At 59.9% G+C, this 57,671-nt stretch carries 49 protein-coding genes, 1 tRNA gene and 3 pseudogenes (1 of these 53 running past the window's edge); 26 read left to right on the top strand and 27 right to left on the bottom strand.

All coding sequences use genetic code 11. From position 1 onward, the window contains the following. A protein-coding gene (locus tag HP556_RS04600) for a peroxiredoxin (protein ID WP_175366084.1) crosses the window boundary here: on the top strand, window positions 1-446 show its 3' portion. Its footprint begins 214 nt before the window's first position; the window shows 446 of its 660 coding nt (coding positions 215-660); its start codon lies off the left edge, out of view; it ends in the stop codon at window positions 444-446. Window positions 447-668: 222 nt separating this feature from the next. Then, a complete protein-coding gene (locus HP556_RS30455) occupies window positions 669-3,785 on the top strand; it encodes an autotransporter domain-containing protein (protein ID WP_175366083.1) in 3,117 nt (1,038 codons plus the stop codon). 310 nt (window positions 3,786-4,095) lie between these two features. On the opposite strand, the gene HP556_RS04590 is transcribed toward HP556_RS30455, so the two are convergent. Then, window positions 4,096-4,686: an alpha-ketoglutarate-dependent dioxygenase AlkB gene (locus HP556_RS04590; RefSeq protein ID WP_175366092.1), complete on the bottom strand. Its 591-nt coding sequence runs from the start codon at window positions 4,684-4,686 to the stop codon at window positions 4,096-4,098. 70 nt (window positions 4,687-4,756) lie between these two features. On the opposite strand from HP556_RS04590, the pseudogene HP556_RS30180 reads away from it, so the two are divergent. Beyond that, window positions 4,757-4,968, top strand: a pseudogene (locus tag HP556_RS30180) (acetolactate synthase large subunit); the annotation flags it as partial. A gap of 216 nt (window positions 4,969-5,184) precedes the next feature. Next, on the top strand, window positions 5,185-5,340 hold the full coding sequence (locus tag HP556_RS04585) for a hypothetical protein (protein WP_175366082.1): 156 nt from the start codon (window positions 5,185-5,187) through the stop codon (window positions 5,338-5,340). A 36-nt stretch (window positions 5,341-5,376) separates the two neighbouring features. On the opposite strand, the gene HP556_RS04580 is transcribed toward HP556_RS04585, so the two are convergent. The 6 genes and pseudogenes from HP556_RS04580 to HP556_RS30550 all read right to left on the bottom strand — a co-directional run. Beyond that, window positions 5,377-5,865, bottom strand: a complete 489-nt coding sequence (locus HP556_RS04580) for a DUF892 family protein (RefSeq protein WP_175366081.1) — start codon at window positions 5,863-5,865, stop codon at window positions 5,377-5,379. 104 nt (window positions 5,866-5,969) lie between these two features. Further along, a pseudogene (locus tag HP556_RS04575) lies at window positions 5,970-6,170 on the bottom strand (helix-turn-helix domain-containing protein); the annotation flags it as partial. Between the two features lie 3,158 nt (window positions 6,171-9,328). After that, window positions 9,329-9,622, bottom strand: coding sequence for a hypothetical protein (locus tag HP556_RS04570; protein ID WP_175366079.1), 294 nt, complete (start codon window positions 9,620-9,622; stop codon window positions 9,329-9,331). Window positions 9,623-10,510: 888 nt separating this feature from the next. Beyond that, on the bottom strand, window positions 10,511-10,675 hold the full coding sequence (locus HP556_RS04565; RefSeq protein WP_175366078.1) for a hypothetical protein: 165 nt from the start codon (window positions 10,673-10,675) through the stop codon (window positions 10,511-10,513). A gap of 512 nt (window positions 10,676-11,187) precedes the next feature. Further along, on the bottom strand, window positions 11,188-12,309 hold the full coding sequence (locus HP556_RS04560) for an acyltransferase family protein (protein WP_175366077.1): 1,122 nt from the start codon (window positions 12,307-12,309) through the stop codon (window positions 11,188-11,190). 88 nt (window positions 12,310-12,397) lie between these two features. Continuing rightward, a pseudogene (locus HP556_RS30550) lies at window positions 12,398-12,596 on the bottom strand (hypothetical protein); the annotation flags it as partial. A 690-nt stretch (window positions 12,597-13,286) separates the two neighbouring features. Between HP556_RS30550 and HP556_RS04555 the strand changes: the two are divergent. Further along, a complete protein-coding gene (locus HP556_RS04555) occupies window positions 13,287-13,466 on the top strand; it encodes a hypothetical protein (protein ID WP_175366044.1) in 180 nt (59 codons plus the stop codon). A 131-nt stretch (window positions 13,467-13,597) separates the two neighbouring features. Here HP556_RS04555 and HP556_RS04550 read toward each other — a convergent pair whose 3' ends face one another. From HP556_RS04550 to HP556_RS04540, 3 genes are all read right to left on the bottom strand, one after another. After that, complete coding sequence (locus HP556_RS04550; protein ID WP_175366076.1) at window positions 13,598-14,419, bottom strand: hypothetical protein; 822 nt, start codon at window positions 14,417-14,419, stop codon at window positions 13,598-13,600. 301 nt (window positions 14,420-14,720) lie between these two features. Next, window positions 14,721-15,101: a hypothetical protein gene (locus HP556_RS04545; protein WP_175366075.1), complete on the bottom strand. Its 381-nt coding sequence runs from the start codon at window positions 15,099-15,101 to the stop codon at window positions 14,721-14,723. A gap of 457 nt (window positions 15,102-15,558) precedes the next feature. Beyond that, a complete protein-coding gene (locus HP556_RS04540; RefSeq protein WP_175366074.1) occupies window positions 15,559-15,723 on the bottom strand; it encodes a hypothetical protein in 165 nt (54 codons plus the stop codon). 112 nt (window positions 15,724-15,835) lie between these two features. Here HP556_RS04540 and HP556_RS04535 point away from each other — a divergent pair, with 112 nt between their 5' ends. Beyond that, window positions 15,836-16,141: a hypothetical protein gene (locus HP556_RS04535; RefSeq protein WP_175366073.1), complete on the top strand. Its 306-nt coding sequence runs from the start codon at window positions 15,836-15,838 to the stop codon at window positions 16,139-16,141. 207 nt (window positions 16,142-16,348) lie between these two features. On the opposite strand, the gene HP556_RS04530 is transcribed toward HP556_RS04535, so the two are convergent. The 3 genes from HP556_RS04530 to HP556_RS04520 form a co-directional block, all read right to left on the bottom strand. Continuing rightward, the gene (locus HP556_RS04530; protein ID WP_175366072.1) at window positions 16,349-16,672 is read right to left on the bottom strand and encodes a hypothetical protein; all 324 of its coding nucleotides are present in this window, start codon (window positions 16,670-16,672) and stop codon (window positions 16,349-16,351) included. 891 nt (window positions 16,673-17,563) lie between these two features. Then, window positions 17,564-18,994: a hypothetical protein gene (locus tag HP556_RS04525; RefSeq protein WP_175366071.1), complete on the bottom strand. Its 1,431-nt coding sequence runs from the start codon at window positions 18,992-18,994 to the stop codon at window positions 17,564-17,566. A 141-nt stretch (window positions 18,995-19,135) separates the two neighbouring features. Next, on the bottom strand, window positions 19,136-19,759 hold the full coding sequence (locus HP556_RS04520) for a type VI secretion system-associated protein TagO (protein ID WP_175366070.1): 624 nt from the start codon (window positions 19,757-19,759) through the stop codon (window positions 19,136-19,138). A 223-nt stretch (window positions 19,760-19,982) separates the two neighbouring features. Between HP556_RS04520 and HP556_RS04515 the strand changes: the two genes are divergently transcribed. Further along, complete coding sequence (locus tag HP556_RS04515) at window positions 19,983-20,672, top strand: hypothetical protein (protein WP_175366069.1); 690 nt, start codon at window positions 19,983-19,985, stop codon at window positions 20,670-20,672. Window positions 20,673-20,718: 46 nt separating this feature from the next. On the opposite strand, the gene HP556_RS30080 is transcribed toward HP556_RS04515, so the two are convergent. Together HP556_RS30080 and HP556_RS30175 are read right to left on the bottom strand one after the other, a co-directional pair. Next, complete coding sequence (locus HP556_RS30080) at window positions 20,719-22,314, bottom strand: YecA family protein (protein ID WP_210269070.1); 1,596 nt, start codon at window positions 22,312-22,314, stop codon at window positions 20,719-20,721. Window positions 22,315-22,352: 38 nt separating this feature from the next. Continuing rightward, window positions 22,353-22,940 (bottom strand): Abi-alpha family protein, encoded by a 588-nt coding sequence (locus HP556_RS30175; protein WP_175366068.1) that lies wholly within the window; start codon window positions 22,938-22,940, stop codon window positions 22,353-22,355. 414 nt (window positions 22,941-23,354) lie between these two features. On the opposite strand from HP556_RS30175, the gene HP556_RS04500 reads away from it, so the two are divergent. The 4 genes from HP556_RS04500 to HP556_RS04485 all read left to right on the top strand — a co-directional run bounded on the left by HP556_RS04500 (window position 23,355) and on the right by HP556_RS04485 (window position 25,367). Then, window positions 23,355-24,023, top strand: coding sequence for a hypothetical protein (locus tag HP556_RS04500; RefSeq protein ID WP_175366067.1), 669 nt, complete (start codon window positions 23,355-23,357; stop codon window positions 24,021-24,023). Next, window positions 24,023-24,262 carry a hypothetical protein gene (locus tag HP556_RS04495; protein WP_175366066.1) on the top strand — a complete coding sequence of 80 codons (240 nt, stop codon included), beginning with the start codon at window positions 24,023-24,025 and terminating at the stop codon, window positions 24,260-24,262. Before HP556_RS04500 ends, HP556_RS04495 begins: the two co-directional genes overlap by 1 nt. 617 nt (window positions 24,263-24,879) lie before the next feature. Further along, window positions 24,880-25,089, top strand: a complete 210-nt coding sequence (locus HP556_RS04490) for a hypothetical protein (RefSeq protein WP_175366065.1) — start codon at window positions 24,880-24,882, stop codon at window positions 25,087-25,089. A 74-nt stretch (window positions 25,090-25,163) separates the two neighbouring features. Beyond that, window positions 25,164-25,367 carry a cold-shock protein gene (locus tag HP556_RS04485; protein ID WP_068738889.1) on the top strand — a complete coding sequence of 68 codons (204 nt, stop codon included), beginning with the start codon at window positions 25,164-25,166 and terminating at the stop codon, window positions 25,365-25,367. 660 nt (window positions 25,368-26,027) lie between these two features. Here the strand turns inward: HP556_RS04485 and HP556_RS04480 are convergent. Then, a tRNA-Arg gene (locus HP556_RS04480) sits at window positions 26,028-26,104 on the bottom strand. A 105-nt stretch (window positions 26,105-26,209) separates the two neighbouring features. Between HP556_RS04480 and HP556_RS04475 the strand changes: the two genes are divergently transcribed. Next, window positions 26,210-27,640, top strand: a complete 1,431-nt coding sequence (locus HP556_RS04475) for an O-antigen ligase family protein (RefSeq protein ID WP_210269069.1) — start codon at window positions 26,210-26,212, stop codon at window positions 27,638-27,640. Here HP556_RS04475 and HP556_RS04470 read toward each other — a convergent pair. Next, window positions 27,637-28,710, bottom strand: a complete 1,074-nt coding sequence (locus tag HP556_RS04470) for an acyltransferase family protein (protein WP_175366064.1) — start codon at window positions 28,708-28,710, stop codon at window positions 27,637-27,639. The two genes, HP556_RS04475 and HP556_RS04470, sit on opposite strands and share 4 nt — an antisense overlap. A gap of 228 nt (window positions 28,711-28,938) precedes the next feature. Here HP556_RS04470 and ilvA point away from each other — a divergent pair, with 228 nt between their 5' ends. Both ilvA and HP556_RS04460 read left to right on the top strand, forming a co-directional pair. After that, window positions 28,939-30,456 carry a threonine ammonia-lyase, biosynthetic gene (gene ilvA / locus HP556_RS04465; RefSeq protein ID WP_068730692.1) on the top strand — a complete coding sequence of 506 codons (1,518 nt, stop codon included), beginning with the start codon at window positions 28,939-28,941 and terminating at the stop codon, window positions 30,454-30,456. Window positions 30,457-30,616: 160 nt separating this feature from the next. After that, window positions 30,617-31,069: a hypothetical protein gene (locus HP556_RS04460; protein ID WP_092151927.1), complete on the top strand. Its 453-nt coding sequence runs from the start codon at window positions 30,617-30,619 to the stop codon at window positions 31,067-31,069. Window positions 31,070-31,104: 35 nt separating this feature from the next. Here HP556_RS04460 and HP556_RS04455 read toward each other — a convergent pair whose 3' ends face one another. The 3 genes from HP556_RS04455 to HP556_RS04445 form a co-directional block, all read right to left on the bottom strand. Continuing rightward, window positions 31,105-33,309, bottom strand: a complete 2,205-nt coding sequence (locus HP556_RS04455; protein WP_175366063.1) for a TRAP transporter permease — start codon at window positions 33,307-33,309, stop codon at window positions 31,105-31,107. 45 nt (window positions 33,310-33,354) lie between these two features. Continuing rightward, window positions 33,355-34,506 (bottom strand): TAXI family TRAP transporter solute-binding subunit, encoded by a 1,152-nt coding sequence (locus HP556_RS04450; RefSeq protein WP_092151923.1) that lies wholly within the window; start codon window positions 34,504-34,506, stop codon window positions 33,355-33,357. A gap of 178 nt (window positions 34,507-34,684) precedes the next feature. Further along, on the bottom strand, window positions 34,685-34,906 hold the full coding sequence (locus HP556_RS04445) for an acyl-CoA carboxylase biotin carboxyl carrier protein subunit (protein ID WP_068730696.1): 222 nt from the start codon (window positions 34,904-34,906) through the stop codon (window positions 34,685-34,687). A gap of 238 nt (window positions 34,907-35,144) precedes the next feature. On the opposite strand from HP556_RS04445, the gene HP556_RS04440 reads away from it, so the two are divergent. After that, window positions 35,145-36,113 carry an IclR family transcriptional regulator gene (locus tag HP556_RS04440; protein WP_092151919.1) on the top strand — a complete coding sequence of 323 codons (969 nt, stop codon included), beginning with the start codon at window positions 35,145-35,147 and terminating at the stop codon, window positions 36,111-36,113. After that, window positions 36,043-37,599, top strand: coding sequence for an acyl-CoA carboxylase subunit beta (locus HP556_RS04435; RefSeq protein ID WP_175366062.1), 1,557 nt, complete (start codon window positions 36,043-36,045; stop codon window positions 37,597-37,599). Before HP556_RS04440 ends, HP556_RS04435 begins: the two co-directional genes overlap by 71 nt. 1 nt (window position 37,600) lies before the next feature. On the opposite strand, the gene fabF is transcribed toward HP556_RS04435, so the two are convergent. From fabF to HP556_RS04415, 4 genes are all read right to left on the bottom strand, one after another. Next, window positions 37,601-38,863 carry a beta-ketoacyl-ACP synthase II gene (gene fabF / locus HP556_RS04430; protein ID WP_175366061.1) on the bottom strand — a complete coding sequence of 421 codons (1,263 nt, stop codon included), beginning with the start codon at window positions 38,861-38,863 and terminating at the stop codon, window positions 37,601-37,603. 51 nt (window positions 38,864-38,914) lie between these two features. Continuing rightward, complete coding sequence (locus HP556_RS04425; RefSeq protein WP_175366060.1) at window positions 38,915-40,198, bottom strand: MFS transporter; 1,284 nt, start codon at window positions 40,196-40,198, stop codon at window positions 38,915-38,917. 74 nt (window positions 40,199-40,272) lie between these two features. After that, window positions 40,273-41,469: an acetyl-CoA C-acyltransferase gene (locus HP556_RS04420; RefSeq protein ID WP_175366059.1), complete on the bottom strand. Its 1,197-nt coding sequence runs from the start codon at window positions 41,467-41,469 to the stop codon at window positions 40,273-40,275. Window positions 41,470-41,578: 109 nt separating this feature from the next. Next, entirely contained in the window at window positions 41,579-42,349 is a 771-nt protein-coding gene (locus HP556_RS04415) for an enoyl-CoA hydratase (RefSeq protein ID WP_175366058.1), read from the bottom strand. Between the two features lie 176 nt (window positions 42,350-42,525). On the opposite strand from HP556_RS04415, the gene HP556_RS04410 reads away from it, so the two are divergent. The 9 genes from HP556_RS04410 (at window position 42,526) to HP556_RS04370 (ending at window position 52,661) form a co-directional block, all read left to right on the top strand. Then, a complete protein-coding gene (locus HP556_RS04410; protein ID WP_175366057.1) occupies window positions 42,526-43,206 on the top strand; it encodes a TetR/AcrR family transcriptional regulator in 681 nt (226 codons plus the stop codon). 163 nt (window positions 43,207-43,369) lie between these two features. Then, window positions 43,370-44,866 carry a CoA-acylating methylmalonate-semialdehyde dehydrogenase gene (locus HP556_RS04405; protein WP_175366056.1) on the top strand — a complete coding sequence of 499 codons (1,497 nt, stop codon included), beginning with the start codon at window positions 43,370-43,372 and terminating at the stop codon, window positions 44,864-44,866. An 88-nt stretch (window positions 44,867-44,954) separates the two neighbouring features. Beyond that, the gene (locus HP556_RS04400; RefSeq protein ID WP_175366055.1) at window positions 44,955-46,100 is read left to right on the top strand and encodes an isobutyryl-CoA dehydrogenase; all 1,146 of its coding nucleotides are present in this window, start codon (window positions 44,955-44,957) and stop codon (window positions 46,098-46,100) included. Continuing rightward, window positions 46,097-47,167 (top strand): enoyl-CoA hydratase/isomerase family protein, encoded by a 1,071-nt coding sequence (locus tag HP556_RS04395; protein WP_175366054.1) that lies wholly within the window; start codon window positions 46,097-46,099, stop codon window positions 47,165-47,167. The genes HP556_RS04400 and HP556_RS04395 overlap by 4 nt, the downstream gene beginning before the upstream one ends. An 82-nt stretch (window positions 47,168-47,249) precedes the next feature. After that, on the top strand, window positions 47,250-48,137 hold the full coding sequence (gene mmsB, locus HP556_RS04390) for a 3-hydroxyisobutyrate dehydrogenase (protein ID WP_175366053.1): 888 nt from the start codon (window positions 47,250-47,252) through the stop codon (window positions 48,135-48,137). Window positions 48,138-48,150: 13 nt separating this feature from the next. Then, window positions 48,151-49,893, top strand: coding sequence for an AMP-binding protein (locus HP556_RS04385; RefSeq protein WP_175366052.1), 1,743 nt, complete (start codon window positions 48,151-48,153; stop codon window positions 49,891-49,893). A gap of 107 nt (window positions 49,894-50,000) precedes the next feature. Next, window positions 50,001-50,462, top strand: a complete 462-nt coding sequence (locus HP556_RS04380) for a MaoC family dehydratase (RefSeq protein ID WP_175366051.1) — start codon at window positions 50,001-50,003, stop codon at window positions 50,460-50,462. Between the two features lie 12 nt (window positions 50,463-50,474). Then, window positions 50,475-51,392 (top strand): SDR family NAD(P)-dependent oxidoreductase, encoded by a 918-nt coding sequence (locus tag HP556_RS04375; protein ID WP_175366050.1) that lies wholly within the window; start codon window positions 50,475-50,477, stop codon window positions 51,390-51,392. 84 nt (window positions 51,393-51,476) lie between these two features. Further along, window positions 51,477-52,661, top strand: coding sequence for a BaiN/RdsA family NAD(P)/FAD-dependent oxidoreductase (locus HP556_RS04370; RefSeq protein WP_246297396.1), 1,185 nt, complete (start codon window positions 51,477-51,479; stop codon window positions 52,659-52,661). Between the two features lie 127 nt (window positions 52,662-52,788). Here HP556_RS04370 and HP556_RS04365 read toward each other — a convergent pair whose 3' ends face one another. From HP556_RS04365 to HP556_RS04355, 3 genes are all read right to left on the bottom strand, one after another. Next, window positions 52,789-53,868 (bottom strand): D-TA family PLP-dependent enzyme, encoded by a 1,080-nt coding sequence (locus HP556_RS04365; protein WP_175366048.1) that lies wholly within the window; start codon window positions 53,866-53,868, stop codon window positions 52,789-52,791. Between the two features lie 113 nt (window positions 53,869-53,981). After that, window positions 53,982-55,793 (bottom strand): ABC-F family ATP-binding cassette domain-containing protein, encoded by a 1,812-nt coding sequence (locus HP556_RS04360; protein WP_175366047.1) that lies wholly within the window; start codon window positions 55,791-55,793, stop codon window positions 53,982-53,984. A 9-nt stretch (window positions 55,794-55,802) separates the two neighbouring features. Further along, window positions 55,803-56,285 carry a YaiI/YqxD family protein gene (locus tag HP556_RS04355; protein ID WP_175366046.1) on the bottom strand — a complete coding sequence of 161 codons (483 nt, stop codon included), beginning with the start codon at window positions 56,283-56,285 and terminating at the stop codon, window positions 55,803-55,805. 158 nt (window positions 56,286-56,443) lie between these two features. Between HP556_RS04355 and HP556_RS04350 the strand changes: the two genes are divergently transcribed. Beyond that, window positions 56,444-57,244, top strand: coding sequence for a hotdog family protein (locus HP556_RS04350; RefSeq protein WP_175366045.1), 801 nt, complete (start codon window positions 56,444-56,446; stop codon window positions 57,242-57,244). Window positions 57,245-57,671: the final 427 nt, after the last annotated feature.

Here is a 57,671-nt window from a genome sequence, read left to right as displayed (position 1 = left end):
ATCCGGTCGAGAATCACAAAAAGTGGAAGGGCGACATCCACAAGGCAACGGGCCATGAGGTCAACTATCCGATGATCGGAGACCAGGAGCTCAAGGTCGCCAAGCTCTTTGACATGCTGCCATCGACTGCCGGCGATACGTCGGAAGGTCGCACGCCGGCCGACAATCAGACGGTGCGCTCGGTGTTCATCATCGGCCCCGACAAGAAGGTGAAGCTGACCCTGACCTATCCGATGACGACCGGTCGTAATTTCCGCGAAATCCTGCGGGCTATCGATTCGATGCAGCTCACGGCCAATTTTCCGGTTGCGACGCCCGCTGACTGGATGCCCGGTGAAGATATCGTGATCGCCGGCTCGGTCTCGGATGAGGACGCCGTCAAACGTTTCGGCGCCTTCGATGCCGTTCTGCCCTATCTGCGCAAGGCCAAGCAGCCGTCCGCCTGATCGGACGACGCGACTTTCCACGTTCAAAAAAATTAATCTCAAATCGTGGCCCGCGAAGACGGGCCGCACGCAGGCAGCGCTATGCAGAAGCAGTTTCAACAGTCGCGAGCGAATGTCAGACGCGCCCTGCTCGCTGGCACGACCTTTACCGGGGCCCTGGTCTTCGGCGTGGCCGGCCATTCCAACAGTGCGCTCGCTGCCTGCACCATATCCGGAGGGGGCGTGCCGAATACTGTCACCTGCGACACGACGGTAACAACTTTCACGACAAACACTAACGCGGCATCGACGACGTCGAACGATTATAAGCAGGAATTCACCTCCGATGGCGCAGTGACCGGCGCGGTCAACGCCGGCCAAACGGTCAGCGGAGAGGGGCTCTGGATTTCTACGACCGAACCCGGAAGTCCCGTCACATTCACTAACAATGGTGCAGTGACGGGGGCCGGCAACGGGATCCATCTCAGTTCCGCCGATGGAAACATCGCCTATTCCGGCAATGGCAGTGCCACCGGCGGTGCCGTCGGCCTGTCTGCTGTTTCAAGCTCAGGCAATGGCGCCATTGCGGTGGGCACGAGCAGCGCACCCGTCGCGGCGAATTTTTCCGGCGGTTCGGGCATTACCGCTCAATCGAATGACGGTGCGATCAATGTCTTCCTGAATGGCGGCAGCGTTACGGCAACGGCCAGCACCGGGTTTGGTTTGGGCATGCAAAGCAACGGGGGAAGCCTCTCTGGCGTGCTGACCGGCAACACGACGATCACGAATGCCAGTGGCACGCCCGATAGCAGTATCGGCATCTTTGCGCTATCGCTCGGTACGTTTGGCGGCGCCGTCGATATCATTTCGGATGCCAATATCGGCAGCGCCGGCGCTCTCTTCAGAACCGGTATTCAGGCGTCCCGGTCCGGCAACGGAGAAGTCAACCTGTCGCAGACCGGCGGGACGATCTTCGCCGACACGACCGGGTTGACTGCGTTCAACTCGGGGGGAGCAGGCACGGTCTCGGTCAATACGAGCGCGGGCAGCACGATCAATGTGTCCAGCGTGTCCAGTGTGCCTGGCAGCACCAGCACCAAAGGTGTCTGGGCCTTCACGCAGGGCACCGGTGCAGTTAACGTTACGACTGCCGGAACGATCAGCGGGGCGTCGGCCGGCATCGAGGCGACCATCTCCAACGCCGCCAACAATAACGACGTCACGGTCGCGGTGAACGGCAACATTACCGCCGCTTCCGCTGGCATCAGCGCCGGGACGACAGGAGCCGGCAATCTGAACGTCTCCGTCGGCAGCGGCGCGACCGTGCAAGGCATCACCGGACAAGGCGTGATATTCCAAGGCGGCGCGGTCAATACACTCACGAACAGCGGCTCGATCGGCGGCGACACCGGCATCGTGACGACCGCCGGCAGCACCACGATCACCAATGCCGGCAGCATTACCGGCACCAGTGGCCTCGCTTTATTTCTTTTTGGCGCCAACAACCTCTTCATCATGAGCGGGCCAGCCGCAACGCTGACCGGCGGGGCGCTCGGTAGTGGCACGGACACGTTCCGTTTCGCAGGCTCGGGCAGCAACAGCTTCGACCTCAGCCTGATCGGTTCGGGCTGGGCCCTCCTCGACAAGACCGGGTCATCCAACTGGACGCTCACGGGCACATCGACTTATGCGGGACCGGTGACGGTCAACGGCGGCACATTGTCGGTGAACACCGATCTCTCCGCAGCAAGTCTCCTCACGGTGAACGCCGGCGGCATGCTCGGCGGCAACGGCACCGTCGGCGAGACGCTGATCAACGGCGGCACGCTGGCGCCCGGAAACTCCATCGGCACGCTCAGTGTGAGCGGCAACCTGACCTTGACGACGGCTGCGACCTACCTGGTGCAGATCTCCGGCACGACATCCGACAAGACCAGCGTCACGGGTACCGCCACTCTCGCCGGCACGGTCGTGGTGGATCCGCTGACACGCCTGACGGCGACGACGACCTATACGATCATGACGGCGGGTACCGTGAGCGGCACTTTTGCGGGCGTGAATTTCCTCACCCCCAGCATTTTCGCCAGCAACGCGCGGCTCAGCTATGTCGGCAACGATGTGCTGTTGACGCTTGATCCCGGCCTGACGTCATTCAGCCTGCCAGGCACCGCCACCATCAATGAGAAGAACGTTGCAGCCGGACTCGAAAAGGTGCTGGCCGGTGGCGGCGCTATACCAGCTGGTTTCAATGCGCTGTTTGCGCTGTCGGGTGACGCACTGCTCAAAGCGCTGACGCAGGCCTCGGGCGAGACCGCGACGGGATCGCAACAGGCGACATTCGACGCGATGAACCTGTTCATGGGGTTGATGACCGATCCGTTTACGGCGGGACGTGATTTCAATGCGCCGACTGTGAGTGGTTACGCTGGGGATGCGCTGGGCTACGCGGCCAGGCGCAAGCCGAGCGATGCCTTCGCGATGTTTGCAAAGGCGCCGCCGCGCGCATTCGAGGCGCGCTGGAATGTCTGGGCGGCCGGCTACGGTGGCTCGCAGACGACCAGCGGCAGCAGCACGCTCGGCTCCAGCAACGCCACCTCGCGTATCGGCGGCCTCGCCGTCGGGGCCGATTACTGGATGGCACCGACCACTGTGGCTGGCTTCGCGCTCGCCGGTGGCGGCACCAGCTTCTCGCTGGCAAACGCCGGCAGCGGCCAATCTGATTTGTTTCAGGCCGGCGCTTTCATCCGGCACAACGTAGCGTCCGCCTATATCACCGCGGCTGCAGCCTATGGCTGGCAGGACATCACCACCGACCGCACGGTAACCATCGCCGGTACCGATCGCCTGCGTGCCGAGTATAATGCCAACAGCTACTCGGCGCGTGTCGAGGGCGGCAACCGTTTTGTCGTGCCATCTTTCGGTGGCGTCGGCGTCACGCCCTATGCGGCCGTGCAGGTGACTGCATTCGATCTGCCCGCCTATGCGGAAAGCGCCAACGGTGGTGGGGGCACGTTTGCGCTGAACTACGCCGCGAAGACGGTGACCGACACCCGCACCGAACTGGGTCTGCGCTCGGACAAGTCCTTCGCCGTCAGCGACGCGATGCTGACCCTGCGCGGCCGTGCCGCCTGGGCGCACGATACCAACACCGACCGCTCGGCCTCTGCAACGTTCCAGTCATTGCCCGGCGCGAGCTTCGTCGTGAATGGTGCGGCGGTCGCACATGACGCAGCCCTCACGACGGCCGCCGCCGAAATGACGTTCCGCAACGGCGTCTCACTCGCTGCGACATTTGAAGGCGAATTCTCCGACGTCACGCGATCTTACGCCGGAAAGGGTGTGGTGAGGTATCAATGGTAACACCCCGGCGGAAACACGAAGAATCATAGCAATATTTCTACGGAAAATTTGAATTCGCGGTTCCACGGACTTCATAAACGGCGTCTCTGACACATTCAATGGCCCACGATCTGCTTTTCCCAACAGGAAGGGCTCCAGGCTTTCGTGCATTAAAGGGACCAAGACGTCAAAGAGGGGGCGATTTCCGCTTTTCGGCGCCGCTAAGACAACTAACTTAACGATCATTACTATGGGCAGTGCAGTGGAGACGACAAGGGAGCTCAACCGCCGTGGATTACGGTGTCTCGAACGCGGGCCAGCATCCTAAGCGCTAGATCGCTCCCAGAACAACGGGACCTGCCATCGTCCGGAACGTGATCGAGTACCGCTTGTCCGGAACGGCTGAGATACTGTGCTCCCATTCCGTGCGCGACGAGTCGGACATCAGATAGATCGAGCGGGCTCGGGCCTCCAACGCGAACCTCTCCCATTTGGTAGAGGCAGATCTCCGGAAGCGCAGCTTGCAGTCCGAACCCAGCGAAAGTCCGAAGATGCGGTCGAAGTGCGGCTTGTCACGGTGCCAGCCGATCCCGACGCCGACGTCGTATTCCGTGCAGAGCACCTGCTGGATCCGCGTCGACGGACCGCCGAATGCCTCGACGTTCTGGATCACGTCGCCGAGCCATTCCGGAATGGGAGCAGCCTCGGTCAGTCGGCGGAGTGTGTAATCGTACCTGAAGCCGAAGGAGGCGATCCGGCGCTTGCCCTCGTATTGGCCGAACTGGAATGGCGTCAGGGGCAGGGTGGAGATCTCGTGAATCAACGCCTTTTCGACGTCGAGCGATACGAAGTTGTCGGCGTGGCGGAGTCCTGCGGGACGGTCAACTCTTTCATCGGCGAATAGGCTGAACTGCTCCGACACAACCGGCTCCTGATCTAATCGGCACCGCAGCCAATATGGGGATGGCAAGGCCGAAATGAAGACGCTGATGAAGGCCGTCGACGGTTTCGCCGTTGCTGGAATGACTTTCGGCAATCCGGATTTCGTCGCTTACGCAGTCCTACGGTGCCCAGGGTCATCGCGTGACCGAGGCTGGCGGTCTGGTACCAACGCTTCGCGACCGGCGGCCTTCGCCTCGTGGTAGTCCCGGTAGACTACAGCGAGAATGTTCGTATTTTGGTGGACGAACTAGCCGACATGTAGCAACAGGAATGAAAAAACCATTCGACAACTGAAACGGGTTAGGCATTTGCAGTACGAAGGGACATCAGGCCAATTCGTTCCCCTATTGGTTTGAACCGAGTTTTGGTACTGGCCTGTTTCCGACATCAGTGGCCTAGTTTGGCTGCACCATCAATTTGGAGGTGTTCTAAAGAACCAATTTCTCTTCCCCGCGTAACGCTATGGGCGGAGGACGAGATGCATACAAGGCGCACAGTCAGGGAACTTCGTGACAAGGTTGATAAGTATCGGGCCATGGCGCGTATGACCACCGATCCTGAAACGGCCAGACGTATTCTCGAACTTACTGACGAACTGGAACAACAGGCCCGCGATATCGAGCGCGGAAAGTAAGGCCGCCTCAGTGGGCGGCCTCTTTCGTTGTAATATTTACGCCGCCTCAGCGTTGACGGCACTGACCGCCAGCTTGGAAAGGGCGTCATCAGTCTTCTTTTCTTCGGCCAATGTCTGATCGAGGAGCTTGACCGCGTCCTTGTGGCCGAGGGTCCCGGCCCAGGTCTTCAATGTGCCGTAGCGGGAGATTTCGTAATGCTCCACGGCTTGGGCTGCTGCCAACAGACCAGCGTCTAAAGCTGAAGTGTCAGCATACTCCTCCATGATTTCCTTGCCTTCATCGAGAATACCCTCGATCGCATCGCACTTCTTTCCTCGAGCTGCTTTGCCGAGGGAATCGAAGATTTGTTCGAGGCGACCAATTTGGCCTTCAGTCTCGGTGTGGTGCTTATCGAAAGCTGCGCGCAATTGGTCGGACTGCGCGGCCTTCGCCATCTTCGGCAGGGCTTTATAGATCTGCTTTTCCGCGTAATAGATGTCCTTGAGAGTATCGAGGAACAGATCGTTGAGATCTTTGTCAGCCACGGCTTGCTCCTAATGCTGGGGGGTGGATTGCGCCCTTCAACACCGAATTTTGGTTCAGGTTCCGCTAATGTTTTCGAGCTACGTTCGACAGTCCACATCCCGCTTCAGAACGGCGGGCGCTTTAGGTGCAAGTAGCGGGGATTGAACTCACCAATATCCGCCAGGCCGTGCCAGTTCTTCACGGTCAACGACCCGCTCTTGAAGTCAGCGAGGTCGCTGTCTCGAAGGTTCGCCAATGCGCGGTTTACGGTAGCTAGCGACAGCCCGAGAGCTTCTGCTAGCTGATTTAAACCTATCGGCAAAAGACAGGTATCGCCACGCGCTAGGCCGGAAGGTCTGGCCGATCATACCGCAGCCGGCGATGCCACCGAACAGGCCGGCCTGGTTGAAGTCGATTGCACGAATGCGCATTCAAGCTCGATACTAAATGTGTCTGGTTACCGCCCGTCTTTCCTTGGGCACCGTTTGTATCAATTGGCGCGGGAAAGAAGGAACTGAAGTTCGCACCGTAGGTTTGCAGACGGCTTTTGTCAGCAGTCGTCCATTTCTATGGAGTTGAGTATGTCGAGAGTAGCATTGTTGGCTTGCGCCATTATTTTCATTGCTTCCTCAGCTGAAGCCCGAAAGGGAAATCAATATAGAGCCCGAGCGTGGTGCGGAACGTATCTCAGCAAGTATCTTGGGCAATCTGATCGACGTCTTGCGCTAGCTCGAGAGTGGGCTCGAACGGGTATGAATGCCGGAGGCCCAGGCATCGGGGTGGTCGTCGTATGGCCGCATCACGTTGGCATCATTACGGGGCAGGCATCGAACGGCGAATGGATAGTACACAGTGGGAATGATGGTGGTGCGATAAGGACCCGTCCGAGGTCTGTTGCGCGCGCTATTGCCTTCCGTCGCGTTTGAGGCGTCGGCCATCGGTCTCTCTGTCGAGGTCCCGTGCAATCTTGGTGGCCGCAAGGCCGTGCAGGTTTTGCTCAAGCGTCGAGAAAAACTGGATCGGCATTTCCAAGGCGCCGTCGGCTATAGCGTCGCCTCTGAGCAAAATTAGTTCGCAAGCGTAGCAGTATCGCCGGACTTCATCGGGCGATGCGCATCGACCTTGGAAGATGCTGTCCGACGCGCAGACGACAGCGCACGCTAGAGGCCACAAGGTGAATTCCCTGGTCGGCATGCCGGTTAGGCCTTTAGAGCCACGCTACGGACAGCAGAAATGCTGCTGTCGCAATTAGCGCCACAGCCGTTATCGCCGCAATCGTCAGTGAAAGCACGCGCATGCCGTAAGCGAAGCGGATGCGCATTCACACATCAAGAGCGTATTGCAGGGTAAGATATGCAGAGCAGAATCGGTCAATGGTGGACAGACACGCACGACCAGACAAGAGGTGGAACTAGCGGCAGCGCTGGCCGTCATGTTGGCAGCGGTAGCTTCGGTGAGCCTACGGTCCCTCTACGAATCCCTCTGAGCCTAGTTCGGGGCTGCGAAGGGACGGAAGCTTCCCCTCATCACCGTATTTCAAACAACGAAGGCAGTGCAGTGCTTTTGCCTTACACAGCAGCCTTGTCGAGTTGATTGCACCAAACGTGGCCTCGGCAAGCAACTCGATTAACGCCGGCATCATCGGGAAGTTTCTATGGATCGGCGGCGCGGCAGCGTTCGGCTTGTTCATTGGCCTGACGCAGCTATGGAAGGCTTCGGCGAGTTTTTCACGGTGAAGGTCAAATAGCGCGTCGATGTGTGAAGTATGTCACAGAACGTTGGAGGGTTTTCCTGTACCGGTAGCCAGTCGGAATTAGCCATCTGCAAGGTCGACTCCCGGTCGGACGACGTGGCTTAAAATTGCGCTCACGGTGAACTGGGGCGGGCGTGCATGGGTGTTGGGGATCCTGAATACTCAATTCGCCGACTGGCTGACGATCGGTTCGCGATCGAAGCCCGTTGGCCGACGGGTAAAACTAAATTAATGGCTGGATCTTTTGGTCGGCAAGCGGACGCAGCGCGGTTTGCTAGTCGATTGCGCTCCAAACCCGTAGCTTTAGCCCGCGACGAGATTGCGGAGATCGCCTCTGACTCCGGATACACCGTCGACTTCTTGGCCTTCAAACATGGTCTCACGCTAGAAGAGGCGAGCCAACTACTTCGCGAGATCGGAAACTCTCGTAAAAGGCTGGATGCAGCAGTCACGGCATTAAAGCAAAACCGTGCTCGGGCTTTGAAGCCATAGGCTCATGCCGCGCGGCACCTAGGAACAGGTTCTCGCGATAGCCAACGCAATCGGCATGGGTGGTATCGCGTGCGTCACCGTCCAGCAGCCCACGAGGCCCGAGAGAGCGATCGGGATGACCCGGTCTTGTTTACGGAGCGATTCTCAGCCAGCGAGAAACTAAGCGACTCGAGACAGGCATCCGGTTATCATTGACGTCGCCGGTTGCGGGCAGGGACCGTTTCGACGTCGAAGCTCGTGTACATGCGGCGAAGAGCTAAGCTCCGTGAAGCATGGAGGCCCTGCGATGTGGATAACATTAACGGCTTGCCTCGCTTGTTTTCTGATCGGCGGATATGCGGGCCTCTGCCTTGGTTACTACTCCGGTACGGAAGTGGTCCGGGAAGAGGTGCGAGAGTTCTTGAATAGACGGTGGCCGATCGCAGAAGGCCAGTCGACGGTCATTCAGGGCGACGACGGCGCCTTCCCCGCAAACTAAACGAAGGCCGGTCGTCAGGATCACCTCCATTTGAGCGCAGTCCGGCGCGTTCCTCGACTCTCCGAGCTTGTTCTTGGTATTTCATCGCCAGTGCATTTAGCCGATCGGACACTGATCGATACCCGACGAATCTCGCAAACTCTTTGCACCTTCGAGATATCGCTCTCAGTCGAGCAGCCGCTGCGATCGCTTCTCGTTGGCTCTTCGTCATCGACGTCTTCGGCACAGCGCGACTAACCGATCCACCATCTCGTGGTTATTTGCGCGGTTCGAGACGTTCTTGCATCGTTGATGCGGAGGCCGAAATAATTACAAGAGTGAGTACGCTAACAATGATGCTCTTCATAAAAAAACTCTTGGGTAAGCGAAAGTTGGAGTTTGCGTAGTTTAGTTCGGCGAACGCAAGCATTATCTGCCAAGAAAAAACCGCCGGCATTCTCGCACGGCGGCTACCGGAACTACTCAAAATTGACTGGTACTAAAAATCGTCCCTCCTCCGGTAGCACGAGCCAAACACATCGATCTTGATCTAATAAGGGTCGTTTGTGTTCCAACGCACGGAACAAGGTGAGCCGTTGCGCTTTCACAACACTTTCTCACACAGTGAGAGTAACTGAATCGACGTAGAGTGGGTGCGCGGTACCTCATTTCATGAATCCGATCATGAAAGCGATGGCGAGGTAGGCAGCGCCGATGACGGCGGCCGTCACTGCAAGAGCGAGCAAAAATCTCCAAACTTGAAACGGTCCGACTTCATCTCTCACCGATCCCTCACAAGCTTGGGCCGGTTGCGCCACTTCGGGTCCTTGTCGACCGCGTGGTACACCGGAGTGCCTTTGGGAAAGAGCGCTTGCAGCATGCCGAGGCGGGCGAACTCGATAGGCCCGTCGTACTCGGCGGCTTGGATCAAGACGTGCATCGCGTTCTGCCATGGCGCGGTGTCGTGCGTCTGCTTTGGCAGGCGGGTGATATATTCGCCGGCATCCTGCAGGGTGGCCAGCTTACCGCCGGCAGGCAGGGCAATTGGATCTGGAAACCGGGTCGACCAGGACACAACGCAACTCCGCAACTGAACGGCGGATTCAAGCGCCCTGCGGTGAATTGGTTCCGGTCGAGCGCCCATGCCTCACTCGTTGGTCCTTGATAGCGCCCTTGGCTCGCAGGTCCGCCCTTACCTTGCGGGCGCCGGCAAGCGGAATACCCAGATCGAGCGCTTTCCTTCTTACCGATGTAATGGGCCGGCCGAGCGCGGCTGCCGCTCGCAGAGCCGACGCTCCATTGTCGGCCAGCTCCTTCAGCTTGGCGACGTCTTCTGTGTCCCATCGTTTCGCAAGCAGGCGCCTGACCACGGCTAGTTCTCCGGCGGTCGCAGTTCGCCCTTCAACCAGCCCTTTGCTTGGATCACTGGATCCGGCTCAACAGCGGCGTGGATGAAGCTGCACTTTGGACACTCGTAGGAATGCGCAACGAAGCCGTTTTCGGGGAGGGAGCATCTGATCCAATAAGTGGCGGCTCCGCAATTTGGACAGGGTAGGGTTCGGGTGCGTGGCATGGCCGGTACTCGTACTAGAGCCGTCGCGCGGCAGGGCACGGAGTATCGTTAAAACTCTCAAGGTATTGGTTGGGTTCCCGGGAGCTCGCCGTCCGGCGTATATTGCGCGGTAAGGCGGTGAGGGGAGACGGAGGCCGGCGACAATGCGCCGCAAGGGCGCTGGAAGAAGAAGTCAGCCGGTCGCCGCAAAGAAGTTCAAGAATGTGCGTCGCCAGAAGAAGTGAAGCGATGCTTTATAGGCCATACATTGTTGGCGCAGTATTCTTGCTGTTGCTTCTCGGCGGGGTGCTAATTTTACATGACGCTGGCACTCGCGCGCCGCCCGACCCGGCCTTCGAAGCGCAGCGCGAATAAACGAAATGAACTAGGCGTCCTGTGGCAGGTCTGTGCCTAATGTTCGCCCTCCCGCGTTCCGTTCTTCCACATAATGAACCCGCCGCATTCGTGGATCTGGATGATTCCGTCGGCGATCAGCTTGTCTCGTCCAAGGATGTACTCTTCGACGCTGCCGGCCCCGCCTTTCAGGAAGGTACTGTTCCACTCGCCGACGGGCATGCGGCCCTTGTCGACCCACAGCGTCCTGGCGATCTCAAGCAGTCTCTCGGCTGCTTTGACAGGGTCGGCGTAGGGGCGGTCTGTCTCGAAGTCCGGTGCGTCACCCCGGAAGCATTTGTCTCGATGGGAGCGGATAGAAGCCGCAGGACCATTTCCAGATTTGCGACCGTTCGGGGTTCGGATCCCAGTCTTGCTGAGCGATGGTGCCGACGTCTACGTCGCCGCACCGGATTGTCCATGTCTCTAGCGAGGCATTGGTACGATGGCGGGTGAGTTCGGGCATCATGGCCCCTCTGCGGAGTGCCGCCGCCGGGCCGCCATTTGGAGCAATGTTGCTAACGGCCGCTTTCCGCCTTTCGCTCTGCGCTGGCAACGCAGACGGGTTGCGAGATGGTGGATGCAAGTGGTGTCGACATGCGGGAGTTCAGCCAGGTTGACGTCGCGCCTGTTCCGGCACCGCGCCGATCCTAGAGTGCACCGCGGTTCGATACGTAGCTTCGATGCGTTTCTCTTTAGGCCACTGCTTCGGAAGGCTGCTGCTTTGACACAAAAAGTCCCTTGCCTGCAGCGATCATTGGCACTTCAACCAAACGATACTGAAGCCAAGCCAAGGGTAGAACAGCCGCTGTTGATACTAATAACAGCGCGTAAGCTAGTACCAGGGATGATATGCCCGCCTGAACGGCTATGGTCGTTAACGGCGTAATCTCCCTCGAAAATGTCTGAGCCAAAGGATGCAAAAGGTAGAAGCTAAACGAAACGCGCCCAACAAACTGAAGCGCACGAAACCAGATGGCATTTTCTGGCGGCCTGGTACCGAAGGCAAGCAGCGCGACGATCGAAGAAGCGAATGTCGCTTCGAAGAAATAAGTGAAAGAAGAACTCCAACCGACGATGTGTCGCGTAACCAAAAAAGCAAAGATGGCTACGGCCGTCAAAATCCACGGGCGTTTGAGCGCGACAACATACTTGCGGCCATACAGAAACACCGTCATTCCCGCCAGAAACGCATAGATCTGGCCGAATTGGCCTGGGTCTCCCACGAGATGACTCCACCAGCCGAAAAACGATAGGCCCAGCAATACGACATACGTCCAGAATATCACTCTGAAGCCATACCTCCTCCAGCCAAAGTACACAGCAAGCAAAAGGGGCACTGCGGCCAATTCGAGCTGCATAGACCACATTACCCCGTCGATACTTTTTATGATCAGGAGGGCGTTTAGCAGCAGCTTGGAGGGCTCATATTCGACTGGCGGTGCGATACTGCGGCCGAAGACACCAAAGAAGAAGTAGAACACGCCAAGTGTGCACCACACGGCGGGGAAAATACGGAAAACGCGTGCTGTGACAAACCTGATAGTGGTGCCGGCGATTGACGCTCGGCTCCTCTCAAGAACCATCGTCAGGACAAAGCCGCTCAAAACGAAGAAGAAAATCACGGCTCCAGGGCCGTTTCCCAAAATTCGTGCTATCTGTGCCGACCAGGTGAATGGCTCCTGGATTCTCGGGATAAGAGGCTTTGCTATTCCTTCAGAGAGATAAGTCAGTTGGCCAACATGGAAGAGCGCGACCATTAGCGCCGCAACACCCCGTGCAACTTCAAGACTGGAGTAAAACTGCCGGCGCTCCATGCACCTTCCTTCCCAAGCCAGACTATCCAATCTCACCCTGGAGGTGAGCGCAAGAGAACGCATCCACTCGCGTCCTTATGAATGCCCAAACCTCGAGATACCGGAAGCCTTGCATTGAGGGCGTCGCCGAGCATGGGAGAGGGCTGGGCCGGGCCCTTGTAGCCGAGCATGCGGTAGTTCCACGCAGCGCAGGCAGGGGCGTCAGCGTCGCGGCGCGCCTTGGCTGCCTTCTCCGCAGATATGCGGATCGCGCTCCCGTACACTGTATCGCGTGACTTGGTGCCCATGGTGGCAGGATAGGGCGGAGTCGGTCTGACGGACAGCCGCTAGGTTTGGTGGCTGCGCCGGCATGCACTCTAGTGGTCGGTCAATAGGCGGCCGGGGACTTTTAACAATCGAAGGCCTTTCCCGATGGACGGGGGCGTCGGTCATTCCGCCGCCTGCAGCAGTTTGGACGACGCGCGCAATGACGGCCGTGGCATCCTCGCCTTGGACTTGGCTGGCTTCGCTACCTTCAGTGGTTTCTGCTTCGGCAGGCCCCAATCGGCTTCAACGAACTCGGCGCCCATATGCGCGAAGTTATACTCGTCGTCGTACTCTAGCTCCCACGAGATATGATGGGCACGAAGCTAGGGCTTCCTGTAGCAGTTGTTCAGCACCCATTGCCTCCTGAATGCGATGCGTGCCTCGAGCAGCGCGGCGAGGACCTGTGTATGCGCAGATGACCCGGGGATCATGACCACAACCCTTCGGAAACGGTGTCGCCGCGGGTCGTCGAGCCGGTGTCGAACATGTAGTCATGTTTCCACAGCATTACGAGAGCAGAACTATCAGCGCGGGTGCTGCCTTAGCGCACATCGGCGAATCTCCGTTCTGGCAGCTTAGCCGCTGCCAGGAGAGTGGGCATCTCGTCAATATGAGACACCAGCGAGCTGCGCTGCTATTGTCCCGCGGGATCCGTTGGTGAAGGAGCCTATATGCTGAATGACCGAGAAAAAATTCTGACTGCTTTGGGCGAGAAGTCGATGAAGATATTCGACATCATGAAACGCGCGAACATTGGCAATCAGGAGGTCTGTCAATCGCTCCTGTTGAAGATGCGAGACGAAGGCTCGATCAAGTTCGATATTAAAAAAGGCGTGTGGTCGCTGAGTTAAACAAGTTTGAACTATCGGGCGGCATTGTTTTGCTGCCTTAGCGCAGCACTGCGCTGGCGTCGTTTTTGTGCAGCGCGCCCTTCGGCTTGCTCCGCGGGGCAGGTGTTCGCAAGTTGCCTACAGGTGGATAGTTAGATGCCCGCCTCGCAAAGAACTTTGCCGCCGGTAACGGCCGACAGTTCTCTCGTCTGCTCACGGATAACTGCGTCTCTAACGAAAGCGGGGAACGCGGCTGCAAGCCCGGTCAAGGCGATGTTGGTTTCAACGATTACGGCAGATTCCATCTTTCTGACCGTAAGGGTCACCGATAATACTTCTGTTGAAAATGATTTTGGTTGAACCTTATAGGATATCAGCGCTCCGTCGGGCAGGTCGGTTGTCACCGCACCAGAGACTGAGTTTTCCCGTTTCAACCATCCATCTAATCGTGTCAGTACCGCCGGCACCTCGGCTGTCAGAGGTATAGTACATTTCACTTTGACGAACTGCTTTCCAGAATAGGTCGATGGCTTGCTGTCCAAAAGCTCGGGCACAGGCGCGTCGCTATCCAAGTATGAACTTAGCTCTTTGCGGCGCTCTGTATCGGTAATCGCGCCGATAGCGATGAGGAATTGTAAGTTCTTCTTCGCTTCTTCATCTTTGCTTGATTTTATAACTTCGAGAATGAGCGCGGAGTCGGCCTTAAATTGTTCAAGTTTTAACTGACTACGAGCTGTGAGAAAAGCTGCTGCACTACTTCCAATCGCGGCAATCGTTGCGCCGATAATCGCAAGGGAGAGCGGATTGGTGAAACGCGATCGGCGGTATTCGGCCGCTTTGATAGCGACCTCCTTAGTTTGAGCATTGGCACCGTCTTGCTTTGCCGAAGCCTCCCGTTCTTTGACCGCAAGTTCTCGTTCTCGAAGGCCGACATCTTTTTCCCATTTTTCTCTCTCAAAGGTTTTTCTAGGCAAGCATCAATTCCTTCCGGTCCATGTCTTGGAAATTCCAGTTTTCGGGTCGTCCGAGTCGTCCAACGCATACGGCGGGTGCCTAAGATGCACAAAGTACAGAAGGCACCATCGTTGCGATGATCTTTCAAAAGCCGCACGGGCATGGCAGTGGTGTCGCTCTGCCGGCAATTGCTTGACGGCGCTCGCGATCGACGGGCACATCATGATTGTTTCCCCGACCCATGATTTCGCAACCAGAGCGGGAGAGCAAGGGCTGCATAGTCATCAATCTTGGCGAGGTGGGCTGCCCACGTAGAGATGGTCACCAGACCAGCTTGATTGCTCCTGCGATCGCCCAAAAGCAGATCACCCACATAGCGACTTGGCCGGATGCGCCTTTGAATTTGAATCCTAAAAACTCGAATTCAATTGGGCCGTCTGTCTGCCGTAGAAAGACGACCAGCGCGAAAGCTGCGGCGGCGGCGCCAGGTAGGCCAACTATCGCGGCAAAGTGCGTTTCGAGCATTGACTCCCATTTTGAGAATTGGGTTACGACGACCCATATAGTCCATCCGAACGTCGCGGCCGCGCCGAGGACGACGAGGCTTGCGAACCGCAGACTCATGTTCGTTCGATCGTTCTCCGAACTTGAGTTAGGAGAATTTGAAGCGACAGCTTTGGGCGGCAGTATGTTGTCGGTCATTCGCTCCCCACTGATTTGGTCGTGATGAAAATTCGATTGCGTCCAACCCGTGCTCGACCTGGTCGGCTATTGTCCCCAACAGCCGCAGGCGATGCATACGAAAGGGTAGAGGTGATGGCCGGTGTCGATGATTGCTCTGTCGCCGCAGGCTAGGCAGACCCGCTCAAGCGCGTCGCCGCTCACTTGGGCATGGCCTTCCACTGACCATCCCGGATAGCTAGCATTAGCTTGGCAAGTGAGGCGCGCTGTGGATCGACTGAGGATAGCGCTAATCGCTCTGCGAGACCCCAATCGATCAATAGCCGGCCCTCGATGTCGGTGCCGATCATTGGATCGACCGGTGTTACTGGCGCGTGAGAAATTTTGTCGACCGTGATTTGCTTGGGCAGGATTGGCGAGCTGCTGAGGCTGTCTTGAGCCCAGCTCGCGGTTGCGGCCCCAAACGCCGCTACGATGGCTAACCCTTCGGAACGCATCGTGCGTGCAGCGTGGTCTTGGTTTCCGCGGCGAGTTTGGCTACCGCATCGGCGCCAACGCTGCAGGCAACCTGCGACTGAAACTCGGCGGTTCCGGTGGTGATCGAACTGGCTGAGCCGATTAGCACGTAGATCAACACCCACATTCTCTAACCCCAGCAGAAACGATAATAATGCGCGTGGGACAACCTAAGATGGATTGGTCGCCTTTGCCAAGGCGGCTTGAGGCATGAGCGGTGCGAATTTTCAACGTCGGTCTTGCTGAATGTTCTCATTATGTTCTATTCTTCAGAGATGGGAACATTCGCCTATCCATCTCCATTTCAAGTCGCGCTGCAAAGCCAGGAAGGGCGGAACATCGCGGCCACCGCGTTCTGCGCTGAGCGAAATCTAAGCCTGCGTGTGCGTGGTCCAAGCGTAACCTATGATGACCAGCTATGGGCTGTGTTCTGCTTTTCAGACTACCGGTGTGCCTCGTTTTTCCGCGAAGAGTTCAAAGGCAAGTGGATCCACTCGCATCTCTGGCGCGATCGCCAGCGCGACACAGCGAGCATGATCTCATGATCTCGAAGTGGTCACGAGAAGAGCATCGGCGGCGCCGGGAGGAGGAGGCGGCCAAGCCACATCCGCACCATGTAATAATGCTCGAACTGATGCGCCAACTTCGACCGCACACATATGGTGTGATCTATGACAAGTCACCACCGCCAAAAGGTAACGCCGTTGAGATGACCCCGCCCTAACCGGCGGTTTTTCTTTGGGTCAAGATGATCAGAGCGGCACGCGCTCAAGAACGGCCTGCATTCGATCGGCGGGCGATTGGGGCGAATGACATTCGCACATGATGTCCCGAAAGCCACCTCGGCCAACGAGGTTGAGGCTTCCGCCTTCCCCGAATATCCCCGAGGCTCGATCAAACGATAGCTGGCTGATCTGAATATCCGCGGATAGGTCGTTTCCACTTTGACTGTAGCTGCCGAGAAGCATGAAATCGCTGTTGCCACCGAACAGTTTACCGTTGGCGAGGGTGATCAAACTGAGAATAGTCTCACCATCAGATTTCGTGAATCTCGCTTTGTAAAAGCCATCCAGCATGCGTGCCTCCCCCATTATCGTTGTGCTGGCGATATGGTGGCCGAGCCCGGAACCCGCAAGTTGCTGCAGTGGCCTACTTTGGATCTGCGAGTGGCCTATTTCGGCCAGTACCGGCACGATTACTGGTGACGCGCAATATTTCCACGCAAGGCCTCATAGTCTTTGCGTCGGATTTCGTGAGCCACGGAAGGATTGAGGTCGTGGGCCACGGGTCCAGGTGCGCTTGGTCAACCTCGAAGGAGAAAGGCGTAGGCGCCCAGAACCGCTAGCCCGCCTACAAGCAGCCAAACGACGAGGCCGATTGTCAGCAATTTGGCTGGGGCAGGAGTGTGATCGGTCTGTGGAGTTTCGTGAGGGACGACGGCTGTTTCTTGATCGGCGGGCATCGGACACATCCTTGTGGCCGCACCTTGCCGCCATGGATGAACGAACGGCTCGCAGATCGTAACGTTCCGGCATCCCGCCAATTTACCCGGTGGCGGAGAGGGCGTCACGGGGGCGCCGCGTTCTGCGTTCGCGTTAGCTTGCTCGAAATCGCCGCGGGCTCGAGCATAAAAAACCGCCGGCATTTTCGCGCGGCGGCTACCGGAGCTACCCAAAACTGATTGGTAATGAAAAGCTTTCCTCTTCCGGTAGAATGAGCAGATCACAAATGTCTCGATTTACTAAATGCCGAGAGCGGTTTCTCATTGGGTGAGAGATTTGTCGGATCAGCTTTCGCCGACTGCGCGCGGCGATGAGTGACCTGCGAACCTTCTTGTCCTAAGCTGCCTCTCGGGAGACCTTACCGGGGCCGGTAAGATGGCATGCCAACCTATCTCGTTCGAATGATCGAGACCTACGACATCGTCGGCTTTTTCCGCTCAATATGATCGCTGAAGCCGGGGGCCCCTAGATGTGCTCCCAGATGCTATCTTCAGACGACAGGGTTTCGATCAAAGGAATTTTGCTGTCGAAGTATGCCGGAGCATCCAGAGAGGGAGCAGCGTACTTTGTAAAGCCCCGGAACAGCTTGTTCTGCTGACGGACATAATCCCGCACGCGATCCTTAACCTGCTCCTTAGAGATCCTGCCCTCAAGAATGTCCAGAAATACGGTGGAGATGATGTCGTCTCGCATGTGTCTTTCAATGCTCGTTGGCACCATTGAACTGATGATATCGTAGTCGTTCACATCCCTGCGAGCGACAGCTGTTCGAAGGTGGGTGCGCTGTCTGTCTTTGGCGCGCTCGCGATTCCGCTCAATGAACGGGGCGATGGCGGCTTCAAAGCTAGGATTCGACCTTCGATATAAATACAGAGAGTTCGCCGCAACCAAGTACTTGGAGCGATCGCGCTTGCCGTTCTGAGGGGATCCCATAAGCTCGGATAGTGTGGATCCCTCGGAAAGCCTAATGCGCACCTGCTGCGCGGTCTGATCGGTCATGGGCTTGCCGAGCAAGTGCCCCTCGCGTAGGCAAGATCGACATGTTCGTTTGAAGCGCCCCTCATGGAAGTCGACTCTGGCATCCGCCAAAGAATGGCCTCGCAGACAGAACTCTTTATTTCGTTGTTGTGCGCCGCGGTTGATTGAACGGTTTCTGTCGAACAGCGCTCGCACCTCACGCGACCAATCCGGATGGGCCTTGGCGTAGCGGTCAAACTGCCCCTGTCCGACGAGTCGGTATTTTCCTCTGACTAACTGCCACATAGAGGCGCCGTCTCTGGCGCCAGCCAATATTTGGGCAGCAATGACGTCGGAAATTGGGGGGGCCGCCTTTCCGTCATGCACATAACCGCCGCGGCGCTTGTTCGAAAGCGCGTCTGCACGATGTTTGGCCGCATTCGCCGCAGACCGTTTCCTAAGCTGGTCCGCGATTTTTGGATTGGCAGCAAACGCAGCTTTTATCGCATTAAACTTCATAATCAATGGTCGTTCGGAGGTCCGCTGGCTCGCTTGCGAGATGGTGCCGCCCTGTTTTACGAACTTGATAAGCTGGGTGAAGCGGTCTTCGGAATACGTCAACTGCTCTTTGCGCTCGAGGGCTGCACGCAGACAGATTGCGCAAACCCGCCGTTCTACGCCAAACTTACTGATCATCACCGAATTGTCTCCGGTAAACTCGTGGCCCTTACGGCAGTGGGTCCGACGGGCTAAGGCTGCCCGGGTATCTTGGCTTCTACGAGCATAGGCGTTCGCTATCGACTGGTCCCTAAGGCGGATAAACCAGGCGGGGTCACGCTTTCCGTGATTTCGAATTATCGAGTATGACACGGGCGCGTTCTTGAAAACGCCACCGGATTCAATGTGGGCTTCGACACGTTTCATGTTGGCAAGCAGCATCATTCCCTCCCTGATAGGGGTTTGGTGAACTTCGCTTACAAACTTGGTGCGCTTATTTGTTTGCTGTCGCGGCCCGCGAATCAACAATGTGTAGCTTACGCCGAACTACACTTCTAAGAAAGTAGCCTTAGGTGCGATGGCTTACTTCGTCCCCTTCGCAGATTTGGCTGCAGAAGGGCTGCATGCTGCCACTATCCGATCTCGCGCGGCGGAAACCTTCACAAGGTTGAAGGTGGCATCGGTCTGCTTCCCCTGAAAGCCGGTGACCCGAACGAATAGCTTTCCATCGTCTGGCAGTAGCTTGATGAAATCCTCCGCGGATGGCGCGAAAACAGCTTTATTGTTGCTGGATACGCTCCATGTCGATGTCGACGGAGGAAGATCGTTGATGCGGATTAAGACTTGAGCGCGCTCGCTCGCAAAGAAATACGCGCCCGGCGCCACTGCGGCTTCAATCTTCCGTTCCATGCACCGCAGGATCAGGCCTTCATCTTTGTTCTCGCCCTCGATGATGGCAGTGATCTGCGGAGAGTCGTCTACAGGCGATTTGCTATCTGTGATGCTCCACTCCGAAGCGGGTTTAGGGGCAGGGGATGCGCCCGGCTTGGCTGCGTCTTCGGTGAACATCGAATCATAGCATTTCAGACGGGCGTCATCGGGGGTGATCTTTTTGCACAGCGCTAGCTTCAGCTGCTCGAACTGAGCGGCTGCCGGCAGTGAGCTTGTGGCAAGCAAAAGCAGCGTCGCGAATGGAAGGCTGCGCATTCTGAAATCTCCCCAGACCGGGGGTATCCAAGCGCAACCGGAAGGCGAGATCAAGTGGCAGCACCTCATCCGTTTAGGTGAACCGGTCGCGGCCAACCCGATCGCGAGCCGTGGGGCGACTTCACGGATGCGGTGATTTGCGGGGAATGTGGGGAGATCGCGTCGCCATGATTTGAAGTCGATAGGGATTAAAGAAGAAGCTCGGGCGCCGAGGAGCGCCCAGATGTTTCAGACCTTTCGCTGTGGACATGTGCGCGACAGCTACAATAGCCGTCCTCACCAAGGCTACTTCACCTGCCGCACTTGCTGGAACGCTTGGAAGCGTCGCCGCTATCGGCGTTTAAAAAGCGAGGGCGCGGGCAGAGAAGCGATCTATTACGAGCGATCGCTCAATGCTCAAGAACTGGCAGCGCTACTCGCAGGTTTGGGCCAAGGTCTAAGTTTGGCGAAGATTACTGAGTGCAAAACGGGTTGTCCGCATGGGCCCTTATACCAAAGATTTCGGATCTGGGCGGAATCCAACCCGCCAAAGGCGAGGATGGTCTATCGTCTGTCCCGTATGAACGTGGAAAAACGAAAGCGAGTTGCCTTCGAACAGCGCCTGCTGCAGCTCGATGCGGTCGTGTGTCGTCCCACGCCGCCGGACGAAATCGACCTCCCACGCATCTTAAAGGCATTGCCGCGGCGAGCGCCCACGGGTGAAGCTCATGACGAGGTGGTCCAGTCGTTGGTTATGGATCTTATGGAGGGGCGATGCTCCTATAAGGCGCTTGCGCAGAGAGCCGAATACCAAGTGGGGCGTTACTTTGATCAATATGCGGATCGGTTCGGCGCCGAATCGTTGGATGTTGGCTTCTCCGCCGAGGGCAATCAGACGCTCGGTGATACAATCACGCGCGGCCTGTGGGACTGAGCGCGAATTGAATCGAGTCGGCGCTGCCTTAGCGCAGCACCTTCAATCAGTCGTATTTTTTTGGACTTCCCGACTGGTGCACGATCGTAGCAGTGCAAATGTCGCAATACGCTATTGCCAGCTCTTCCTGTGACATGGTTCTGAAAGTATCGATCGCGGGATGGTCGGCAAGGTTTTTAAGTAGTTGGTCCTTCGGCGTATGCTGAAAGGTTTTGTACATATGTTCTGCAAGGTCTATTGGGGTTTTAAGCTCCCCGACTGTGGGCAATACTTTCCCAAAAAACGTCTCTGGATGTCGTCGCCACCCGGCCACCTCCTCATCGCTAACCGGAGAGGTGACAATGAGCTGCCGTTGGTCTTTGGTCCGGTAGATTCCGTACACGGTTTTCTCGCTCTCCATCATGGCGGCGGATTCCAAAGTTGCCGCGATCTGGGCACCGTCACGATCTAGTACGACATAATCGTTTCCTACCAGAAGCGGTGGCTGTTCCTGCTTTGCAAATGCAATCTCAGGCGCCTGTCCATCGAACGTAACAGGAGGCTCTGTGTGCGTTACCAGTGAACTAAGCAGTTCATGCATTTCTGGGTGAGATTTTCGGCTCATCACGACGTCGCGGAAGCTCACCGGGTTTCTGCTTTGAAAATCGTCGATCTTGAAGCCCAGCGCTAACGTAACGGGAGCACCCAAATGGTCATTAGCGTTGTAGTGATAGGGCTGATTGGTGACGAACAAGTAGGCAGGCGGGGCAGGCTTTCCACCGATCGTTAGCTGCGCTTCGGCCTGGTCCACCTCTGCTACGACGTCCGCAATCCAACCCGAACCGTCCATCGGAGAGGGGTCCGGGATATTGACGTCGATCCATACAACCCTTTCATGCGGAAGATTTTTGCTCAAAGCTCGCTCGATCCGCTTTGTTATTTTGAAGCGCAGTGACGTGCCTTCAGATGTGCGGTCAATTCCGGACCTTGTTTTTACTTCAACAGAGAATTTTCGGCCTGTCGTTGGGAATGTCGCTATAAATTCGGCGTGCTCGCCCGCTGAACGGTCGTCTTCATACTCAAGGTTGAAGCCGGACTTTAAAAAAGCTGCGGCGGCATAGGTCTCAGACAAGGTTGGGAAAAAATCCTCTTTTTGTCGAAGCCTACGAAGGAGGCGCTCGATGAGAGGCTGTTTGTACTGTTTATAATGATGCTCAATCAAATAGAGGTTGTAAGCTAGGGCGAGCAGCGAACGGGTGCCGTTGCATGCCTTTCGGGGACTCTGGTGAGGTTGGCGCCTTTCCTCGTTGAGTGAGTTTGCCCAGTCGGCCGCTGGATGCGGCGCAGGTAAAGCCATCTGCTTCGAGAACCAATCTTGCCCCATGACCACCCCGACATAGTCGAGCAGGAAATCATGAAACGTTTGTGCAGTTGGCGATCTGAATAGGCGCTTGCCTACAACGACTATCTTCCCGTCATTTTGCGTGAACGCTTGTATTGGGCGGCCGTGTCCCTGCTGCTGCCGACGCTGTAATTCGGTTGCTTCAATCCGATCCTTCAACAGCGAGCTCAGCGATCCTTGGCGCGATATCGATCCGCAACATTTCTTAAACTTAAGCCCAGAACCGCATGGACAGGGTTCATTCCGACCGATCTTGCTCATCGCCTATCCTGCGGTGCTCTCAAAATCTGCACCTTGGATCAAGACGAACAGGCTCGAACTAATTCAATGCCGAAAGGCGTAATTCTGTAATTAGCGTTGTTCTCGTCAGCGCAGCCTTTCATATAAAGATTGCGAAGCGAAACTGAGACCGAGGTTTCGCTAATGTTTGCATCTCTGAGCGCGGCGGCTGGTGCGAAATCCAGACGATACAAGTCGGCCATCTTCTTTAAGACGATCGCATCTGTTGGGTGAAAATCTCGAACGACTGCGATAAACTCTTTGCGCACCTCGTTTTGGCGTGCGGGATCCATGGCGTTAGCTAAAAGTGTGGCCCACCATTCCAGCATTTCAGAACGCGGCTCGCCTTCGGCGGCCTTTAGAAGTGGAATGGCTATAGCTTCGGCCACAGGGGCGGCTTCTAGGAGCGCCCGTTCTCTCAAAATAGCCCGAGTTCGCCTAGTCATTGCATCGAGATTTCGCTCCCGCCGTGCTTCGATGCGATCTCCGATAACTAGCCCGTAGGCTTCAGCCACCGGCTGTCCAAAATCCCGCACCAGATCAATTGATTTGCCGACCGCTTTCGATGTTTCGGTAATTGCTTCGGAGTACGGCGCCACTTCGCTCACGGGATTTACCTCTCTGCTGAGAATCACAGCAGAACTCAACTTGAGGTCGCCGACAATAGCCGTCGCAAAACGCCCCGAATGGTGATTGAAAAATTAGCAAATCAGGTGGATGCTGTCCGTGGGCGTAGAAACCCGGACCTGGAATACCCGCAATCCAACTAAGGATCAGTGCCCTCGATTGGCGTCGAGGACCGCGGGCATGAATTTCGGTGCATTGCACCGTTATTCGACGGACGCGCTTGGCGGCGCGGCTCCGAACGGCCGAATTATGGCCGGGGGCGAGCGTGCTGTCCAGAGTCCTTCGGGGCTTAAAAGCGTCTCGGCCTGTCTTCCAGGCAGGTTTCTACCCCCCGGCTGTTCGGGCCGTTCCCGAACGCACGGGCCGTAGAAAGCCCATCGACCTGGAAGCAACCCATGAACCCCACCCACCACGGGCCAGAGATGGCTCCAGAGGCGCTATACTTCAAAACCGACGTTTCCCCCGAGGTCATCTTCAAGGCGATTGGGAGCCTGCGAAAGGAAGCGAGGGACGAGATCGACCGGCTTATCCAGTTCCTCGACCAGACCGACGACTATGTCTGCCGGGAGCTCGAGGACGCCGTCGACGACGGACCCATCGACGACAACGAGCTTGAACCCTCGCTGTGCGGCCTCGACGCCGATCCGAGACGGCATCAGGGCGGGGATGGGTGCGGTTGGCTCTCCGACAGGGAACTGGACGACTCGGACGATGAGCCGTCACTAGGCTCGATCGAAAACCACCCGAACGGCTACACGGACAGTAACGTCACCCGCAGCCATGAGCATTGGGCCGGTGGCAACACCGACGAGCGAGAAGGCGACGGTTGCGCCGACGATCGGGAGGGAGATGAGCTGCAGCACGGGGGCGAGGGCGTCACTGAAAACGACGAGCCGTCGCTGTGCGGGATCCACGCCGACGGTCTCGCCGGCGGCGATCGCGACCTGGAAGCCGATCTCGGCAGTTTCGACCGAATGTTTGATCAAACCAAATCGACTCGCGTGACGGACAAAGCTTGGTGCGGTCGCACCGACGTTGCAGTCATGGACGGGGAGGTGCAGTGATGCAGACCGCCCCCGAGCAAGCGCAATCACTGTACCGGCTTTTGAGCGGGATCGGTGACGACCACTATGCGGTGATCCAGTATTGCGATCTGCTTCTGATCATGACGGCGAATGACGACATCGCCGGGTGTCTGGAGGGGATTAACCGGCTGGTGCGGCAGATGCAGAGCCACGCCAACAAGATCTGCGACACCCACGAAGAGGCGGTGAGTATTGCACACCGATTGGCCAACCCATGAGGCTGATCCGTCTGTACTGCGCCCGCCTGGTGCTGCGTGTGAGCATCAGGCTGGCGGATAGGGCTTCGGGAATCCTTCTTTAAGTATCTCGCGATACTCTTCACCTCAAGCGGCTCTGTAATGCGTACCGCTAACTGGTAGACGAAACGACAAACCCGCCGGATTCGTCCCCGGCGGGTTTTTCGTTGCCCTTTAACCAGCGTTTAATCTGAACGCTGCTTCCTAACGCCATGGAGCATGTTACCAGAGATCGAAGGCCGGGAATTACGCCAGAGCCAAAGCCTAGGCCAAAGGGGCCTCGATTCTCACATTTAGCGAGACGTCGTTCGCGGTTCTTCGACTTCCGAACTTCAGTGTTCCTTCTCGCATCGACTGGGTTCATTTTGTACATGCTGGATCGCCTATTTTTCGAGAGCTCTGGCGCCAGAGTGGTGGCAAAGTCCATCGCAGTCATTCGCTCTTCCATCGGATTTTGACAGCAGCCAGAAGACGCGCAGGCTTCTGTTCGTTAAGGAATCAGCGACACTATGCTCGCAGCGGGCCAGTAATGCCGGACTGCTAGCAGGTATGCGACCAACCCGCCGGAGCGACCCGGCGGGTTTTCTTTGGAGGCGATAGTGGCATCAGCAATTGAGCTTATTGTCAGCGCATACGTCCAGGTTGGTGATCGGGCGGCGCTGGTTGGTTTGCTGGATCATCGAAAACGGATCGCCAAAGACCTGCGAAGCCGGACCGGTTTCGATTTTCGTGTGCCGTTGGATGCTGTCGAGACTGAAATCGAGGTCATAGAGGCAGGCGTGACCACACTCGATAACTCGCCGTCCTAGAATCCCAAGCTTGCTCTTCTTGACTCTCGGTCGCTTCATGCGACGTTGTACCGATTGCAGCAGGGAGAGCGATTGTGGCGACTGGTACAGTAAAGTGGTTTAACGCGACCAAGGGCTTCGGCTTCATTCAGCCGGACACAGGTGGCAAGGACGTGTTTGTGCATATCTCGGCCGTGGAACGGGCGGGATTGAGCACGCTCAACGAGGGTGCCAAGGTCAGCTACGAAGAGCAGGAAAACCGCGGGAAGACGTCGGCAGAAAACTTGCGCGTCGGCTGAGCACGGCGACTGCTGACTGAAATATAGCCCGCCGGATTAATCCCGGTGGGTTTTCTTTGTGGTGGCGGCGCATCAATGCAGACGCTTTGATCTCGCTCGGTTTAGGTTTTGAAGAAGTGCTGTACGATGCGCTGTCCTCAACGCCACGCTCGCGACGCGTTCGCGAAGGGCAATGAGCTCATTCCATTGAGCGCCTAGTTCCTTCGCTGCCTGCAAAAGTACAAGCGCCCGGCGTTCGAACACACACATACAGAGCGTCCCACTGATTTACGCATTGAGCTACGGGCAGGATTGTACGCGGTTTCAAGACTCGTGCGGCACAGCACAGGCTCTGACGCACGCGAACAGCGGGACCGCCGACAACCACGAAGACGGTCCCGCCACGCGCTCGAACCCTAGACCTGGGGAATCGGGACCGTTCGGCGACTCTAAAGATGGATCGGTTTTCAGAAGGTGTCGTCCCAGCATTTTTGCCGCGCCGGCACCGCCTTGGGTACGATTCACGAACATCGGTGTTGCGTCCGTGTTGCGTGCACTCAACGTGACTAGACGGGAAAGCCTGAAATAAAAGGGGTTTAGCAAATACCAGACGCAACACGGAAATCGGCAAAAGAACGAAGCCGATACTTAACTAAGTATCTGAAATTATTTGACAATTGATGGTGCACTCGGAGCGATTCGAACGCCCGACCCTCGGAATCGAAATCCGATGCTCTATCCAGCTGAGCTACGAGTGCGACGGCGGCACCATAGCGGCGAAAGTCGCAAAAGCTAGCCCCGCGATGGGGGAGCGCAGCGGTTTTGCCTAACGTCGGGGAGGCTGCTCGCTATAGTCTGCCTTTATGAATCAAGGCCGACTCAAATCCGGTCCGGTGGATTTCGTCCTGTCCGGGTGGCTACCGACTGCGCTGCTTCTGATCGTGACCTTAGTGGTCGGTCCCGCGCTGGGCGGATTGTCGCGTCCGCTCTTCGTGGTCGGCTGCGCCGCTGCTGGCTGGCTGGCCTGGCAACGCAGCACCGCGGCCCATATCCAGTCGGCCATCCTGCTGTTTGCCTTCGCACCATTCGTGCGGCGCGTGGTCGATGTGTCGGTCGGCTACGACGCGGCCAGCATCATGCTGATCGGGCCGCTGTTGTTCATCCTGACGCCGTTACCGAGCCTGTGGACATTGCTGTCGTCCCGCGAGCAGTTGCGCGATCCCTGGCTGATCGCGCCGGCTATCGTGCTGGCCTGCATCGCTTACGGTGCCATGCTGTCGGTTTTTCAGAATGACTGGATGAGCGCTGCGACAGGTGCGTTGAAGTGGGCGGCGCCCGTGCTTTACGGTATCGCTTTGCAGCAGCGCGCAAAGTCTGATGGCGAACTCGTCAATGCCATGGCGCGCATCTTTCTGGTGGTGCTGCCGCTGACGGGTCTCTACGGCATATGGCAATATGTCGATCCGCCGAGTTGGGATCGGTTCTGGATGAACTACGCCTCGATCCTGTCTGCAGGATATCCGCTACCCTATATGGTGCGCGTCTTCAGCACGATGAACGGGCCCGCCACTTACGCGACCTTCACCGCAACGGGACTGCTGTTGCTGGGCTTCCTGAGACCGGGATGGCAGTCGCTGATTGCCCTGGCGCCCGCTGCACTGGGCCTGTTGCTGTCGCTGTATCGGACCGGCTGGATCGCACTCGCGCTGGCCGTGGTGTTCTGCATGGTGTTTCAATCCACACGGCGGCGGGCGCTTGCGACCGGACTTGGCATCGTCGGCGCAGCCATGGCGGCGGTCCTGTTCACGCCCTTCGGCGATGTGATCACCGAGCGGCTGCAGTCGCTCGGCAGCGGTTCCGAGGATGGCAGCGGCAACGAGCGTCTCGAAGAATTCGTGACGCTGTGGAATACACCTGACAGCATGGTGGTGGGATCTGGTTTCAGCTTCACCGATATCGGTGTCGCGGGCACCATGCCGGTCGATGGCCAGATCATTGCCAGCTGGCTCACGCTCGGCATTCCCGTTGGACTGCTCTGTTTGGCAGCCTATATCTGGGTCGGGGTCTGGAGCACGTCTGCGGCATGGCGGATGCCGACCAAAGAAGGCGTGGTGCTCGGCGCTCTGTCGCTCGGCGGTATCCTGATTCACTTGCCTCTGACCAGTATCTCGTCAGGTGAGATATCTGCTCTGTTCTGGATGATCTTCGCGATGGCCTGTCCGCACGACCAGACTGTCAGACCTGCCGAGGATGCCGCGATGCCCCTGGAGCAGGCGCGAACCGGCAGAGTTTAGTCTGACCGGGCTGCCTGGCTGACAAACGGAGCGGGTGCAGGTTTGCGCCTCGGCAGTGGCGCAAGGCCGAGTGGTGCCAGCAGGTTCAGCCGCTGCAACACGACATGGGCTACCATGGGCAAGAGCACGCCGGCCGCGGTGCCTGCGAGGAGATAGGCCCACGGCATTGGCGGCACGTGCAGCATCTGCATGATGATCCGCGTTCCCGACCCAGCCATGATGTGCAGCACATAGATCGTCATGGACATCACGCCGACCAGCGCCAGCCAGCGGTGCCGCGTCTCGTTCAGCAATTTGCAAAGCAGCACCACGCTGGTGATGCCGAGAATACATGCCGGAAGCGATGCTATGCCATTTGCGTCGAAGCCGGCGAGCTGTCCTCCAACGGCAACCGCCGCAGCGAAAGTGGTGGCGATCACGGTCAACATGATCCAGCCCGTTCGCCCATGAGGCTGCCACGCCATCACGATGCGGGTTGCATAGAGACCTGCGACATAGAACGGCAGGTGATGCATGGTGAGCGCAAGATCGGGGCGGATCGGCAACAGCATGAATACGATCAGGCCAGCGAGCGCGACGACAATCATGATGGTGCGATTGGGAATGAGCACTGCCAGTACGTGGCAAATCATCAGGGCGTATAGAAACCAGAATTGCGCCATCGGCCGATACCAGATCGCCACGAGGTCGCTGGTGGTGATCGGAATATTGGCATTGCGCGATATCAGCATGATCACGCCGCCCTGGATCAGCGACCAAAGCACATAGGGATAGGCGATCGTCCACGCCTTACTGCTGAGGAATGCTCGAGTGCCGCGTGTAAGGCTATGCTGTACGTTCAGGCCCGCGAGAAAGAAGAACAGCGGCATGTGGAACGTGTAGAGCGTATAGCTCATCCACTGCGCGAGCGGCCCGTCAGGAAACAGATGTGGCGGTATCAGGCCGCCGAGCACGTGGCCATAGACCACGAGAACGACGCCTATACCGCGTGCAAAATCAATCCAGACCTGACGCGTGCGATCGGTCTGCGATCTTGGTGCTTCTGCATCTTCGGCTGGCGATAGTTGCATCGTAGGACATCGCTGGTTCTGAATATCTGGATCAGCAAGACAACATACGCCGAGAGCCGTACGCCATCGTTAACGCCGATCCATGAAATGGCGGTCGGGCGTTCATAGGTGCTTTTCTGGAAAACAGGCTTGATTTATCGGCCATTTCGGTGCCCATCTGCGCCGACAAGCTGTCGGCAAGCCGTTCTGTGGCCAGTTTGGTCTCTGCCACATGTTCGAGGACTACCTGTGACTGACTACGTTCGCAAAATCCTGGACAGCCGCGTCTACGACGTCGCGATCCAGACGCCGCTAGACCCGATGGTTCGGCTGACCGCGCGCATGGGGAGCCCCGTGCTGCTCAAGCGCGAGGATTTGCAGCCGGTGTTCTCGTTTAAGATTCGCGGCGCGTACAACCGCATTGCGGGGCTGTCTGCGGAGCAGCGCGCGGCCGGCGTGATTTGCGCGTCGGCTGGCAATCATGCGCAGGGCGTAGCGCTGTCGGCGCAGCGGCTGGGGATCAAGGCAACCATCGTGATGCCGGTGACCACGCCGCCGATCAAGATCGATGCTGTCAGATATTGGGGCGGCAATGCCGTGCTGTTCGGCGACACGTTCGACGAAGCAGCGGCGCATGCGCGCAAGCTCGAGGCCGAGCAGAAGCTGACCTTCGTGCATCCCTATGACGATCCCGACGTGATCGCGGGGCAGGGCACCATCGGCATGGAAATCCTGCAGCAGCATCCCGATCCCATCGAGGCGGTGTTCGTGCCGATCGGCGGCGGCGGGCTTGCGGCCGGCGTTGCCTCCTTCATCAAATTTCTGCGCCCGGAGACCAAGGTCATCGGTGTCGAGCCCGTCGATGCCGCATCGATGAAAGCCGCGATAGATGCTGGCGAGCGCGTCGTTCTCAATCGCGTCGGTCTGTTCGCTGACGGCGTGGCCGTGCGCCAGGCCGGCGTCGAAACATTCCGTCTCTGCCGCGAATTGCTCGATGATGTGATCACGGCCGACACAGACGAGATGTGCGCTGCCATCAAGGATATTTTCGAGGATATGCGCGTGATCGCGGAGCCGGCCGGCGCCTTGGCGCTGGCAGGACTGAAGAGCTATGCCGCGAACAATCCCACGCGCACGGGGGCGCTGGTCGCCATCAACAGCGGCGCCAACATGAATTTCGATCGCCTGCGGCACGTCGCAGAGCGTGCCGAGGTCGGTGAAGCGCGTGAGATCCTGCTGGGCGTGACCATTCCGGAGCAGCCCGGCAGCTATCGCCGCTTTATTCAGACCATCGGCAATCACAACATCACCGAGTTCAACTATCGCTATGCCGATGCCAAGGAAGCCAATGTCTTCGTTGGCCTGAAGCTGAGCGGCGCGAAGAACGACAAGGGCGAGCTGATCGGGCAGTTGCAGGCGCTCGGCTACAAGGTGCTGGACATCAGCGCGGACGAGACCGCCAAGCTGCACATCCGCTATATGGTTGGCGGGCGAGCACCGCCGGCTTTGCGGGACGAGGTTATCCTGCGCTTCGAGTTTCCGGAGCGTCCGGGCGCCTTGCTGAAATTCCTCGACCAGATGGGGGCGGACTGGAACATCACGCTGTTCCACTACCGTAACCACGGCGCGGATTACGGCCGGGTGCTCGTTGGGATTGAAGTCCCGCAGGCCGACCGCCCGACCCTGACGCAGCGGCTGACGTCGCTCGGCTATCCCTATGAGGATGAAACGCAAAATCCGGTCTACCGGATGTTCCTGAACGGCTAGGCCGGGTGGGGCAGAGAGTGAGGCAGGGCCGGTTTCTGCCTTTTTTTCGCTCAAAGGCGATGCTTAACGGAATACTAGCACTGTCCGGCCAGAGTCGGGCGGTGTGCTGACGCCGGAAAAAGGGCGTTGGCTTGGGGTCCCTTACCGGTTTCATCACGCGATGCGTCTTTCGCTGCTGCCTGTCCTGATGTCCCTGCTGGTGCTGTCTGTGGCCCCGGCACGGGCAGATTTGCGCATCACCCGGGACCACGGCGGCTATGTCGAAGAATACAAGGCCAAGTATGAGCGCATCCGCGACCGCAAGGAGCGGGTGATCATCGACGGCATCTGCAATTCGGCCTGCACGCTGGTGTTCGGCATCGTGCCGATGAACAAGGTCTGCGTGACTCCGCGCGCCAGCTTGGGCTTCCATCAGGCCTATTACGACAAGGCCTTCACCTTCGGCATGAAGGTGATCAGCTACGAGGGCACCTCAGACCTGATGGCCTATTATCCGCCGCCGGTGAAAGACTGGCTGGCACGCAACGGCGGTCTCACGCCGGAAATGAAAAAGATCAAGAACGGCATGGATCTCTGGAAGATCGTCGATCCCTGCCCGGAAGAGTTTTTCTAGCTTTCAATCTTCAATCGACCTGAATGCCTTCGCGGTCATGACACCGCGAGCCGCGCATCGCCGCGCCTGATCAGCGCCAGCGCGATCAGCACCGTCGGCGCGAGAATGCAGGTGGCGAGGGCAATGATCTGCCACTGCGACAGCGGATTGATGCCGCCTCCGGGTGTCGCCATCACGAAGCCACCGATCACCAGCAGCACACGTAGCGGCCATTCCATTGCGCCCGCACGGCGCAGATCGCCCACATAGGCCTGATAGCCCTGAATGCCGCCGCAGATGAAGACGATGCCGAGACAGGCAAGGCCGGTAAGGCCGAACGCTTCGAGGTAAGGGCTGTCGCCCTGCAGTAGCAGCGCCGGATTCAGCACGAAGAAGAACGGGATAAAATAGATGATGCTGCCCACCCACATCGACTCCCAGCCGGTCTTCATCGCCGGTGCGCCAGCGATGCCGGCGGCGGCAAAGGATGCGATGGCGACCGGTGGCGTGATCGACGACAGCATGCCCCAATAGAAGATGAACATGTGCACGGCCATCTTGTTGAGGCCGAGCTTCTCCAGCGCCGGTGCGACAAGGATAGCGAGGAAGATGTAGCAGGACGTCGTCGTCAGGCCGAGGCCGAGGATCAGGCTGGTGAAGGCACACATGATCAGCAGCAGGAAGACGTTGCCGCCGGCGATCGCCAGAAGGTCGTTGGCCAGGCTCGAGATTACGCCGGTGAGCGAGAACGCGCCGATTAACAACCCACAGCCGGCGAGGATCGCGATCAGCTCGACGAAGGTCTTGCCGTTGAGTTCGAGGAAGTGGATCCAGCGCGCGCCGCCCCAATTCTTGCCAGGGAAGAATTCATTAAGCGCAGCGAGGATGCACATTCCCCATAGATAGGCGTTCTGCAGATCGAGCCAGACCATCAATCCGGTCAGCACAATCGAGAGCGCCAGGACGGCGCTGTTGCCCTTCTTCCACGGTGCCGGGCCTGACCATTGATGCAGGATGACCAGCAAAGCGGTGGCGTAGAACGGCGCGTGGCTCTCGCGTTTGAAGTACAGCAGCATCACGACAAGGATCGCGATGACAAAGAGATAGTACCAGCCCTCCTTGAGCGCGTCCATGAAGCGGGGCAGTTCCGCGCGCGGGATGCCTTCGAGCTTGTGACGCGCGGCGTAGCTATCGACCTGCGCGAACAGACCGAAGTAATACAAGATCGACGGAATGGTGGCGGCGAGCGCGACGTCGGCGTAACTCGTGTTCATGAACTGGGCCATGACGAAGGCCGTCGCGCCCAGCACCGGTGGCGCCAGCACGGCGCCGGTGGACGCGCAGGCTTCGATCGCTCCTGAATAGGACGGCGTGAAGCCGGTTTTCTTCATCGCGGGGATCGTCATCGTTCCAGCGGTGAGCACATTGGACACGATGCTGCCGCCTACGGTGCCGAGCAGGCCAGATGCAAAGATGCACACCTTTGCCGCGCCACCACGGAAGGTACCGCACATCGCGAAGGCAATGTTGATGAAGAACTTGCCGGCACCTGTCATCATCAGCGCCGTGCCGAACACCAGGAAGCCGATCACGGTGTCGGCAAATGCCTGGATCGGAATGCCGAGCAGGCTTTCGCCCGACAGCACGTGATAGGCCGTGGTCTGCTCCAGCGTCGACTGGGTGCCGCGGAACGGTCCGAGCCATTTGGCGTCGGCAAACAGTGGATACAGCGTGAAGGGGAAGACGCTGAGCAACAGGCTCCAGCCGCCGGTGCGGCGCAGCGCCTCCATCAGCACGAACCACATCACGAGACCTGCAGCGATCACGGGTTTAGGTGCGCCGTCGAATTCCCAGCCAAATTGCGCGGCCTTGCGGATGTTCATCATCAGGAAGATCGCGGCAGCGAAAGTGGCGACGAACAATACGACGTCGTACCATGGCACACGGTCGAGATCGGCCTTCGACGTTCCCGGAAAGATCAGGAACGTGAACGGCAGCATCAGCGCGATCAGCAGATAGAAATATTCGGTGTTGAGTTGCGTGACATCGACAAAGAAACGCAGCGAAAATTGCTGGTTGATGCAGAGCAGGATGGTCGCGAGGGTGGCTAGTATCAGTGCCCAGCGCCACACCCCATGCAAGGCGCGAACGCGCGAGACCTCGGACTCCTGGAGGTCGGCGACTCCATGGGGATCATCGAGTTCCATTTTTACGGGAATGTCGGATGCGGGCCGCGCGTGATCGGGTGACGAAATTGACATAATGGCCCCGATTATTGTTCGCGGTTACAGCTAAAAATAACGACGTTATTCGAAGCCGTTCGGCATGCCGACCTTCTTGAGCGCAGCCGCGCGGGCAGTCATCCAGCCGTCGAGAAACTCCTTTTCACCGGCTGATGCACTGGCCTTGGCGTATTCGCTCCATGCCGCCTTCAAGACGTCCTGCCGCTTCAGCAGTCCGTCATTGTGTGCCTGGTCTTCTGGCGTCCAGTTGCCGGCTTCCTTGAGGGCTTTCACGGCGCCGGGATGAAACGGAACGACCCATTTCATGGACTGCGCTTTTACGGCGAGGCCCAAAGCGCCTGGTGCGTTGTCCTTGTAGGCGTCAAAGTTGACGATCATCGCCTTGGTGATCGCGTAGATCTGATCTTCCGCCTGCAAGCCGTAGACGGTCGCGACGGGGTAGGGGTAGGTGCTCATGTTGACGGGCGCTGATGCCGTGATGCCCGCGCCGCAGGTCGCGACATGTGGATTGAAAAACGGTGCCACACGCTTGACGCGCTCCCAGCCGGCCTTGTCTTCCGCGGGGAGGGGCGGCCAGATGATGCCGCGCGGCGATGTCTCGACTTCCTTGGCCGGGCCAGTGATGGTGGTAGCAAAGGCTGCATCGACGTCGTTGTTCACCATGCCTTTCCACATTGCGCCGTAGCTTGCGAACTCGATCGGCTTGATGTCTGCCTTGGTGAGACCGCCGAACGCCATGATCGCAAGCGAGTTTTGGTTCAGGGCAGGTGAGCCGACGACGAAGCCGACGCGTTTGCCGCGTAGATCCTTGATCTCCTTCACGCCGATATCGCGAGCGACGCCGAGCGAGGCGCCATTACAGTCGATGGTCGACAGCGTGACCTGCGCTGGCTGTGGACCCCATTCCTTGACGCCGAATTCGAACACGCCTTCCTGCGCGAAGTAGATGCCCGAGCCCATCCAGGCGATCGTGGCGCGACCGGCGCGCAATGGCGCCAGCCGCGCGACATCATTCCCGGCAGGCAGCACACGCACATCGGTGGAGTATTTGTCCTTCATCATCTTGCCGACAGCGACGGCGATGTTGAAGCCGGCGGTGCCGGTGTCGTAGGCGGTGACCGCCATGGTCGGTGGAAGCTTGATATCCTGTGCGCATACAGCGCCGGTCGTACTGAGCACGGCAACGGACGCCAGCGCGATGAGCCGGTGAAGCATTTTCCCCTCCAGATGCATTCGCTTTGCGAATTGCTTTTTATTGTTCGGCGATCATGTCATCGCCGTCAGGCGCTGGCAATGTCCTGAGTCCGTTCGCCGGATGATGGGAGCGGTCACCATCTCAGACAGAATGCCGCAGCACATTGGTAAGGCAGTCGAGGTCGTCAGTGCATTCTGCTCACGTCTCGACTGTGCCGAGCAACTGTCCTTCCGCGACCACGTCGTCGACCGCGACGATCATCGATTTGATTTTACCTGCGGCAGGAGAGGCGACCGGAATTTCCATCTTCATGGCTTCGACAAATGCCACTTCGTCTCCTTCATTCACGGAATCGCCGGTTGCGAGCGGCAGTGAGCAGATGCGGCCGGCGACTTCGCTGAGGATCTTGATCTCTGGCATGGTGTTCTCCGCGATCACGCGGGCGGCTGCTCGCTATGGGTGTAGCGCCGACGCGACCGGACAATTCCTAAGAATGAGAAGAAACGAGCAGCTTGGTGTTGTCGCCGCAGATTGCCTGAGGTAGCGTAGCCCGCAAGTGGAATATAATTCCGCAGAGTGGAACGGGACGGCGGCGCACATCGGGACAATCCAACGGATTGGCTCCCCGCGAGATGCGTCGTTTTAAGGGAAACGCATCATGGGACGACGTTCGGAACGGCTCAGCAAACAAGGCATGCTCGCCAGCGATCTGGCAGGCGACGGCGATGTGATCCAGGTGGTCTCGCGCGCCTTTGATATTCTTCGCTGCTTCGAGGGCCATGATGCCCGGCTGGGTAATCTCGAAATTTCCAATCGCTGTGGTCTGCCGCGCTCCACCGTATCGCGCCTGACCCATACGCTGACGCGCATGGGCCAGCTCGCCTATCTGCCTGCAGATCAGAAGTACCGCATCGGATCGAGTGCGGTCGCGATGAGTGCTTCGATGATGCGGGGACTTCAGGTGCGCAACCTGATCCGCTTGCGTTTGCAGGAAGTGGCGGAGCAGGTACCTGGTACGATCGGCTTCACGATTCCCGATCGTTTCCACATGGTCTATCTCGAATATGCCCGCGCCGATCACGCGCTCGGATTACATTCGACCACCGGCAGCCGCATTGCCATGGGCCGGACTGCAGCCGGCCACGCCTACACCGCAGCGCTCGACGAAGACGTCGGCAATGCCCTGATCAACGATATCGCGCGCGAAATGCCCGAGGACGCCAAGATCCTGCGCGGCAAGATCGCTGGGAACCGCGAATGTCTGCGTGACAACGGCTACGTTCTCGCAGGTGGCCTTTGGTCACCGCATATCACCGGCATTGCGACGCCGATCTGGTCGCCGCAGTATCAAACCTATGTGGTCGTCACCATCGGTCTGCTTGCCGCCATGTATGACGAGCAGCGCCTGCAGGACGAGATCGCTCCGATCCTGCGCCAGCTCAGCAGCACGATCAGCATGATGGTTCAGAATGCAGATAGCGGCCTGACCAGTGCGCCCGTTCCAGATGCGCCTCCCGCGCCAACAGCTCAGAAAAAAATGCTCCCGGAGGGAATGAATGAACTGGAAGCCGGAACTCGACGACCTCGCCCGGCGCGAAGCCTTCGCGCGGGAGATGGGGGGCGCTGACAAGGTCAAGCGGCAGCATGACCAAGGCCGGCTCACAGTTCGTGAACGTATCGACAGACTGATAGATGCAAAAAGCTTTCACGAAGTCGGGGCAGTCTCCGGCATCGGTGAATACGATGCGTCTGGCGAGCTGAAGCATCTGACGCCGGCGAATTGCGTGTTCGGTCGTGGCAAGATCGACGGCCGTCCCGTCGTCGTTGTTGGCGACGACTTCACCGTGCGCGGCGGTTCGGCCGATGCGTCGATTTCGGCCAAACCGCTGATGGCAGAGGAAATGGCGCATGACTTCCGGCTGCCGATCATTCGCGTGATCGAAGGCTCCGGCGGCGGCGGCTCGGTCAAGACCATCGAGACCAGGGGCGCAGCCAATCTGCCGGGCGGCGTCGGGGGCACGCGCTGGTACTGGTACACGACGTCCAATCTGGCGCAGGTGCCGGTCGTTGGCCTTGGCCTTGGTTCAGTCGCCGGCCTCGGCGCTGCGCGGCTCGCAGCCAGCCATTATTCGGTGATGACGAAGAATTCCGCGATGTTCGTTGCCGGGCCTCCCGTGGTCGCGCGCCTCGGCCAGTCGCTTGAGAAGAAGGAGCTCGGCGGCGCCGATATCCAGACGCGCGCTGGCGGCGTCGATCATGCCGTGGAGACCGAAGAGGAGGCATTCGCCTGCGCGCGGCGCTTCCTGTCCTATCTGCCATCGTCTGTCTATGACTTGCCGCCGACGATCGCCTGCAATGACGATCCCGAACGTGCGGAAGAATCTCTGCTGAAAGCCGTGCCGCGCAATCGCCGGCAGGTCTACAAGATGCGCCCGATCATCGACGCCGTCGTCGACAAAGGCTCGTTTTTCGAGATGGCGGCAAATTTCGGCCGGCCGATCATCACCGGTTTTGCGCGTCTCGAAGGCCGTGCGGTGCTGCTGCTTGCCAGCGATCCGTTCCACTATGGCGGCTCGTGGACCGCGGAAGCCTGCCAGAAGGTCGTGCGCTTCGTCGACCTCGCCGAGACGTTCCATCTGCCTGTCGTCTATCTCATGGATTGCCCGGGTTTCATGATCGGGCTCGATGCGGAGAAGGCAGCGACTATCCGTCACGGCGTGCGCGCCATGGCCGCGGTCAATCAGACCACGGTGCCGTGGTGCACGATCATCATCCGCAATGCGTTCGGCGTCGCTGGCGTGGTGCATCAGCCGGCCAACCGGTTCTCGATGCGTTACGCATGGCCTTCGGCCTATTGGGGCTCGCTGCCGCTGGAAGGTGGCATCGAGGCGGCCTATCGCGCCGAGATCGACGCGGCGGACGATCCAAAGCTCAAGCAGCAGGAAATCGAGGAGCGCCTCAACAAGCTGCGCTCGCCATTCCGTTCGGCCGAGAAGTTCTGGGTCGAGGAAGTCATCAACCCCACGAAGACGCGCTCGCTGCTGTGTGAGTTTGCACGTCTTGCCGAACCGCTCTGCACGGCAGGTCCGTCACGGCTCGCGATGCGGCCGTAAGCTATATTCGCCGCAGTAGCACGCTGGCATTGACACCGCCGAAGCCGAAGCCATTCGAGAGCACGTGCTCAATGGCCATCGGCCGCGCCTTGCCGCGGATCAGATCGATGCCATCGGCAGACGGATCGGGATTTTCGAGATTGAGCGTGGCCGGAGCGATCTGGTCACGCAGCGCGAGGATTGCGTAGACCGCCTCAAGCCCTCCGGCTGCACCGAGCAGGTGGCCCGTGGCGGATTTGGTCGAGCTTACAGCGACTCCGCCGTTCGTTCCGAAGATCGACTTGATCGCTTCGAGCTCGCCGTGATCGCCGACCGGCGTCGATGTGGCATGGGCGTTCAGATGCTGGACATCGGCAGGCGTGATGTTGGCCTGTGCCAGAGCGATATCCATCGCGCGCCTGGCGCCGTCGCCGTCCTCGCGACCGGCCGTCATATGGAACGCATCGGACGTCGTGCCGTAGCCGATCAGTTCGGCGATCGGCTTCGCGCCACGCGCCAAGGCATGATCCAGTTCCTCAAGCACCACGACGCCGGCGCCTTCGCCCATGACAAAGCCGTCGCGGTCGCGATCGAACGGACGCGAGGCGCGCTCCGGATTGGCAACGAAGTCGGTGGAGAGTGCGCGAGCGGCGGCGAAGCCGCCGAGGCTTACGCGGTCAATACAGGCTTCGGCACCCCCGGCTATGGCGACATCCGCTTCGCCGGAGCGAATGAGACGTGCAGCGTCGCCGATCGCCTGCACGCCGGCAGCGCAGGCTGTCACGGGTGCGCCGAGCGCGCCCTCGAAGCCGTAACGGATCGAGATATGACCGGCGGCGAGATTGACCAGGAACGAGGGTACGGTGAATGGCGACAGCCGGCGGATACCCTTGGTGTCTGTCGTGCGGACGGCGTCGGCAATGGCTGGAAAGCCGCCGATGCCCGAGGCGATGATCGTGGCCGTGCGCTGGCGTTCCCGTGCATCCTTGGGCTGCCAGCCGGCCTGCGCAATGGCTTCATCGGCAGCCATCAGCGCAAACAGGATGAAGCGATCCATCTTCTTCTGGTCCTTGCGCGGCGCCGCCTTGTCAGGATCGAAACCGCCTTCCGGATCATTGGCGATGTCGGGCACCTGACCGCCGACCTTGGCGGCGAGATCAGCGGTCATGGCCTCCGGCAACAGGCGGAGACCGGATTGACCGGCGAGCAACCGGGACCAGTTGATCTCGACGCCGCAACCGAGCGGCGACACCGCTCCCATCCCCGTAATGACAACGCGGCGCATGATGTATTCCCGTTCTGATATGAGTGGCGAGCAGCCTGAATCCTGCGGGGATCAGGCGGTCGCGACCTTCTTGTCCTTTGAAATCGCCAGCACGATCAGCGCTGCAATAATACATAGCGCACCTGCCGCGAAAAAGGCAGGCAGATAGCTGAGCAGTACCGTGCGCGACAGGCCAGCGCCGAATGCCGCCGTTGCTGCGCCCAGTTGATGACCGGCGAAGATCCAGCCGAATACCAGACCCGCGCGTTCAGGTCCAAACTTCGACGCTGTAAGCCGCACGGTGGGCGGCACGGTGGCGATCCAGTCCAGGCCGTAGAACAGCGCGAACAGCGACAGGCCATAGAACGAGAAGTCGGTGAACGGCAACGCCAGCAGCGAGAGGCCGCGCAGGCCATAGTACCAGAACAGCAGGTAACGATTGTCATACCGGTCAGACAGCCACCCTGACGCGATAGTGCCGACGAAGTCGAACACGCCCATCGCCGCAAGCAGTCCGGCCGCCTGAATCTGCGGGATGCCGAAGTCGAGGCACATCGGGATCAGGTGAACCTGGACCAGTCCGTTGGTGCTGGCGCCGCAGATGAAGAACGTCGCGAACAGGATCCAGAATACCTTGGTCTGGGCAGCATCGCGCAGGGCACCGAGTGCTGCCGCCATGATCGGCGAGGTGTTCGGTGGTGGAACGGCCAGCGGTTCGGTGCTGGTGTCGCCATAGGGGCGAATGCCGATGTCGCTGGGACGGTCCCGCATCACCAGCAGCACGCCGAGAGCGGCTATGGCCAGCATCACGCACATCAGCGCCAGTGCCCAGCGCCAGTTGCTGTGCTCGGTGATGCTGGCGAGGATCGGCAGGAAGATCAGTTGGCCGGTGGCCGCGCTCGCGGTGAGGATACCCACGACGAGACCGCGGCGTGCGCTGAACCAGCGCGCTGCGACGGTGGCGCCGAGCACCAGCGCCGTCATGCCGGTGCCAATACCAACGGCGACGCCCCAGAGCGCCATGAGCTGCCAGACCTGCGTCATCCCGAGCGATAATATGAGGCTTGCAGCAACGACGAGCAGGGCGATCAGGGTGACGTTGCGCAAGCCATAACGGTTCATCAGCGCGGCGGCGAACGGCGCCATCAGGCCGAACAACACGAAGCGGATCGACATGGCGGAGGAAATCTCGGCGGTGCTCCAGCCGAACTCCTTCTGCAGCGGCACGATGAACACGCCGGGCGCGCCAACCGCGGCAGCGCTGACCAGCGCCGTCACGAAGGTTACGGCGATCATCGCCCATCCGTAATGGATATTGCGGCGGGCGAGGGCAGTCGAGAGCCATCCGGAAATCATCGGGTTTCCTGCAATCAATGAGAAGTGGCGTCGCGACGACCACCGCCGCGACGATCATATCTGGGAAAGGCGGTTCAGTGAACGATGCGTTCGATGGCAATCGCGGTGGCTTCGCCGCCGCCGATGCACAGTGCCGCGACGCCGCGTTTCAAGCCCCTGGCTTCCAGCGCGTGCAGCAGCGTCACGATCAGCCGCGCGCCGGTTGCGCCGATGGGATGGCCCAGCGCGCAGGCGCCGCCGTTGACGTTGAGCTTCTCGCGAGGGATGCCAAGGTCGCGTTGCGCAGCCATTGGCACCACGGCGAAGGCCTCATTGATCTCGAACAGATCAACATCGCCGACGCTCCAGCCGACCTTGTCGAGCAGTTTGCGGATTGCCGGAATGGGCGCAGTCGTGAACCATTGCGGTTCCTGGCTGTGCGTGGCGTGGCCATGGATAACAGCCAGCGCGGGTATGCCCTCACGATCCACGAGGGAACGCTTGGCGAGCACCAGGGCAGCAGCGCCATCGGCATTCGCGGACGAAGCAGCGGGCGTGATGGTGCCGTTGCTGCGGAAGGCTGGTTTGAGGTTCGGGATCTTGGCGGGATCGACCTTCAGCGGATGTTCGTCATTGGCGATCTCGCGAGCTCCGGACTTCTCGACGATGGTCAGTGGCGTGATCTCTGCTTTGAAGGCGCCGCTCTCCACCGCCTTGCGCGCGCGGGTGAGCGTTTCGATCGCATAGGCGTCCTGATCTCCACGCGTGAACTGATAGGCCTCAGCGGTGGCTTCGCCGAAGTCACCCATCGAGCGACCGACCTCATAGGCATCCTCAAGCCCATCCATCAGCATGTGATCGATGATGCGATCATGGCCGACGCGGTAACCGCCGCGCGCCTTCTGCAGCAAATAGGGCGCATTGGTCATGCTCTCCATGCCGCCGGAGACGACGATCTCGGCCGAACCGGCATGGATGATGTCGTGGGCAAGCATGGTCGCCTTCATGCTGGAGCCGCAGACCTTGTTGATCGTCGTGGCCCCGGTGGCATCCGGCAGCTTGGCACCTCGGGCGGCCTGGCGGGCGGGCGCCTGACCCTGGCCGGCGGGAAGCACGCAGCCCATGAAGACTTCGTCGATGCGCTCGGGTGCCAGTTTCGCGCGTGCAACGGCGGCACCGATCACGTGGCTGCCGAGCTTGTGGCCGGAGAAGGGCGATAGTTCGCCCTGGAAGCGGCCGAGCGGGGTGCGGGTGGCCGAGACGATGACGACCGGATCTGAAGCTGCGGACATGATGGAGGCTCCTTCGCGCAAGCGCGGGTCATTTGGATGACACTCATCATATGATGCGCTGCAAGATACGCAATGCCGGCCTGTGCAAAATTCTCGTGAGGTCGAGCTGCTAGCGTTTGCGGTTGATGAAACCCTGCATCAGTCGCTGCGGCTCGCCGGTCAGATAGGCCTCGCCGAACACGCCGACGCTGAGATTGACGGATTCCTTCAGCGGCAGCTCTTCCCACTGTTTCAGCAGAGCTTTTTGCGACCGCATGGCCTCGGGTCCACACTCGAGTATGGCTTCGATCGTCTTTTCAACTTCGGCATCAAGCGCGCCTTCGGCCGCAACCACATCGACCAGACCCCAATTGAGCGCGGTCGGTGCATCGATGGTGGCGGCAGTCATGATCAGCCAGCGCGCCCGCCCCCAACCGATCAGGCGCGGCAAGAGGGCAGCGTGAATCACCGAGGGGATACCGACCCTGACCTCGGGCATGGCGTATTTGGAATCATGCGACGCGATCCGGAAATCGCAGGCGGCAGCAAATTCGAGGCCGCCGCCAAGGCACCAGCCGGGGATGCGGGCGATCACAGGCGCGGGAAAAGCGCGGGCGGCTTCGCAGAGATCGCGCAAGCCGGAAATGAACTTCTCGGCGGAGGCCTGATCCAGCGTCGCCATTTCTTTGATGTCGGCGCCGCCAATCATGCTCTTTTCGCTCTGGCCGGCGATGACAAGCGTGCGAATGGCGCGTTCCGTGGCCAATACCTCAATGCCTTCGCGAACACCCTTGATTGCGGCTGAATTGAGAATATTGAGTGGGCCGGCGTTACAGATCGTCAGCCGAACTATACCTCGCGGGTCACGTTCGACACCGCAATGGGGATTGAGCATATGCATGAAATCGTCTCGTCCCTTGGCATTTCCTTGGGCCGGCGCGGATCGCCGGTCTTGCTCCTATCAATTCCGCGTCAAACTGCGGTGTTGTCAAGGCCTGCGGCCAGGTGTGCGTTGCGCATGCGGAGCAGCGTGAGTAATATGATCGACATCATCTATTTGTTTTGAATGGACCGCCGATGCGCTATTCGAAGGAACACAAGCTCGAGACGCATGCGCGGATCGTGAAGAAGGCTTCCGTGCGTCTGCGCGAAAAAGGCGCGCATGGCATCGGCGTGGCCGACCTCATGAAGGACGCGGGTCTGACCCACGGCGGCTTCTATGCGCATTTCGATTCGCGTGAGGCGCTGGTGATTGAAGCCTTCGCCTATGCGATGGACCGCTCGACGGATCGCTGGCGTCAGCTGGCCGGGCAGGCGGCGCCGGATCAGCGTCTGGCCACGATCGTGGATTCTTACCTGTCGCCGCAGCACCGCGACAATCCGGGCCATGGTTGCGCCGTCCCGGCGCTGGGCGCTGAGATCGCGCGCGAGAGCCCCAAGACGCGCAAGGTGTTTGCCGCCAAACTCGATCAGATGATCGAGATGATGTCCGAGCAGTTTCATGGCGGACCGAGCAAATCGGCGCGCAGACAGGCGATGGCAGCGCTTGCCACCATGATGGGCACCATCGTGCTGGCCCGCGCCGCCGGCAATGGCGAGTTGTCCGAAGAGCTTTTGAGCGCTGGCCGCGAGGTCGTGCTGGGCCGTGCTGCAGCGCCGAAGCCGACAGCGTCCAAGGCTGAGGCTCCCAAGAGCGGGGCTAGAAAGCCGACTGCAAAGAAGGCGGCAACCAAGGCCGTATCTGCCGCCAAGAATTGATAATCGGCGCACTGCCTGCGACATTGTCGCGGCGGTGACATTCTGACAGGGCTAAACTGCAGCGAGCCTGCAATTTCGCAAATCCGCCGCGCGTGCAGGGCCTTTCCAAACGCCATAAAGCCTGATCAACATCGGGCCAAATTTGGCTCCCAGGAGGAAACGCATGCGCACGATTGGACATTTCATCGGCGGCCGTGAGGTCGAGGGCAAGTCGGGGCGTTTCGCCGACGTTTTCGAGCCGATGACTGGCGAAGTTCAGGCCAAGGTTGCGCTGGCCTCCAAGGCCGAAATGCGCGCCGCGGTTCTCAATGCTGCCGAGGCGCAGGTTGCCTGGGGCAACACCAATCCGCAGCGCCGCGCCCGCGTGCTGATGAAGTTCCTCGAACTCGCCAACCGCGATTACGACAAGCTGGCCGATTGCCTGGCGCGTGAGCATGGCAAGACCGTGCCGGACGCCAAGGGCGATATCCAGCGCGGCCTGGAAGTGATCGAATTCGCCTGCGGCATTCCGCATCTGATGAAGGGCGAATATACCGAAGGCGCTGGTCCCGGCATCGACATCTATTCGATGCGCCAGGCGCTCGGCGTCGTCGCCGGCATCACGCCGTTCAACTTCCCGGCGATGATCCCGATGTGGAAATTCGGTCCGGCCATCGCCTGCGGCAATGCGTTTATCCTGAAGCCCTCGGAGCGCGATCCCGGCGTGCCGATGATGCTCGCTGCGCTGATGATCGAAGCCGGTCTGCCGCCGGGCATCCTCAATGTCGTCAACGGCGACAAGGAAGCCGTCGACGCAATCCTCGACGACGAAGACATCAAGGCCGTTGGCTTTGTCGGCTCGTCGCCGATTGCCCAGTACATCTACGAGCGCGCTGCGGCGACCGGCAAGCGCGCCCAGTGCTTCGGTGGAGCGAAGAACCACGCCATCATCATGCCTGATGCGGATCTGGACCAGACCGTCGATGCGCTGATCGGTGCCGGCTACGGCTCGGCTGGCGAGCGCTGCATGGCGATCTCGGTGGCGGTACCTGTTGGCAAGACCACCGCCGACCGCCTGATGGAAAAACTCATCCCGCGCGTCGAGAGCCTGAAGATCGGCACCTCCGTGGATCCGTCGGCTGACTTCGGTCCGCTGGTGACCAAGGAAGCCGTCGACCGCGTCAAGAACTATGTCGATATCGGCATCAAGGAAGGCGCCACGCTGGCCGTCGATGGCCGCGGCTTCAAGATGCAGGGCTACGAGAACGGCTTCTATATGGGTGGCTGTCTATTCGACAACGTCACCAAGGACATGCGCATCTACAAGGAAGAGATCTTCGGGCCCGTGCTGTCGGTAGTGCGTGCCCACGATTACGAAGAAGCTCTCGCGCTGCCGTCGGATCATGACTACGGCAACGGCGTTGCGATCTTCACCCGCGATGGAGATGCAGCCCGCGACTTCGCGGCCAAGGTCAATGTCGGCATGGTTGGCATCAACGTGCCGATCCCGGTGCCGATCGCCTATTACACCTTCGGTGGCTGGAAGAAGTCCGGCTTCGGCGATCTCAACCAGCATGGTCCGGATTCGATCCGCTTCTACACCAAGACCAAGACGGTCACCGCGCGCTGGCCATCGGGTGTCAAGGAAGGCGCCGAGTTCTCCATCCCGTTGATGAAGTAAGAACGCGCAAGCGGCCCGGCGCTCCCAAAGGTGGTGCACCGGGCCGTTTCATTTTCCCGGCTGATCAACAATCAACAAGAAGGGCGTGATGCAATTCGCTCTCGATGAGGAACAGACCGCCGTTCGCGATATGGCGCGCGAATTCGCTGCGGAAAAGATCGCTCCCTTTGCGCTCAAATGGGACGAGGACAAGCATTTCCCGAAAGAGGTGATGCGCGAGGCGGCGCTGCTCGGTATGGGCGGCATCTATATCCGTGACGATGTCGGTGGCTCCGCACTGACGCGTTTCGACGCCGCGCTGATTTTCGAGGCGCTGGCGACCGGCTGCCCGACCACCTCGGCCTTCATTTCGATCCACAACATGGCGTCGTGGATGATTGATTCCTATGGCAGCGAAGCGCAGCGCCAGAAGTGGCTGCCGCGACTTTGCACTATGGAGCTGCTGGCGAGCTACTGCCTGACTGAGCCCGGCTCGGGATCGGATGCAGCAGCGCTGCGCACCCGCGCTGTCGTCGACGGCGACCACTATGTGCTCAACGGCCAGAAGCAATTCATCTCTGGGGCCGGCGATACCGACGTCTACGTCGTGATGGTCCGTACGGGCGGCGAGGGGGCCGGCGGCGTCTCGACCATCGTGGTGGAGGCCGGCACGCCCGGTCTGTCGTTCGGCAATAACGAACGCAAGATGGGCTGGAACGCGCAATCGACACGCGCCGTGATCTTCGAAAATTGCCGCGTGCCGATCGCGAACCGGCTCGGTGACGAAGGCATCGGCTTCAAGATCGCCATGTCCGGCCTCGACGGTGGTCGTCTCAACATCGCAGCATGTTCGCTCGGTGGCGCGCAGTCTGCGCTCGACAAGTCGCTGAGCTACATGAAAGAGCGCAAGGCGTTCGGCAAGCGGCTCGACGAATTCCAGGCGCTGCAATTTCGTGTCGCCGATATGGCGACCGAACTGGAAGCCGCACGCACCTTCCTGTGGCGGGCGGCCGCGGCGCTGGACCGCAAGGATTCCGATGCCGGCATGCTCTGCGCGATGGCCAAGCGCTTCGGCACCGATATCGGTTTCGAGGTCGCCAACGAGGCGCTGCAGCTGCATGGCGGCTATGGCTATCTCGCCGAATACGGCATCGAGAAGATCGTGCGCGATTTGCGGGTGCACCAGATCCTCGAAGGCACCAATGAAATCATGCGGCTGATCGTGTCGCGCAAATTGATCGAGGGCGCGCGATGAGTTCAGACGTCGCAACGGAGACTGGCGACCTCATCGTCGCGCGGGAAGGCGCGGCCGGTGTGATCCGCCTGAACCGGCCGAAGGCGCTGAATGCCCTGACGCTGGAGATGACCCGCGAGATCGCGACGGCGCTCGACGTGTTCGAGAAAGATCCGCAAGTCGCGCTGATTATCCTCGAAGGTGCGGGTGAACGCGGATTGTGCGCCGGCGGCGATATCCGCGGTCTTTATGAGAGTGCCAAGGTCAAAGGCGATCTCGGCAAGATCTTCTGGCGCGAGGAATATATCGTCAACGCGCGGATCGCAAAATTTCCGAAGCCCTATGTGGCCTATATGGATGGCTTCGTGATGGGTGGCGGCGTCGGTCTGGCCGGCCATGCCAGCCACCGCATCGTTACGGAGAAGACCAGGATGGCGATGCCGGAAGTGGGCCTTGGCTTCTTTCCGGATGTCGGCGGCACATGGCTGTTGTCGCGCGCGCCGAGCGAACTCGGGACGTATTTCGGTCTGACCGGACTGACGGCAAAAGGTGCCGATGCGCTTGCTGCACATATGGCGGACGTCCTGATCGACACCGTCAAATGGCCGGCATTGCGCGAGGCGCTGACACAGCTGTCGGCGGGCGCCGATGCCGCGTCGGTGATGACGACACTCAAGAAGTTCGGAGCTCCGGAACAAACCGGTCCAGTCACGGCGCAGCGTGCGCTGATCGATCGCGCTTTCGCCCATGACAGCGTCGAGGAGATCGTGGCTGCGCTTGAGCAGGACGGTTCGGAGTTTGCGCTGGCGACGCTCAAGGCCATGTCCGACAAATCACCGCGGGGGCTCAAGGTTACCCTGAAGCTGCTGCGGCTCGCGCGCGCGTCGAAGTCGCTCGAGGAATGTCTGTCGCGCGAATATCTCGCGGCGCTGGAGGTGTTTGATAGCGCCGATTTCGTCGAGGGCGTGCGTGCGGCCATCATCGACAAGGATCGCAATCCGAAATGGCAGCCACCGAATCTCGAGGGCGTGACACCGGAGATTGTCGCGCGCTATCTGGCCAAACGCGATGTTGAGCTGACCTTCTGAAGGTCGAGCGTTCTGAACGAAAGTTGGATTTCGCCGTTTTCATCGGGCTTTAAAAACAAACAAACGATCACGAGGGCAGGACATGACCAGCATTGCATTCATCGGTCTCGGCAATATGGGTGGCCCGATGGCCGCCAACCTGGTCAAGGCGGGCCACAAGGTGACGGGCTTCGATCTCGTCGAGGCGTCCCGCGCGCAGGCGAGGGCGGATGGCGTGACCATTGCTGGCAAGGCGGTCGATGCCGTGAAGGGCGCCGAGGTCATCATTACCATGCTGCCGGCCGGCAAACACGTGGTGTCGGTGTGGAGCGAGGTCATTCCCGTGGCCGCCAAGGGTGCGTTGATGATCGATTGCTCGACCATCGACGTGGAAAGCGCACGCAAGGCGCATGAACTGGCGGCTGCGCAGAAGCTGCCGTCGGTCGATGCGCCGGTCTCGGGCGGCACTGGCGGCGCCAAGGGCGCGACACTGACCTTCATGGCTGGCGGCGATGCCAAGGCGTTCGCGTCAGCCAAGCCGGTCCTCGAAGCCATGGGCAAGAAGATCGTCCATTGCGGCGATGCCGGCGCGGGGCAGGCGGCCAAGATCTGCAACAACATGATCCTCGGCATTTCGATGATCGGCGTCAGCGAGGCCTTTGTGCTCGCCGAGAAGCTAGGTCTGTCGCATCAGGCGCTGTTCGATGTGGCGTCGACCTCGTCAGGCCAGTGCTGGTCGCTGACCACCTATTGCCCGGTGCCGGGACCGGTGCCGACATCGCCGGCCAATAACGAATACAAGCCCGGCTTTGCCGCGGCGCTGATGCTCAAGGATCTCAGGCTGTCGCAGGAAGCCGCCAAGGCCGCCGGCGCCAGGACGCCGCTCGGCGCCCATGCCGAGAGCATCTATGAGACCTATGAGAAGGAAGGTCACGGCGGCGATGACTTTTCCGGGATCATTCATCATCTGCGGCATCTGATGCCGAAATAGCGGGAGCGTCGGCATGACCACGTTCAAGCAGGCCCGCGCCTTCCTCCTCGAACACCGCACCGACTACGACACTGCCGTTGCCGGCTTTCGCTGGCCCGATCCGGTCGACTTCAACTGGGCGCTCGACTGGTTCGACGCCGAACTCGCCCATGATCCCGTCAGCAAGGACCGGACTGCGCTCTGGATCGTCGATGCGGCCGCCAGCCGCGAGACGAAGCTGTCGTTCGAGGTGCTGTCACGCCGCTCCAATCAGGTTGCCAATTTCCTGCGCGCGCAGGGGCTGAAGCGCGGCGATCATCTGTTGCTGTTGCTCGGCAATGTGGTGCCGCTGTGGGAGACCATGCTGGCGGCGATCAAGCTCGGCGTCGTCATCATTCCTGCCACCACGCTGCTGACCTCGGATGAATTGCAGGACCGGCTCGATCGCGGCCGCGCCAAGCTCGTGGTGGCGGCAGAGGACCAGGTCGCCAAGTTCGGCAGCTTGAAGACCGCGGGCATTGGTCAGATCGTCGTCAACGCCGCGTCAGTTCACGCCGGATGGCTCGCCTTCGAGACATCAGCAGACTTCTCCGAGATCTTCACGCCGGATGGCCCAACCAGGGCTGACGATCCGATGTTGCTCTATTTCACCTCGGGCACCACGGCGAAGCCGAAGCTCGTGCGGCACAGCCAGCGCAGCTATCCCGTCGGCGGACTCTCGACGATGTTCTGGATCGGACTGCAGCCGGGCGACGTGCATCTCAACATCTCTTCACCGGGCTGGGCCAAGCATGCCTGGAGCTGCTTCTTTGCACCATGGAATGCCGGCGCCACCGTGTTTGTCGTCAATCAGCCGCGTTTCGACGCCAAGGGCCTGCTTGCCACTATCGGCCGCTGCGGCGTGACGACACTGTGCGCACCGCCGACAGTGTGGCGGCTCTTCATTCAGGAGAAGCTTGCCACCTTCAAGGTCGCGCTGCGCGAGGTCTGCGGCGCCGGTGAGCCGCTCAATCCGGAAGTGATCGATCAAGTCAAGGCGGCCTGGGGTCTCACCATTCGCGACGGCTACGGCCAGACCGAGACCACCGCGCTGGCCGGCAATTCGCCGGGCCAGACCGTCAAGGTGGGCTCCATGGGCCGTCCGCTGCCGGGCTGGAAGGTTCGCGTTGTCGATGCCGATGGCAATCCGGCGAAGGAGGGCGAGGTCAGTCTCGTGCTTGGCGTCGATCGCCCGGCAGGATTGATGCAGGGCTATCAGGCCGAAGACGGTAGCGTCAGCGGTGCAAGCGGTGAGATCTATCGCAGCGGCGACGTCGTATTTTCCGATGACGATGGCTATCTCACTTTCGTCGGTCGCTCCGACGATGTGTTCAAATCCTCGGACTATCGCATCAGCCCGTTCGAGCTGGAGAGTATCCTGCTGGAACACGATGCCGTGGCTGAGGCCGCCATTGTGCCGAGCCCCGATCCGATCCGGCTCGCCATCCCCAAGGCCTATGTGTTGCTGATCGGCGATACCGCGCCGTCCAAGGCGACGGCGCTGTCGATCTATCAGCATCTACATGTGCGTCTGGCGCCGTTCAAACGTATACGGCGGATCGAGTTCGTGACCGAGCTGCCGAAGACGATTTCGGGCAAGATTCGCAGGGTCCACCTGCGTCGGCTCGAACATGCCGACGATCGCAGCGATCCTTTGCGCGGCGTCGAGTTTCGCGAAGAGGATTTCCCCGAATTGCAGGCACTCCGTACGGCGGGATCGCAAGAGGGCGAGCGGTAATTTATCGCGCTTTGCATGGCTGCAGCGCACAATTTCGCTTGGCGTCAGGGTGTGCGCTGTGGAATCTGCGCCCCGCAACGCAACTGGATTTTGAGGACTGAGACTGAATGAGCGCGATGATCGAACGTGATGCCTATATCGCCATGGTAGGCAAGGAAGTCGGCGTGTCGCCCTGGCATGTCATGGACCAGAAGCGTATCGATGCGTTCGCTGCGGCGACGGAGGATTTTCAGTTCATCCATGTCGATCCAGCGCGCGCAGCGGCGACGCCGTTCGGCTCGACAATTGCGCATGGCTTCCTGACCATGTCGATGCTCTCGGTCTTTTCCTATGAGGCTCTGCCGCAACTCGCCGATGTCGCCATGGGCGTCAATTACGGCACCGATAAAATACGCTTCGTGTCGCCGGTGAAAGCAGGATCGCGCATCCGCGGCCGCTTCACGCTGACCGAGGCGACGTTGCGCAAGCCGAAGGAATTGTTCACGCGCACCAGCGTGAGTGTCGAAATCGAAGGCGAGGACAAGCCGGCGCTGGTCGCCGACTGGCTCGGCCTTGTCTATTTCAATTGAGGAGAGTTCCAAATGACCATTCGATTTGACGGCCGCGTCGCCATCGTCACCGGCGCCGGCAATGGATTGGGCCGCGCCCATGCGCTGGGCCTTGCGAAGCTCGGCGCCAAGGTCGTGGTCAACGATTTCGGCGGCGCGCGCGACGGTACCGGCGGTTCGCTGACGGCGGCGGAAACCGTGGTCGAGGAAATCCGCGCAGCCGGTGGCACGGCGATGCCCGATGGCGCTGATGTCTCCAACTTCGAACAGGTCAAGGCGATGGTCGAGAAGGCCACCAAGGAGTGGGGCAGCGTCGACCTGATGTGCGCCAATGCCGGCATTCTCCGCGACAAGTCGTTCGCAAAGATGGAGCTCGCCGACTTCGCCAAGGTGCTCGACGTGCATCTCACCGGCACTTTCTATTGCTGCAAGGCCGTTTGGGAAGGTATGCGCGCGCGCAACTACGGGCGCATCGTGCTCACGACCTCGTCGTCGGGTCTGTACGGCAATTTCGGTCAGGCCAATTACGGTGCTGCCAAGACTGGCATGGTCGGCCTGATGAATGTGCTCGCCGAGGAAGGCCGCAAGACGGACATCCGCGTCAACATCGTGTCGCCGACAGCGGCCACGCGCATGACCGAGGAACTGTTGCCAGCGCAGGCGCTGCAACTGATGAAGCCCGAAGCGATCACGCCGGCGGTCGAATATCTCCTGAGCGAGAATGCACCGACCAAGACTATCATGGGCGCCGGCGCAGGCTCCTTCGCGGTCATCAAGATTCTCGAAAGCGAAGGTGTCAATTTCGCCGAAGCTGACTGGAGCCCGGATACGATTGCCGCGCATTTCGCTGACATTAGTGATATGTCGAAGGCCAAGGCGCTGGAAGGCGCTTTCCATCAGACCCAGAAGTATGTCGAGCAGGCCGCCATTCGCTTGGGCGTGAAGGCCTGATCGGCGGCTTCGCCACTGCGTGTGACCTTGACTGAGCCTGTGAAGAACCAAGTTGCGGTGATCGGTGCCGGCCCTGCCGGGCTGATGGCGGCCGAGGTTCTGAGCCGTGGCGGCGCTGCCGTCACGGTCTATGACGCGATGCCATCGGCTGGTCGCAAGTTTCTGATGGCCGGACGCGGCGGACTCAATCTCACTCATAGTGAGCCGCTGCCGGAATTCCTCAAGCGCTATGGCGCGGCGGAGGCGCAGCTTGCGCCGTCGATCTCGGCTTTCACGCCGACCGCGCTACGCGACTGGAGCGAGGCGCTTGGGCAGCCGACTTTTGTTGGTTCCAGCGGCCGGGTGTTTCCGCAGGCCTTCAAGGCATCGCCATTGCTGCGCGCGTGGCTGCGGCGGCTGGACGAGAGTGGCGTGCGGTTTGCCTTTCGTCACCGCTGGACAGGATGGGACGGCGAGGGGCGTTTGACGTTTCAGACTCCGAGCGGTGCGCAGGCGATCGCTTGCAAGAGCGTCGTGCTCGCACTCGGCGGTGCAAGCTGGCCGCGGCTCGGCTCTGACGGCGCATGGGTGGATGTGCTGGCGGTGAAGGGCTTGAGCATCGCGCCGCTGCGTCCGGCGAATTCCGGCTTTACGGTCGCGTGGTCGGAGATATTCAAGGACCGTTTCGAAGGTCAGCCGCTGAAGGGTGTTGCGCTATCGTTCGGTGCACACAGCGTGCGCGGCGAGGCGATGGTGACGCGCACTGGCATTGAAGGCGGCGGCATCTATGCGCTCTCGTCTCTGTTGCGCGAAGCGGTCATCGCGGATGGCAAGGCGACGCTGCGCGTTGCTCTTAGACCGGACCTCGATGCGAAGGAGCTGACCACGAAGCTGGCAGCATCGCGTGGCAAGCAGTCTTTCTCCAATTTCTTGCGCAAGGCGATCCATCTGTCGCCGGTGGCCATTGGGCTGCTGCAGGAAGTCGCTGTCCCAGAGGGCATTCAACTGGCGTCATTGCCGCCGGAGAAGTTGGCTGCCTTGATCAACGCCGTGCCGGTGACGCTCAATGGCGTCGCGCCGATCGCGCGTGCTATTTCGACGGCGGGTGGCGTCTCGTTCGATGAGATCGATGACGCCTTCATGCTGAAGCGTATGCCGGGCACATTCGTCGCCGGCGAGATGCTCGATTGGGAAGCGCCGACCGGCGGTTACCTACTGCAGGCGTCCTTTGCGACAGGAGCTGCAGCGGGCGAGGGCGTTTTGAGGTGGCTGGCTTTTTCGCCCCGATAGAACGCCGACCTCATGGTGAGGAGCGCGCTCTTGCGCGCGTCTCGAACCATGAATGTGTGTCCATCCTTCGAGACGGCGCCAAGCGGCGCCTCCTCAGGATGAGGTCCCGAGTGTAAGCGCTGTCGCGTTACCGCAGCCTCCCACGCGCGGCCACCGGCAGCGTGCCGATGATCTCGTCACCGCGCACCATCACCACTTCGTCGAACATGTTGACGACCACGCAGACGTGGTTCGGCACGATGCGGACGACATCGCCGACATTGGGTCGGGTGTTGCTGCGCCCGAGGTCGAGAAAACCATGCTCCTCGGCGAAGCGCGCGATCTTCGCTTCGGGATGTTCGAGGATCAGGCCGTAGCCATCGAGACCGCCGGTGTCGGGCGTCAGCGTCTTGGAGCCGGCATCGAGAATGCCACGTTCCGGGCCGGCGCGGCTGACCACGGTCGAATAGACATTCAGTGCGCAATCGTCCCAGGTGGCAGAGCCGGCGGCGACCTGCATGCGGTCGTTATAGATATAGGTGCCGAAGCGATGTTCGGTGGCGCCCTTGAGCGAGCCGACATTCCTGAGGTTCGGCGTACCGCCGGTGGACACGATCGTCGGCTCGAGGCCGAGCGCGCGGACGCCCGCCAGCGCTTCATCGTAGAATTTCTGTGCGTCGGGCCAGCCGGTCTCGGTTGGGTACAGCATGAAGCCGGCGAAGGTCAGGCCCTTCGAGGCGGCTATCTCCTTGGCGAGTGCAATCGCCTCGGCGGGCGTCTCGACGCCGGCGCGCTTGCGGCCGGTGTCGCATTCGACGACGACGTTGAGGTTGCGACCCGAAATCGCGGCGGCTTTCGGCAGGTCGCCGATGACGACCGAATTGTCGGCGGCCACGGTGACGTTTGCCTTGGCCTGCAGCGCGCCAAGCCGCGCCATCTTCTCGTCGCCGAGCAGATTGTAGCTGATCAGGATGTCGTCGATCCCGGCATCGGCCATGATCTCGGCCTCACCAAGCTTCTGGCAGGTGATGCCTTTCGCGCCAGCTGCGATCTGCATCTTCGCGATGACCGGGCTCTTATGCGTCTTGATATGCGGCCGATTGGCAATGCCGGCATCATCGCAGACCTTCTGGATGCGCGCGATATTGCGCTCGACGCGATCCATGTCGATGACGAGGGCAGGCGTGCCGTATTCGTTGGCGATCTTGGCGGCGAGTGTGGTGGTCATTGTGTCGTCTCCGGCATTTCCACCGTCATTGCGAGGAGCGAAGCGACGAAGCAATCCAGTCTTCGCTTGTTGCCTCTGGATTGCTTCGCTTCGCTCGCAATGACGACTGACAGTTACGCGTTCTCGATTTCTTCGCGGAGCATCTCCAGCTCCAGCCATTGCTCTTCCGAATCCTGCAATTCCTTCTGTGCCTTTGACAGCGCAGCGGTCGCGGTGTCGAACTTCTTGCGATCCTTCTTGTAGAGGTTGGGATCGTCGAGATGGCGCTGCTGCTTGGCGATTTCGGAGCGCAGGTTGTCCATCGCCTTCGGCAGGGTTTCCAGCGCGTGCTTGTCCTTGAAGTTCAGCTTGCGCTTCGCAGCAGGCTTGGACGAGTCCGACTTGCTGCCGTTGCTCTTGGCCGCCACGGCTTCGGTCTTGGCCTCGCGCTTCAGGTCGGCGCCGCGCTGCGCCAGCATGTCGGTATAGCCGCCGGCATATTCCATCCACTTGCCGTTGCCCTCCGGCACGATCACCGAGGTGACGACGCGATCGAGGAAGTCGCGGTCATGGCTGATCAGGATGACTGTGCCTTCGTAGTCGCCGAGCATTTCTTCCAGCACGTCGAGGGTTTCGAGATCGAGGTCGTTGGTCGGTTCGTCCAGCACCAGCACATTGGATGGTTTCGCCAGCGCGCGCGCTAGCATCAATCGGCCGCGTTCACCGCCGGACAACACTTCGAGCGGGGTGCGCATCTGCTCCTGCGAGAACAGGAAGTCCTTCATGTAGCTGACCACATGCTTGGGCTGGCCGTTGACCATCACATGGTCGCCGCGGCCGCCGGTCAGGGCCTCCGCCAGCGTGGTCTTCGGGTTGAGGCTTTCGCGATGCTGGTCCAGCGTCGCCATTTCGATATTGGCGCCGAAGCGGATGGTGCCCGAATCCGGCGGCTCGGTACCGGTCAGCATGTTGATCATCGTGGTCTTGCCCGCACCGTTCGGACCGACCACACCGATGCGATCGCCACGCTGCACGCGGATCGAGAAATCGTCGACGATCTTGCGGTCGCCATAGGTGCGGCAGATGTTCTTGGCCTCGAAAATCAGCTTGCCCGACTTCTCGGCCTCGGCGGCGGCGAGCGTCGCGTTGCCCGCGGCGCCGCGATAGTCCTGGCGCTGTGCGCGCAGTTCATGCAGGCCGGCGAGGCGCTTGACGTTGCGCTTGCGGCGGCCGGAGACACCGTGACGCAGCCAGTGTTCTTCATTGACGATCTTGCGGTCGAGCTTGTGCTGGTCGCGCTCTTCTTCCGCGAGCACGTCATCGCGCCATTGTTCGAAGGCCGAGAAGCCGCGATCGATCTGGCGGATCTGGCCGCGATCGAGCCAGGCCGTCGCACGTGAGAGGTTGCTGAGGAAGCGACGGTCATGGCTAATCAGCACCAGCGCGCAGCGGCGGCTGGCCAGTTCGCCTTCCAGCCATTCGATCGTCGTGAGATCGAGATGGTTGGTGGGCTCGTCGAGCAGCAGGATGTCAGGCTCGGGCGCCAGCACGCGGGCCAGCGCCGTGCGGCGCGCTTCGCCGCCGGAGAGGTTGTTTGGATCCTCGTGGCCGGTGAGGCCGAGCTGTTCGAGCAGATACTGCGCCTGATAGATGTTGTGGCCGTCGCCCATGCCGGCCTCGACATAAGCGAGCGTCGTCGCATAGCCGGAGAAGTCCGGCTCCTGCGGCAGATACTGGACGGTGGCACCGGGCTGCACGAAGCGGCTGCCTTTGTCGTTTTCAACGATCCCCGCCACGATCTTGAGGAGCGTCGACTTGCCGGAGCCGTTGCGGCCGATCAGGCAGACGCGCTCGCCTTGCGACACCGACAGTTCGACGCCGTTGAGCAGCGGCGTGCCGCCGAAGGTCAGGAAGATGTCTTTCAGCTGGATAAGCGGAGGAGCCATAAGGTCAGTTCAACTTTGTTTCGGCGCGGGCGCAAAGGCCGGGTCGCGCTGGATGCGGCGGATGGTTTGATCCAAGGCCGACAGGAACGCCGAGCGATCGCGCGGCGCGAATGATTTGGGACCACCGGTGATTTCGCCTGACGACCGCAAATCGGTCATCAGGTTGCGTACCGCGAGCGTCATCCCGATGGATTGTTCTGTGAACGGCTTGCCGTTAGGGGCAATTACCGCGGCGCCCGCCTTGACGCAGCGGCTGGCCAGCGGGACGTCTGCCGTGATCACGATATCGCCCTTCTGGACGCGTTCCGCAATCCAGTCATCGGCCGCATCCATGCCCGAACCCGCGGCAATCCGCTCGATCAGGGGATCGTCGGGCACCCGGATGAAGTTTCCGGCGACCACGCTGACGGGCAGGCTGAAGCGGGCGGCGACGCGGTAAATCTCGTCTTTGACCGGGCAGGCGTCGGCGTCGATATAGATGCGTGTGGTCAAGGGAGCACAAGTTCCACGAAAAGGCAGTCATTTGCGGGTGGGCGATGTGGCGCTGACGCGGGACAGTTCCCCGCCCGTCGCCTTGCCTCGAACATGGTGACGGGTATCATCTCCTGCCAAGGCGAACACTCAATTTCGCGCAGTTTTCGGGAGGAATCATGACCAAACGGCTCGAACCGTACCGTGTTGAGGCGTTTAACACCGCCAAACAGTCCGAAAACAAGATGCATGACGATTCTGTCGCCCGGAAATTCGGCTTCAGCGGCGGGTTGGTGCCGGGGGTCGACGTGCTGGCCTATATGATCCATCCGCCGGTGCAGCACTGGGGACGGGACTTTTTGGAGCGTGGCCTGATCGAGGCCCGTTTCATCAAGCCGGTCTATGACGGCGAGACCGTCGAGGTGATCGCCGAGGAAGCCGACGAGGGGCTCGCGCTGAGCGTTGAGGGTGGCGGCGAGATTCGTGCGGCCGGGACCGCATCGCTGACGGCCTTCCCGGTGGTGCCGTCGCTGGATGAATTCCCGGATACGGCGGCTGTGTCGAAGCGGCTGCCAGTGGATGCCAATTCCTACGCGTTGGACAAGTGGCTCGGGACCGCGCCGCGGGTCTGGCCGGAGGATGGACTTGCCGAATATCTGGGTGAGGTGCGCGAGGCCGACGATCGGTATTTGCGCGAGGGCATCGTGCATCCCGGCGTGCTGCAGCGGATCATGAACAAGGTGCTGGTGGACAATGCGCTGCTCGGGCCGTGGATTCACGTCGGCAGCAGGATGCAGTTGTTGGCGACCGCGAATACCGATGACGAGTTGATCGCGCGGGCGAAGGTGACCGCTAATTATGAGAAGAAGGGGCATCGGTTCGTCGAGCTCGATGCTATCATCGTGGCCAACGGCACGACACCCGTGGCGCATTGCCAGCATATTGCGATCACTCAGCCGCGCGAGGTCGTGGCGGCTTGATGTTGTAGAGCAGCGGTGCTCTTCCTTTTCCCTCCCCCAAGCGGCGAAGCCGCGCAGTGGGGAGGGTGGCACGTTGCGAGCACTTGCGAGCGACGTGACGGGTGGGGTCGCGCAACAGGCGCCGCTCTCACGTGGGGAGAGACCCCACCCCGGCCTATCGGCCGACCCTCCCCACTGCGCAGCTTCGCTGCTTGAGGGAGGGATGCCTCTGACGCCTGTGCGTCGTTGCGGATGTGAATGTCAAACAGCCACTGCGCTTCAGACATGCGTCATCGCCCCCATTGTTTGCGGCGCGGGGGCGCCGTCGTTGCTTGCATTCCCTGCCCCTGTGAGAGGGCGTGCGGAACGCCGGGTGCCCGTTGCACCCTTGGGCCTGATGCGAATGCGGTCTTCCGCAATTGAGAGTGCATCAGGACTTTCGGAGGCG

The organism is Tardiphaga robiniae, from assembly GCF_013359755.1.
In the GTDB taxonomy this organism is placed as follows: Bacteria; Pseudomonadota; Alphaproteobacteria; order Rhizobiales; family Xanthobacteraceae; genus Tardiphaga; species Tardiphaga robiniae.
Note: the sequence above shows the minus strand (reverse complement) of the source record. Positions and strands in the feature narration are given on the sequence as shown.

What these genes read in the sequence shown, in the direction of transcription:
- HP556_RS04585 (WP_175366082.1), top strand. Translation starts at nt 5,185, where the DNA reads ATGCATACAAGGCGCACAGTCAGGGAACTTCGTGACAAGGTTGATAAG.
- HP556_RS04565 (WP_175366078.1), bottom strand. Translation starts at nt 10,675, where the DNA reads ATGCCCGTCGGCGAGTGGAACAGTACCTTCCTGAAAGGCGGGGCCGGC.
- HP556_RS04560 (WP_175366077.1), bottom strand. Translation starts at nt 12,309, where the DNA reads ATGGAGCGCCGGCAGTTTTACTCCAGTCTTGAAGTTGCACGGGGTGTT.
- HP556_RS04555 (WP_175366044.1), top strand. Translation starts at nt 13,287, where the DNA reads ATGCTGAATGACCGAGAAAAAATTCTGACTGCTTTGGGCGAGAAGTCG.
- HP556_RS04545 (WP_175366075.1), bottom strand. Translation starts at nt 15,101, where the DNA reads ATGACCGACAACATACTGCCGCCCAAAGCTGTCGCTTCAAATTCTCCT.
- HP556_RS04540 (WP_175366074.1), bottom strand. Translation starts at nt 15,723, where the DNA reads ATGTGGGTGTTGATCTACGTGCTAATCGGCTCAGCCAGTTCGATCACC.
- HP556_RS04530 (WP_175366072.1), bottom strand. Translation starts at nt 16,672, where the DNA reads ATGCTGGATGGCTTTTACAAAGCGAGATTCACGAAATCTGATGGTGAG.
- HP556_RS04525 (WP_175366071.1), bottom strand. Translation starts at nt 18,994, where the DNA reads ATGCTGCTTGCCAACATGAAACGTGTCGAAGCCCACATTGAATCCGGT.
- HP556_RS04520 (WP_175366070.1), bottom strand. Translation starts at nt 19,759, where the DNA reads ATGCGCAGCCTTCCATTCGCGACGCTGCTTTTGCTTGCCACAAGCTCA.
- HP556_RS04515 (WP_175366069.1), top strand. Translation starts at nt 19,983, where the DNA reads ATGTTTCAGACCTTTCGCTGTGGACATGTGCGCGACAGCTACAATAGC.
- HP556_RS30080 (WP_210269070.1), bottom strand. Translation starts at nt 22,314, where the DNA reads ATGAGCAAGATCGGTCGGAATGAACCCTGTCCATGCGGTTCTGGGCTT.
- HP556_RS04500 (WP_175366067.1), top strand. Translation starts at nt 23,355, where the DNA reads ATGAACCCCACCCACCACGGGCCAGAGATGGCTCCAGAGGCGCTATAC.
- HP556_RS04495 (WP_175366066.1), top strand. Translation starts at nt 24,023, where the DNA reads ATGCAGACCGCCCCCGAGCAAGCGCAATCACTGTACCGGCTTTTGAGC.
- HP556_RS04475 (WP_210269069.1), top strand. Translation starts at nt 26,210, where the DNA reads ATGAATCAAGGCCGACTCAAATCCGGTCCGGTGGATTTCGTCCTGTCC.
- HP556_RS04470 (WP_175366064.1), bottom strand. Translation starts at nt 28,710, where the DNA reads ATGCAACTATCGCCAGCCGAAGATGCAGAAGCACCAAGATCGCAGACC.
- HP556_RS04460 (WP_092151927.1), top strand. Translation starts at nt 30,617, where the DNA reads ATGCGTCTTTCGCTGCTGCCTGTCCTGATGTCCCTGCTGGTGCTGTCT.
- HP556_RS04455 (WP_175366063.1), bottom strand. Translation starts at nt 33,309, where the DNA reads ATGTCAATTTCGTCACCCGATCACGCGCGGCCCGCATCCGACATTCCC.
- HP556_RS04450 (WP_092151923.1), bottom strand. Translation starts at nt 34,506, where the DNA reads ATGCTTCACCGGCTCATCGCGCTGGCGTCCGTTGCCGTGCTCAGTACG.
- HP556_RS04445 (WP_068730696.1), bottom strand. Translation starts at nt 34,906, where the DNA reads ATGCCAGAGATCAAGATCCTCAGCGAAGTCGCCGGCCGCATCTGCTCA.
- HP556_RS04440 (WP_092151919.1), top strand. Translation starts at nt 35,145, where the DNA reads ATGGGACGACGTTCGGAACGGCTCAGCAAACAAGGCATGCTCGCCAGC.
- HP556_RS04435 (WP_175366062.1), top strand. Translation starts at nt 36,043, where the DNA reads ATGAACTGGAAGCCGGAACTCGACGACCTCGCCCGGCGCGAAGCCTTC.
- fabF (WP_175366061.1), bottom strand. Translation starts at nt 38,863, where the DNA reads ATGCGCCGCGTTGTCATTACGGGGATGGGAGCGGTGTCGCCGCTCGGT.
- HP556_RS04425 (WP_175366060.1), bottom strand. Translation starts at nt 40,198, where the DNA reads ATGATTTCCGGATGGCTCTCGACTGCCCTCGCCCGCCGCAATATCCAT.
- HP556_RS04420 (WP_175366059.1), bottom strand. Translation starts at nt 41,469, where the DNA reads ATGTCCGCAGCTTCAGATCCGGTCGTCATCGTCTCGGCCACCCGCACC.
- HP556_RS04415 (WP_175366058.1), bottom strand. Translation starts at nt 42,349, where the DNA reads ATGCATATGCTCAATCCCCATTGCGGTGTCGAACGTGACCCGCGAGGT.
- HP556_RS04410 (WP_175366057.1), top strand. Translation starts at nt 42,526, where the DNA reads ATGCGCTATTCGAAGGAACACAAGCTCGAGACGCATGCGCGGATCGTG.
- HP556_RS04405 (WP_175366056.1), top strand. Translation starts at nt 43,370, where the DNA reads ATGCGCACGATTGGACATTTCATCGGCGGCCGTGAGGTCGAGGGCAAG.
- HP556_RS04400 (WP_175366055.1), top strand. Translation starts at nt 44,955, where the DNA reads ATGCAATTCGCTCTCGATGAGGAACAGACCGCCGTTCGCGATATGGCG.
- HP556_RS04395 (WP_175366054.1), top strand. Translation starts at nt 46,097, where the DNA reads ATGAGTTCAGACGTCGCAACGGAGACTGGCGACCTCATCGTCGCGCGG.
- mmsB (WP_175366053.1), top strand. Translation starts at nt 47,250, where the DNA reads ATGACCAGCATTGCATTCATCGGTCTCGGCAATATGGGTGGCCCGATG.
- HP556_RS04385 (WP_175366052.1), top strand. Translation starts at nt 48,151, where the DNA reads ATGACCACGTTCAAGCAGGCCCGCGCCTTCCTCCTCGAACACCGCACC.
- HP556_RS04380 (WP_175366051.1), top strand. Translation starts at nt 50,001, where the DNA reads ATGAGCGCGATGATCGAACGTGATGCCTATATCGCCATGGTAGGCAAG.
- HP556_RS04375 (WP_175366050.1), top strand. Translation starts at nt 50,475, where the DNA reads ATGACCATTCGATTTGACGGCCGCGTCGCCATCGTCACCGGCGCCGGC.
- HP556_RS04370 (WP_246297396.1), top strand. Translation starts at nt 51,477, where the DNA reads ATGGCGGCCGAGGTTCTGAGCCGTGGCGGCGCTGCCGTCACGGTCTAT.
- HP556_RS04365 (WP_175366048.1), bottom strand. Translation starts at nt 53,868, where the DNA reads ATGACCACCACACTCGCCGCCAAGATCGCCAACGAATACGGCACGCCT.
- HP556_RS04360 (WP_175366047.1), bottom strand. Translation starts at nt 55,793, where the DNA reads ATGGCTCCTCCGCTTATCCAGCTGAAAGACATCTTCCTGACCTTCGGC.
- HP556_RS04350 (WP_175366045.1), top strand. Translation starts at nt 56,444, where the DNA reads ATGACCAAACGGCTCGAACCGTACCGTGTTGAGGCGTTTAACACCGCC.